The following is a 55897-nucleotide window of genomic DNA, read 5'->3' as shown; positions in this document are numbered from 1 at the left end:
CGCCACCGTGGCCAAGGAAGTGCTGGCCAAACACCGCCTGGCACTGCAGCAGAAGGGCATGGTGCTGTCCTGTTTCGACGGTCCGCTGGTCTGGCAGGCCGACCGCACCGCGACCGGACGGATCCTCGATAACCTGATCTCCAACGCCATTGCCTACGGTGAAGACGGCGGCCAACTGGAGATCCGCGCCCATGCCCGGCACGACCGACTGGTGCTCGAAGTCGCCAACAGCGGCGAGCCGATTCCCGAAGAGGATCGGCCGCGGCTGTTCGAGGCCTTCTATCAAGGACGCATCCGCCGCAAGGGAGCGCTCAAGGGCTCGGGCATCGGGCTGTCGGTGGCCGCCGATTGTGCTCGCCTGCAGCATGGCAGCCTGGCGCTGGTGGATGATGCGCGGCTGGCGGTGTGTTTTCGCCTGACCCTGCCGCGCCCGGCACCGGGCAACGAACATCAAGACACCGATTCCGCCATCGCGGAACACCACGCAAGGAACGAGTGATATGACCCCACGCCCCCTGCTCCTGTGCCTGGTTCCGGTCTGGTTGACCGGATGCCAGTGGCTGCCGGTGCAGCTGCCAGGACAAGAGCCGCGGGAACCCGTGGTTCAGGAGACCGATGTCGGGGCCTGCTTCTCTGAGATACCCGATTTCGACGAGCCCTCCTGCATGTTCGAGGACTGGGTCGCCTTCGGACTGGCCTCGCAGCGCGGTGACCGGGCATGGCGCGATGCCATGCTGCTGCGCCTGGAGGGCAAGGACACCGATCGACGCCTGGCCAGGGCCGTCGTGCTGGCCTGGGGCGACGAGCGCCAGTGGGACCAGGCCTCCGAGCTGTTCAAGGCCGACCTGAGCGCCGCCCCGGCGCGGCTGCAGCCGCTGCTGCGCTACTGGCTCAACGAGGTCGAGGGCCGGCGCGGACTGAACCAGCGATTGAGCGAGAGTCGGCAGGCCCAGGATGCGCTGGCCGAGGAGAAGGCCGCCCTGGAAGAGAAACTGGATGCCCTTACCGACATCGAACGCAACATCAACTCGCGTCAGCAGACCGAGTAATGCGGGAGACATGACATGATGCCAAGCGCAAGCCCCCAGGCCCCGAACCACGGGGCCCACATCCTGCTGGTGGACGATGATCCCAGCCTTCTCAAGCTGCTGGGCATGCGTCTCGAAAGCCGGGGTTATCGCGTGACCACCGCAGAGAGCGGGCGCGCGGCCCTCAAGCACCTGGATGCCGGCAACCCCGACCTGGTGCTCTCCGACATGCGCATGGACGAGATGGATGGCCTGGCGCTGTTCCAGGAGATCCAGCGTCGCCTGCCGGGCCTGCCGGTGATCATCCTCACCGCCCACGGCTCGATCCCCGATGCCGTGAGCGCCACCCGTCAGGGCGTGTTCGGCTTCCTGACCAAGCCGGTGGATCGCGAGGAGCTGTTCACCACCATCGACGAGGCGCTGTCCCAGACCAGTCCCGGCGGCAACGGCGACGGCGACGATCGCTGGCGCGAGGCGATCATCACGCGCAGCCCGGAGATGGAACGCATCCTCGAGCAGGCGCGGATGGTCGCCACGTCCGACGTCAGCGTGCTGGTCACCGGTCCCTCGGGGTCGGGCAAGGAGCTGATGGCCGAGGCCATCCACAAGGCCAGCCGCCGCGCCGACAAGCCGTTCGTGGCCATCAACTGCGGTGCGCTGCCCGAGCAACTGCTGGAAAGCGAGCTGTTCGGGCACGCCAAGGGCGCCTTCACCGGCGCGATCAGCGAGCATCGTGGCCTGTTCCAGGCCGCCGACGGCGGTACCCTGTTCCTCGACGAGATCGGCGACATGCCGCTGCCGCTGCAGGTCAAGCTGCTGCGCGCGCTGCAGGAGCGCCAGATCCGCCCGCTGGGCTCCACCGCCTCGATCCCGGTGGACGTGCGGCTGATCTCGGCCACCCACCGCGACCTGGGCCAGGCCATGCACGACGGTGAGTTCCGCGAGGACCTCTTCTATCGCCTCAACGTGGTCAACCTCAAGCTGCCGCCGCTCAAGGAGCGTGCCGAGGACGTGCCGCTGCTGGCCAAGTACCTGGTCGCCCAGGCCGCGGAGCGCCACAAGCCCTTCGTCAAGGGCTTCTCGCGCGAGGCCCTAAACCTGCTGGCCTCCTGCGCCTGGCCCGGCAACGTGCGTCAACTGGTCAACGTGGTGGAGCAGTGCGTGGCGCTGACCAGCGCGCCGATGATCCCCGAGGCGCTGGTCGCCCAGGCGCTGGCCGCCGAGGAGAACGCCCTGCCGACCTTCAACGACGCCCGGGCCGGCTTCGAGCGCAGCTATCTGGTCAAGGTGCTCAAGATCACCGAGGGTAATGTGACCCAGGCGGCCCGCATCGCCGGGCGCAATCGTACCGACTTCTACAAGCTGCTGGCCCGCCACGAGCTCGAGCCTTCGACCTTCAAGCCGGGGGCAACCCACAGCGAGGCCTCATAGCGGGGGCTTCGAGGCGACGCCGTCAGTCGGCGGCGTCTTCGTTCGGTAACACCTCGAGGGCCAACCGCCCCTCGCCGAGCCGCGCCGCCAGGCGCTCCCCGGGCCGGGTATCCGCTGCATGGCGGATCACTCGGCCCTCGTCGTTCTCGAGGATGGCGTAGCCGCGGCCGAGCACCGCCAACGGGCTGACCGCCTGCAGCTCGCGGCTCACCGCGGCCAGGCGCTCGCGGTGGCGGGCCAGCTCCCTCGGCATGGCCAGCCGCAGGCGCTGCCCGGCCAGCGTCAGCCGGCGTTCGGCCTGCTCGAGCTGGTGCGTTGGCGACCGCAGCGCCAGGCGCCGGCGAAGCTCGCCCTCGTGGCGACGGTCCGACTCCAGCCGGGCGCGCATGGCCCGGTGCAGCCGGCCCTCCAACTGCTCGAGCTGGCGGCGCCGGAAGGCCAGCACCTCGCCGGGATGGCGCAGCCGCGCACGCAGGTGATCGAGGCGCTGGGCCTCGGTGTCGAGCCGCGCGCGCTGGGCGCGCAGCAGTCGGCTTTCCAGGGCCTGCAGGCGCTGCAGCAGCTCGCGACGATCGGGCACCAGTTGCTCGGCCGCCGCCGAGGGCGTGGGGGCGCGGCGGTCGGCGGCGAAGTCGGACAGCGTCACATCTACCTCATGGCCCACCGCCGACATCACCGGCAGCCGGGAGTGGAAGATCGCCCGGGCCAGGTGTTCGTCGTTGAAGGCCCACAGGTCCTCCAGGCTCCCCCCGCCGCGCGTGATCAGGATGGCATCGCGCTCCGGATCCAGCGCCGCCTGGCGATTGAGCAGGCCCAGCGCCGCGATCATCGCCGGCGCCGCCTCGCGGCCCTGCACCGGCACCGGGATCAGCGTCACCTGGGCCAGCGGCCAGCGCGCCGCCAGCACCGCCAGCACGTCACGAATCGCCGCCCCGGTGGGCGAGGTCAGCACCAGCAGATGGCGGGGCGGGTAGGGCAGCGGCCGGGCGTTGGCGAACACCCCCTCGGCGTCGAGCTTGGCCTTGAGCCGCTCGAAGGCTGCCAGCAGCTCGCCTTCGCCCACCGCCTGCACCGCCTCGGCGATCAGCTGGTAGTCGCCGCGCGGCTCGAACAGCGACACCCGGCCGCGCACCTTGACGTGATCGCCGTCGCGCATCGGCGCGGCGATGAAGCGCGCGCGATTGCGGAACAGCGCGCAGCGCAGCTGGGCCCGCTCGTCCTTGAGGGTGAAGTAGACATGGCCCGACGCCGGCCGCGAGACCCCGGACAGCTCGCCCTCCACCCAGACGTCGCCGACGTCCTGCTCCAGCGCCTGGCGGGCGCGGCGGTTGAGCTCGCTGACGGAGAGGGCGATATCGTCGGCAGGGGGCATGGGCATCCTCGGCGGGGGAATGGCGGGCGCCCCGTACTGTAGCCGACCACGCGTGGCGCGACTACGCTGACCAGGTGCCGCCGTCATTCCGGGGTATCAGTCGGGCACCATACCAGCGAAGGAGAGCCGTCATGTCGGGACTGCGTGCACCTCACCTGGGACCGATCGTCGGGCATACCGCCCATGATCGCTGCCGGATCTGGATCCGCGGGCACGCCTCCCGGGACGAGGGCGTCCAGCTGGGCGCCGAGATGCGCACCCTGGGGCTGCTGGCGGTGGTCGACGAGCGCGGCCGGCCGCTGCACGACGCGGCCACCGGCCAGCCCTGGGCCTACTTCTTCCGCCTGCATCGCGAGTTCGACCGCACCGGCACCTTCGTGCTCGGCCGGCAGACCAGCCTCGGCGGCCGGGACGGCCCCGGCCCCTTCCCGCTGGAAGCGGATACCGAGTACCGGGTGCGGGTCGCGACCCTCACCGTGGACGATCCGCTGCCCGACGCCGAGTCGTTGGACGATGCCGACCTGGCCGATCGCCTGCCGCCCGTCGCCAGCATGGCGGCGCTGCTGGCCGACCTCGAGGCCCCGGCCTGCGAGGCGCGCTTCCGGACCTTCCCCGATCCCGCCGCGGGCCCGGCGGACGAGCTCCACTTCCTGATCGGCTCCTGCCGCTATCCGGGGCTGCTGTGGAAGGTCAAGGAGGCGGATCGCATCTTCGCGCCCATGGCCGGCCACTTCCGGCGGCAGGGCGCGCGCCGGCCGGCGCGCTTCACGCTGCTGATGGGCGATCAGATCTACGCCGACAAGCTCAACCGCCACCTGCCGATCGGCCGGGCCGACACCTTCGAGGAGATGCAGTCGCGCTATCACGAGTCCTTCGGCGCCCCCAACATGCGCCACCTGCTGCGCCACTCGCCGGTCTACATGATCCTCGATGACCACGAGATCGAGGACAACTGGAGCCAGGACCGGCTGCGCGACAACCACCACCTGTTCAACATCGCCATCGGCGCCTACATGAGCTACCAGTGGAGCCATGGCCCGCGCAGCTTCGGCCGCCGGCTCTACTACCGCTTCAGCTGCGCCGGCTACCCGTTCTTCGTGGTCGACACCCGCACCCAGCGCTACCGGCAGCGGGCCGGCCTCCACGACAACCACCTGCTGGGCCGGCCGACCATCGATCCGGCCCACCCTGGCCAGCTCGACCGGCTGCTCGAGTGGCTCGGCGAGCAGCAGCGCGAGCACGGCAACGTGCCCAAGTTCCTGGTCACCTCCAGCGTCTTCGCGCCGAGCCCCATCGACGAGCGCCTCGGCAACGAGTACCGCGACGAGCCCGAGCGCCTGGCGGCCAACCTCGAGCGGCGCGAGGCCAGCGACTCCTGGCCGGCCTATCCGCGCACCCGCCAGGCGATCCTCCAGCACATTCACGATCATGGCATCCAGAACGTGATTTTCCTCAGCGGCGACGTGCACTGCGCCAACGTCGCCCGGCTGACCTTCGAGAGCGAGGGGAACGATCAGGGCCTGTTCGCCTATGATGTCACCTCCTCGGCGCTCTACTGGCCCTTCCCGTTCGCCGACGGCGACCCCAACGGCTTCGTGCACGACTCCCGCGTGGATGAGCAGTACGACGGCTTCCCGCTGGAGGGCGGGGAGGGCGATCACAGCGCACCGGTGGTGCACTACCGGGCCTGGGGCTTCAGCCAGGAAGACAACTTCTGCCGCCTCGAGCTCGACAAGGGCCGCCAGCGGCTGCGCGTCCGGGTGCTCGACGCCCGGGGCGAGCCGGTGGAGGTGGCCGACGCCGACGGCCGCCCGGTGCGGGTGAACGAGCTGCCGCTGGCGCCCTGGGACTAGCAGCCTGTCGGGTTTGGCCGAAAGACCGGGATTCGCAGTAGATCAGTGTTAAGTCCGACAGGCTGCTAGGGAGGACCACATCATGAGCGCGGGCATCGCCTTCGAGGAGACCATGCGTGGCGCCTTCGCCCTGGGCGAGGCGGACCCGGAACGCGGCGCGGCGGCGGGGCGCCGGGCCGGCACCCGGCTGGCCATGCATGCCGGCGTGGTCATCGACGACCTGGCGGCCTTCCTGGCCGATGCCGGACATCCCGGCGGGCTCGGCGGCCGGGTTGACTTCTCGCCACTGGGCGTCGACCTGGGGGCGAGCGGCGGCGTCTTCCGGCTGTTCTCGTCAGCCGGGGACGACGGCATGGGGCGTCGCATGGTCTACGAGCTGGCGCTGCCGGTCGACGGCGTCGACTACTATCTGGCCGGCGAGAAGCGCGTGCGCGACGACCCCGGCCCCGACCTGTGGCGCGACACCACCACCCTCTATACCCGCCTGCACCGCGGCACGGATACCGGCGGCGAGGTGGTCGGCGCCGGCATTCTGGAGCTCGGCGTGCCCCAGCTGACGGCGCTGCTGTCGACGCTGCGCATCACCGGCGACGGCGACGCGCGCACCCTGGCCGCCTTCGGCGGCTTCTTCTTCGGCGAGCTGTGGGAGCTCTACGCGCCCCTGGCCCGGGGAGGTCGGCCATGAGCATGAGCTTCGACGCCATCGTCATCGGCTCGGGTTTCGGCGGCGCGGTCTCGGCCTGTCGGCTGGCCGAGGCCGGCCAGCGGGTGCTGGTGCTGGAGCGCGGGCGGCGCTGGGCCACCGAGGACCTGCCGCGCGGCCCCGAGGACGACTGGGTCTTCGATGCCCAGGACCCCCAGCGCCACCATGGCTGGCTGGATCTGCGGCTGTTCCCGCGGGTAGGCGTGGCCCAGGGGGCGGGCGTCGGCGGCGGCTCGCTGATCTATGCCAACGTCTTCGTCGAGGCCGAGCGCTTCGTCTTCGATCACGGCTGGCCGGAGGAGATCGACTTCGAGGCGCTGGCGCCGCACTACGCCACCGCCGGACGCATGCTCGAGGTCCAGACCCTGCCCGCTGGCCAGCGCACCGCGCGCCATCGGCTGATGCAGGAGGCCGCCCAGGCCACCGGCGCCGCCGACCGGTTCCGCGACCTGCCGCTGGCGGTGCGCTTCGACGACGCCTGGCACTACGGCCTCGCGGATCCCCACGACCCACGCCACAGTTCGGCACAGACCAACGTTGCCGGCCGCGCCCAGGGCACCTGCATGCACTGCGGCGACTGCGACCTGGGCTGCCCGGTGGGCGCCCGCAACACCCTGGACCTCAACTACCTGGCCCGCGCCGAGGACCGGGGAGCCGAGATTCGGCCGCTGTGCCTGGTGCAGGCCATCGAGCCGGACGGGCAGGGCTACCGGGTGCGCTACCGGCGCCTGGACGGCGGCGGCGAGGCCAGCGAAAGCGCCCGTCGGGTGGTGGTGGCCGCCGGCTCGCTGGGCTCCACCGAGCTGCTGCTGCGTTGCCGTGACCAGTACCGCACCCTGCCGGCGCTGTCGCCCCGGCTCGGCCACGGCTGGTGCGCCAACGGCGACTTCCTGACCCCGGCGCTGTACGCCGGGCGCGACGTCTCGCCGACCCGCGGGCCGACCATCACCTGCGCCATCGACTACCTGGACGGCAGCGACGGTGGCGCGCGCTACTTCGTCGAGGACGGCGGCTTTCCCGACGTGGTCGGCAACGCCCTGCGTGCCGCCCTGGAGCGCCACGCCGCGGGGGAGCGGCTGTTCGAGGGCTGGCGGCTACTGCTCGACGGCCTGTTGCAGGGGCACGACCCCCAGGCCCACCTGATGCCCTGGTTCGGCCAGGGCGTGGACGCCAGCGACGGCGTGATGCGCCTGGAGCGCGGCTGGTTCGACCGCGACCTGGCGCTCGAGCTCGACTACGACGTGCGCCGCTCGCGGCCGGTCGTGCAGGCGCTGGTCGAGCGCCATAAGCGGCTCTCCGCGGCCACCGGTGGGCTGGCGCTGGAACCGCCGTCCTGGTCGCTGTTCGACTACCTGCTGACCCCGCACCCGCTGGGCGGCTGCAACATGGGCACCCGCGCCGAGGTCGGCGTGGTGGACCACAAGGGCGAGGCATTCGGCTACCCGGGGCTGCACGTGCTGGACGGCTCCATCGTGCCCCGGGCCCTGGGGCTCAACCCCTCGCGGACCATCGCCGCCCTGGCCGAGCGCGCCATGGCCGAGATACTCGCCTAGGGCAAGATACGAGGGGCAAGGTACGAGGAGCGAGGCATATCGATCAAGGAGGGCAGCATGAGCCGGGAGATTCCGCTCTACACCCTGGAGGGCGTCCGGGACGCCGAGACCAGCACTCATCACTTCACCACCGAGGACGGCCTGGGGCTGTCGCTGCTGCGCTTCTGCCGGGCGCCGTGCCGCAACGTAGTGATGATCATCCACGGCCTGACCACCTCCTCGGACATGTTCATCCAGCCCGAGCACGACAACCTGGTTTCCTGCCTGCTGGATGCCGGCTTCACCGATGTCTGGACCCTGGACTTCCGCATGAGCAACCGCCATGCCTACAACCTGCAGCCCAGCGACTGGTCGATGGACGACTGCGCGCTCTATGACCACCCGGCCGCCGTGGCCAAGATCCGCGAGGTGGCCGGCGCCGACGTCAACCTCCATGTCATCTGTCACTGCCTGGGGGCCATGAGCTTCACCATGGCGCTGTTCGCCGGCACCGTCACCGGCATCGGCTCCTGCATCGCCAACAGCGTGGCGTTGACGCCCCACGTACCCACCTGGTCGCGGATCAAGGGCCACGTCTTCCCCTTCATCATCGAGCGCATCTTCCAGCAGCCCTACGTCAGCCCGCGCTGGAGCGAGGACCCGCGGCTGACCGTCGGCAAGCTGCTGTCGAAGCTGGTGTCGCTGTTCCATCGCGAGTGCGACGTGCCCGCCTGCCACATGCTGTCGCTGATGTGGGGCACCGGCTGGCCGGCACTCTACTGCCACGAGAACCTCGACGAGATCACCCACCGGCGGGGCGGCGACCTCTACGGCCCGGTGGGACTCAACTACCACAAGCACGTGTTGAAGATGCTGGGCCGCGGCCACCGCACGGTACGCATGAAGCCCGACGACCCGCGCTACGCCGACCTGCCCGACGACTACCTCGCCGGCGCCGCGGCCGTCGACACGTCCTGCCTGTTCATGACCGGCGACACCAACCGCGTCTTCACCGACAGCAACATCCACTGCCACCGGGCCCTGGAGGCGGTGGTGCCCGGCCGCCATCAGTTGGCGATCTTTCCAGGCTACGGCCATCAGGACGTGTTCATGGGCAATCGGGTCCACGAGGACATCTTCCCGCGGCTGATCGACTTTCTCGACCAGCACCGCGGCTGACGGGCGGACGGCGTCCCACCGCCGACACATCGGATGCCAACCAGCCCGCTGTCTGAGGCCCCGCGCCTTTCGTGGGAGCGCGATTCATCGCGCGAATGGCGCCGTCAGGCGCCCGGGTTGTCTAGCTCCCGGGACGCTCGAGTGTCCTCAGCAGCGTCGGCAGGATCAGCACCCGCACGCTGATCCGCGGCACCGCCGTCCGAGGCCGCCGCACCTTTCGTGGGAGCGCGATTCATCGCGCGAATGGCGCCATCAGGCGCCGGGGGCTAACTCTCGGGACGCTCGAGTGTTTTCAGCAGCCCCGGCAGGATCAGCACCAGCACGCTGATGCGCAGCAGGTGGTGGGTGGTGACGAAGGCCGGGTCGATGCCGAGCGTCAGCGCCACCAGGCTCAGCTCCGGGGCGCCGCCGGGCATGTAGGCCAGTAGCGCCGCGGCGGCCGAGTAGCCGGTCAGCAGGTGGCCGGCCCAGGCGGCGACCACGGCGAGGGCCAGCAGCACCAGCGCCTGGCCGACGGCCATCACCAGGGCGTGTCCGACCTGGGCCAGCGAGGTGCCGGCGAAGCGCACGCCCACGGAAATGCCGATCAACACCTGGGCCAGGGCCAGTAGCGTCGGCGGCACCGCGGCGTGGGTGACGCCGCTGAGGTGCAGGGCCGCCGAGACCAGCGCCGGGCCGAACAGCAGCGCGTTGGGCAGGCGCAGCCACCGCCCCAGCCACAGGCCGCCAACGCCCGCGGCGACCAGCCAGGCCGTGTCCACCGGGCCGGGCAACCACAGCCACTGGGAGAGGTCCGGCGTGGCGCTGCCCAGGTCGACGTGGCCGATCGCCTGGAGCACCGGCGGGATCGCCACCAGCAGCACCAGGATGCGCACCGCATGGGTCATGCCCACCACTCGCAGGTCGGCCCCGGAGGCCATCGCCATCACCGTGACCGTGGACACCCCGCCCGGCACGCCGGCATACAGCGCGGTCTCCCGCGAGTGGCCGGCGATGCGCTGCGAGAACCACACCGAGAAGGCCATCATCGCCGCCGTGGCCACCAGCATCACCGCCAGGCTCAGGCTCCACAGCCCCAGGTCGCCGGAGAGCTCGGGAGTGAAGGCCGAGCCCAGCATCACGCCAATCACCACCAGCACGCCCTTGCGTCCGCGTCCCGGGGAGCGCAGTCGTACGCCGGCCATGCTCACCGCGGTGGTAGCGATCATGGCGCCGAGCAGCCACGGCAGCGGCAGGTTCACGGCGAAGGCCAGCGCCCCGCCGGCGATGCCGAGGATCAGGGTGGGCAGGAAGCGCAGCAGAGGGGCAATGGGCGAGGCGGCGGGGGAAGGCAAGTCGATGAATCTCCTTTTCAAACGCCTCGGGCCCGCTTGAGCGTGCCCGAGGCGAGGATCAACTGGCGTGGCGGCGGCGACCGGCCAGCAGCTTCGGTACCAGCCAGGGCAGTACCAGCAGCGCGGCGGCGGCAATCCAAAGCCCCAGCGAGATGCCGGACTGCCACAGGATGCCCGCATCGCCGCCGCTGATCGACAGCGCCCGGCGCAGATTTTGCTCCATCAGCCCGCCCAGCACGTAGCCGAGGATCACCGGCGCCAGCGAGAAGCCGAGCTTGCGCAGCAGGTAACCGAATACGCCGATGATCAGCATCAGGTAGATGGCGGTCAGGTCGGAGTGCAGCTGGTAGACGCCGACGAAGGCCAGGATAGCGATGGCCGGCACCAGCACCCAGCGCGGAATCGTCAGCACCCGGGCGAACACGCCGGCCAGCGGCAGGTTCAAGGCCAGCAGCACGATATTACCGATATACAGCGAGGCGATCAGCCCGCCGGCCACCTCGGGGCGCTCGGTAAACATCATCGGGCCCGGGGTGATGTTGTAGAGCATCAGCGCGCCGAGCAGCACGGCGGTGGTGCCGGAGCCGGGAATGCCCAGCGTCAGCATCGGCACGAAGGAGCCCGCCGCCGAGGCGTTGTTGGCCGCCTCCGGGGCCGCCAGGCCGCGCATGTCGCCCTTGCCGAAGGTGCCTTCCTTGTCGGACAGGCGCTTCTCGGTGGTGTAGGACACCGCGCCGGCCACCGAGGCGCCGGTGCCCGGCAGCACGCCGATGATGAAGCCGAGCAGCCCCGAGCGGCCCATGGCGCCCTTGCAGTACATCACTTCCTTGAGGCTGACGAACACGCGGCCCAGGGGCGGCATCTCGTCGTCGGCGTCGCGACGGTGGGCGTGCTCGAGCATCAACAGGATCTCGCTGATCGCGAACAGGCCGATGATCATCACCACGAAGTCGACGCCGTCATAGAGCTCGGGCATGCCGAAGGTGAAGCGCATCACGCCGGTGCCGGAGTCGACGCCCACGGTGGCGATCAGCACGCCGAGCACCGCGCCGAGGGCGGTCTTGATCGGGTCCTTGCCCATCATCACCGCCATCGACGAGAAGGCGAACACCATCAGCGCGAAGAACTCGGCGGGGCCGAACATCACCGCCACCTCGGCCAGCAGCGGCGCGAACAGCGTCAGGCCGATGATGGCGATGGTGGCGCCGACGAACGAGCTCACCGCGGAGAGGCCCAGCGCCGGGCCGGCCAGGCCCTTCTTGGCCAGCGGATGACCGTCCAGAGTGGTCATCACCGCGCCGGCGTCGCCGGGCACGTTGAGCAGGATGCTCGACATCCGGCCGCCGTACTCGGCGCCGGTATAGATGCCGGCCAGCAGGATCAGCGCCGACTCGGCGGGCAGGCCCAGGGTATAGGCCAGCGGCATCAGGATGGCGATGCCGTTGATCGGGCCGATGCCCGGCAGCGCGCCGAACAGGGTGCCGAGCAGGGCGCCGAGGAAGGCCAGCCCCAGGTTCAGCGGGCTCAGCGCGACGCCGAAGCCCTCGATCAGGAAATCAAACATGGTGGCGCTCCTCTAGATGACGTCGGCCAGCCAGGTGCCGGAAGGCAGGGCGATGCCCAGCGCCTCGGTGAACAGGAAATAGCTGCCCGTGGCCATCAGCGCACCGGTGAGCAGCGCCTTGGGCCAGCTGGCATCGAACAGCCGGGCCAGGGTCGCCACCACCAGGAAGGAGGCGGGCACGAAGCCCAGGCGAGTGAAGAGCAGCGCGTAGGCCAGCAGCAGGCCGAGCACCACCAGCAGCCTCAGCGCCAGGGCGGGGTGCGGCCAGTGGCCGTCCTCGCCGGGCTTGAAGACCAGCACCAGTGCCAGGCCGGCGAGCAGGGCCGCCAGTCCCAGCGGGAAGGCTTTCGGCCCCACGGGCTCGTAGCTGAAAGGGACTTCCAGTTGAAGGGACTGGACGGCGATGAACGCCGCCAGACCGATCAGGGCAAGCCCCAGCAGTCGGTCGGCGGCGATCCTCATTTCAGACCCACTTCTTCGGCCAGTGACTTGAAGTCGGCGACCTGATCCTTCACGTAGGCGTCGAAGTCGTCACCAAAGCGTGCCATCGGGAACAGCCCGCGCTCTTCGCGCATCTCGGCGAAGCCGGGGTTGTCGGACAGCTCCTTGAAACGCTCGACCCAGGCCTGGTAGGCCTCATCGCTGACGTCCGGGCCCATGTAGTAGCCGCGCCAGATCGGCCACTGGACGTCGTAGCCCTGTTCGGCGGCGGTGGGGATCTCGGCGTAGGGGCCGCCCATGCGCTCCTCGGAGAGCGCGGCCAGCACGCGCACCTTGCCGCTCTCGAGCTGGGACTGCAGCTCGGACAGGTCGCCGGTGAACACCTGGATGTGGTCGCCGAGCAGCGCCGCCAGCGCCTCGCCGCCGCCCTCGAAGGCCACGTAGCGCAGCTCGCGCGGGTCGATGTCGCCGGCCTTGGCGGTCAGCGCGGCCTTCATCCAGTCCTGGCTGCCCACGGTGCCGCCGGCGCCGAAGGCCACCGAGCTCGGGTCCTCCTGGAGGTCGGCCATCAGTTCGTCGAGGGTCTGCCAGGGCGCATCGGCGCTGACCACGATGGCGCCGTAGTCGACGCCCAGGGCGCCCAGCCAGCGCACTTCGCTGGCGTCGTACTGGCCGAACTTGCCCAGCGCCAGGTTGACCGCCGCACCGGTGCTGGCGGCGACGATCAGGTTGTCGTCGTCGTTGCGCACGCCGTTGACGTGGTTGTAGGCCACCGCGCCGATGCCGCCGGGCATGTAGGTCACCAGCATCGGCTCGTCGATCAGCTCGGCGGCCAGCAGGCCGTTGGCCGCCAGGCGGCAGGTCAGGTCGTAGCCGCCGCCGGGCTTGGCGGGGGCGATGCATTCGGACTCGCCGGCCGCCTGGGCCTGGCCGGCGAGCAGGGCGCCGCCCAGCAGGGCGATGCCGGAGGCGTGGCGGATGGCCGTGTTGATCTTCATGGCGAACTCCTGTTCTCTTGTTGTGAAAGGCGAGCGCGAGACGCGAGGCGCTGCCTCGACCGCCATCCTGTCGATGGCCCGAGCGATGCTAGGTCCGCCACCTTTCATCAACCTGTCATCCTGCCCGATACCCTCTGAGACTTTGGTCGCATGCGCCTGCTGGTCATCGAGGACGATCCGCTGATCGCCCGCTCCCTGGAACACGCCCTGGCCCCGCTGGGCAACACCGTCGAGGCCTTCGCCACCCGCGCCGAGGCCCGGGCCGCGCTGGCCCACGACCGCTTCGACCTGATCCTGCTCGATCTCGGCCTGCCCGACGGCGACGGCCTGGAGCTGCTGGCGGAGCTGCGCGACCGCGGCGATACCACCCCGGTGCTGATCCTCACCGCCCGCGACGCCGTCGACGACCGGGTCTCCGGCCTCGACCTGGGCGCCGACGACTACCTGGCCAAGCCGTTCTCGATCGCCGAACTCGAAGCCCGGGTGCGGGCCCTGCTGCGGCGCAGCCAGCAGCGCAGCGACAACCGCCTGCGCCACGGGCCGCTGGCCTTCGATCCGGCGACCGGCAGCGCCAGCCTCGAGGAGGCGCCGCTGGAGCTGCCGCGCCGCGAGCTGCTGCTGGTCGAGGGCCTGCTGTTGCACGCCGGCAGCATCGCCCCGCGCGAGGCCCTGGAGCGCCGGCTGTTCGGCTTCGACGAGGTGGGCACCAACGCCCTGGAGGTCTACGTCAGCCGGCTGCGCAAGCGGCTCAAGGGCAGCGGACTGCGCATCCGCACCTTCCGCGGGCTCGGCTACCGGCTGGAGGACGACGCCGGGTGATCGAGGTCAGCGGCTCGCTGAAGCGCCGCCTGGCGGTGTGGCTGCTGGTCACGGTGAGCGGGCTCGGCGCGCTGCTGATGGTCGAGGCCTGGTGGAGCGCCCACCGTGCCGCCCAGCGCGCCTACGACAGCCAGCTCGAGGCCGCCGCCCTGACCATCGCCGAGGCCGTGCAGTGGCAGCAGGGCGAGCCGGTGGTGGAGATTCCCGCCGCTGCGCTGCAGATACTCGCCACCCGCCACCAGGAGCGGGTCTTCTACGCGGTGCTCGACGCCGACGGCGAGGCGGTCTCCACCAACATGCCGTTCGCGATTTCGCCGAGCTGGCGGGAACGCGCCGCCCACGCGCCCCGGGCGCTGACCACCGAGTTCGACGGCACCTCCTGGCGGCTCTACGGTCGCGAGTACGACTCGGCGGGCTGGGTCTCCCAGGAACCGGTGCAGATCTGGGTCGGCCACACCCGCGAGGGGCGGTTGGCGCTGGCCGACGAGCTGTTCGAGCGCACCGTCAGCCGCTTCGTGGCCATGGTGCTGCTGGCCGGGGTGCTGATGGCCATGGCGCTGCGCGTCGCACTCGGCCCCATGCGCCGGCTGCGCCGCCAGCTTAGGGCGCGCGAGGCCGACGACATGCGCCCGCTGGACGCCCGGGTGCCCGAGGAAATGCGCGAGCTGGCCCAGACCCTCGACCACCTGTTCGCCCGCCAGCGCCAGAGCCGCGAGGCGCTGCTGCGCTTCACCGCCGACGCCAGCCACCAGCTCAAGACGCCGCTGGCCGGGCTGCAGAGCGTCAGCGAGCTGGCGCTGAAGAGCCCCGAGCCCGCCGACTGGCACGCCGCGCTGGGCGCGGTGCACGAGGGGGCGGCGCGCACCAGCCGGCTGGCCGGCCAGCTGTTGAGCCTGGGGCGGCTGCGCCACGTGGAAGAGGCGGGGGAGGTCGCCCCGCTGGACCTGGCCGCGCTGCTGCGCGAGACGCTGCTCGACTGGGCCGGGCGCGAGGCGGCCCGCTACCACGACCTGGGGCTCGACGAGCTGCCGGCCGGCCCGAGCTACGTTCGCGCCGAGGCCTGGGCGCTGCGCGAGCTGCTCGGCAACCTGATCGACAACGCCCTGCGCTATACGCCGCCCGGCAGCACCATCACCCTGGGCCTCACGGGGGACGCCGAGACGCTGACGCTCTACGTGGAGGACGACGGCCCCGGCGTGCCGGCCGAGGCCCGCGAGCGGCTGCTGCAGCCCTTCGAGCGCGGCGGCCGCCAGGACACCGACGGCTCCGGGCTGGGGCTCGCCATCGTCGACTCCATCGCCCGGCGCTTCGATGGCCGGCTGAGCCTTGCCGAGCGCTCGCCCCACGGCCTGGCGGTGCGCCTGCATCTGCCGCGCTGCGCCGAGGAGGAGACGCCATGATCCGCCGCTGCCGTTCCCCGCTCGCTGGCCTGCTGATCGCGCTGCTGGGGCTCGCCGCGCCGGCGGGCGCCGCCACGCCGCTGGTGGTGGAGGCCGCCCTGGACCGCGAGGTGGTCACCCCGCTGCTCGACGCCTTCCGCGCCGCCCATCCCGACATCGCGCTGGAGTTTCGCGACCGCTCGACCCTGGAGGTCGACGAGCGGGTCGTCGATGACGGCCCGGCGCCGGACGTGGTGATCAGCTCGGCGATGCCGTGGCAGATGGCGCGGGTCAACGAGGGCCATGCGCGGCGCCTGGACTCCGCCGAGGCGCGCCAGTGGCCGGAATGGGCCAAGTGGCGCGACGAGGTGTTCGGCTTCACCTTCGAGCCGATCGTCATGGCCTATCGGCTCGACCTGTCGCGGCGCATGCTGCCGCCGCAGACCCACGCCGACCTGCACACCCTGCTGACCACCGAGCGCGAGGCGCTCGCCGGCAAGGTGACCACCTACTCGCCGCTGGGCAGCGGCGTGGGCTACACGCTGTTCCAGCAGGACGCTCGCTACACGCCGCGCTTCTGGGACCTGGTGGCCGGCATGGGGCGGGTCGACGCCCATCTGGAGAACAACACCCGCGCCATGCTCAAGGGGATCAGCGACGGGCGCTACTGGCTCGGCTACAACCTGCTCGGCTCCTACGCCATGGTCTGGGCCCAGGAGCACCCCGAGGTGATCGTCCAGGTGCCCCAGGACTACGCCCTGGTGCTGATGCGCATGGCCTTCGTGCACCGCGACGCCCCGCATCCCGCCGCCGCCGAGGCCTTCGTCGACTTCCTGCTCAGCCACGCCGGCCAGCGGGTGCTGGCCGGCGAGACGCCGCTGTTCAGCGTGCGCCCCGACGTGATCGGCCCCTACACGGCGGCGCGGCTGCGCGACCAGGTGGGCGAGCGGCTCTACCCGATCCCGCTCAACGCCTCGCTGCTGGCCTTCGTCGACCCCCAGCGCCGCGACGCCTTCCTGGCACGCTGGCGCCGTGAGTTCCGCCGCGACGACTAAAGGCGAATCGCTGGGATCATGGTCTTCGCTGCCGACGAGGGGCGCCGGGGACAAGCCGAAGAGGAGCTCCTGCGCCATGGATGGCGTCGGGAGCTACAAGGACGTATCTACCGCGTCTCCTCGCAGGCTTGTCGACGGGGTAGCCCCGAGTCACCGCACCTGGCGTGGAGTCATCCCCGGATTGCTGGAAAGCGGCCCGAGACGTTATAATGGTCGATTAACTTCTCCCTCCTCCAGCGCACTGGGTGTTGCCGATTATGCTACGTATGGCCCAAGAAGCTCTTACGTTCGATGACGTATTACTCGTTCCCGGCTATTCGGAGGTCCTGCCCAAGGACGTCAGCCTCCGGACACGCCTGACCCGCGACCTATACCTCAACATCCCGCTCCTCTCCGCCGCCATGGACACCGTGACCGAGGCCCGCCTGGCCATCGCGATGGCGCAGGAAGGCGGCATCGGCATCATCCACAAGAGCATGACCATCGCCCAGCAGGCTGCCGAGGTGCGCAAGGTCAAGAAGCACGAGAGCGTGATCGTGAAGGACCCGGTCACCGTCGGGGCCAAGGCCAAGCTGGCCGACCTGCTGGCCATGGCCCGCGAGCACGGCTTCTCCGGCTTCCCGGTGGTGGAGGGCGAGACCCTGGTGGGCATCGTCACCGAGCGTGACATGCGCTTCCAGCCCAACCACGGCGACAGCGTGGCCGACATCATGACCCCGCGCGAGAAGCTGGTCACCGTGGCCGAGGGCACTGCGCTCGACGTGATCAAGGGCAAGATGCAGGAGCACCGCGTCGAGAAGATGCTGGTAGTGGACGACGAGTTCCGCCTGCGCGGCCTGGTCACCTTCCAGGACATCGAGAAGGCCCGCACCTTCCCGAACGCCGCCAAGGACAGCGACGGCCGCCTGCTGGTCGGCGCCGCCGTGGGCACCGGCCCCGAGACGCCGGACCGCATCGCTGCCCTGGCCGAAGCCGGCGTCGATGCCATCATCGTCGACACCGCCCACGGCCACTCCCGCGGCGTGATCGATCGCGTGGCCTGGGTCAAGGAGCACTTCCCGCAGATCCAGGTGATCGGCGGCAACATCGCCACCGCCGAGGCCGCCAAGGCGCTGGCCGAGGCCGGCGCCGACGGCGTCAAGGTCGGCATCGGCCCCGGCTCCATCTGCACCACCCGCGTCGTCGCCGGCGTCGGCGTGCCGCAGATCACCGCCGTCTCCAACGTCGCCGCGGCGCTCAAGGCCTACGACATCCCGCTGATCGCCGACGGCGGCGTGCGCTACTCCGGCGACCTGGCCAAGGCCATCGCGGCCGGCGCCAGCGCGGTGATGGTCGGCGGCCTGCTGGCCGGCACCGAGGAAGCCCCGGGCGAGGTCGAGCTCTACCAGGGCCGCACCTACAAGGCCTACCGCGGCATGGGTTCCATGGGCGCCATGTCCCAGACCCAGGGCTCCAGCGACCGCTACTTCCAGGACAAGGAAGCCGGCGTCGAGAAGCTGGTACCGGAAGGCATCGAAGGCCGCGTGCCCTACAAGGGCCTGATGGGCGCCATCGTCCACCAGATGATGGGCGGCCTGCGCGCCTCCATGGGCTACACCGGCTGCGCCAGCATCGAGGAGATGCGCACCAAGCCGGAGTTCGTGAAGATCACCGGCGCCGGCTTCAACGAGTCCCACGTTCACGACGTGCAGATCACCAAGGAAGCCCCGAACTACCGCGCGGGTTAACCCAAGCTTGAAGCCGGAAGCTTGAAGCTGGAAGTGCGCCCTGGGCCGCTTCCAGCTTTTCGCTTCCGGCCCGCGAAATTCGCCATCCGTTTTGCCCGCCTCGCATAGGAAAGGCCAGATGACCGACATTCACGCCCACAAGATCCTGATCCTCGACTTCGGCTCCCAGTACACCCAGCTGATCGCCCGCCGGGTCCGCGAGATCGGGGTCTACTCCGAGATCCGCGCCTTCGACATCACCGAGGAAGAGATCCGCGAGTACGCTCCCAACGGCATCATCCTCGCCGGCGGCCCGGAGTCCGTCACCGAGCTGGGCTCGCCCCGCGCGCCGAAGTGCGTGTTCGAGCTGGGCCTGCCGGTGCTCGGCATCTGCTACGGCATGCAGACCATGGCCGAGCAGCTCGGCGGCGCCGTGGAAGGCTCTAACAAGCGCGAGTTCGGCTACGCCCAGGTGCGCCTCGACGTCGAGACCGCGCTGTTCAAGGACATCTCCGACCACATCGACCACGACACCGGTCGTAGCCTGCTCGACGTGTGGATGAGCCACGGCGACAAGGTCGCCCAAGTGCCGGCCGAGTTCAGCGTGACCGCCTCCACCCCGAGCTGCCCGATCGCCGCCATGGCCTGGGAAGAGAAGCGCTTCTTCGGCGTGCAGTTCCACCCCGAGGTGACCCACACCCTGCAGGGCCAGCGCATCCTCGAGCACTTCGTGCTGGATATCTGCCAGAGCGAGCGCAACTGGACCCCGGCCCAGATCATCGAGGACCAGATCGCCCGCGTGCGCGAGCAGGTCGGCGACCGCCACGTGCTGCTCGGCCTCTCCGGCGGCGTGGACTCCTCAGTGGTCGCGGCGCTGCTGCACAAGGCCATCGGCGACCAGCTGACCTGCGTGTTCGTCGACAACGGCTTGTTGCGCAAGGACGAAGGCAACCAGGTGATGGAGACCTTCTCTCAGCACATGGGCGTGCGCGTCATCCGCTCCGACGCCGAAGACCTGTTCCTCGGCAAGCTCGAGGGCGTGGCCGACCCGGAAGACAAGCGCAAGATCATCGGCAACACCTTCATCGACGTGTTCGACGAGCAGGCCGCCAAGATCGACGGCGTGGACTTCCTCGCCCAGGGCACCATCTACCCGGACGTGATCGAGTCCGCCGCCGCCAAGACCGGCAAGGCCCACGTCATCAAGTCGCACCACAACGTCGGCGGCCTGCCCGAGACCATGAAGCTCAAGCTGGTCGAGCCGCTGCGCGAGCTGTTCAAGGACGAGGTGCGCAAGCTCGGCGTCGAGCTCGGCTTGCCCTACGATATGGTCTACCGCCACCCCTTCCCGGGGCCGGGCCTGGGCGTGCGCATCCTCGGCGAGGTGAAGAAGGAATACGCCGACATCCTGCGCGAGGCCGACGCCATCTTCATCGAGGAGCTGCACAACGCCGGCTGGTACCACAAGACCAGCCAGGCCTTCGCCGTCTTCCTGCCGGTGAAGTCCGTGGGCGTGGTCGGCGACGGCCGCCGCTACGAGTGGGTCATCGCCCTGCGCGCCGTGGAGACCATCGACTTCATGACCGCCCGCTGGGCGCACCTGCCCTACGAGCTGCTGGAGAAGGTCTCCAACCGCATCATCAACGAGCTCTCCGGCGTCTCCCGCGTCACCTACGACGTGAGTAGCAAGCCGCCCGCCACCATCGAGTGGGAGTGATCGCCAGGGCAGGGCGGACGAGCGCCGCCTAGCCCCTAAGCATCACCCGCGTCATACGAAAGCCTGCCGCTATCGGCAGGCTTTTTTGTTGCCGAACGTAATCTGGCTAAGGTTAACTAGGCTTCAGCCGCGGAGGCAGTGGCCGATAGACAGGAGCACGAGAGCACAGCGCGAAGGGAGTCGCAGGGAAAGGATGTGATCCCCGGGCGGCAGCGTGTCTTTCTGCGATCACTCGAGGGATTCCGAGCCCAGAAGGGCTACCCCATGCCCTGGCGGATAGCCCTACCCGTATTAGGCTGCCGGCACGATGATTGGTGTTATGACGCCTAAGTACGATTGGTTTTCATTTAAATCAGTAGGTTAGGTCTTAGATGTCGGGTCCCGTGTGATTGACTACCCGCTTGGTAAATAACTCAGGACGCTTGGTCTGCCATTCCTTCATCACCGCAATCGGTGATTGATGGTGCAGCGCCTTCTGCGGGATGTGGTGATTGTACAGCCAGGTGTAACGTTTGAGCGTCTGCTTCAGGTCCTCGCCTGAGGTATAGCGCCGAGTCGCCAGCACGTCGCCTATACGGCCGTTGAAGCGCTCCACCATGCCGTTTGTCTGCGGCCTTCCCGGCTTGATCAGACGGTGCTCGATACCAAGGACCTGGCACTCTTGGTCGAACGGGTGGCGGCCGCTGGGCTTGCGCTCACCCGCCCGCGTGAAGCGATCGGTGAACGACTTGCCGTTGTCGGTCAGTACCGTCTGGACCTTGAAGGGAGCCTTGTCCTCCACCCGCCTCATGAACGCCCGCGCATCCTTCGCGGACTGGCTGCGTCTCACCTCCAGATGGACCCAGCGCGTGGCGCGATCGATGGCGACGTACAGGTAGCGTTTTTGCTCCTCGTCGGGCATCTGGGGCAGGTGCTTGATGTCGATGTGCACGTAGCCCGGCTCATAGTCTTTGAAGGGCTTGTGCCGGAGCTTCTCATCATCGCCCGCGTCCCGTCGAGCCAGCTCTGCCAGAGTCGGCACCTCGCGCCGCTTGAGCATGCGATGCAGACCAGAACGCGACAAGCCAGGATTGAGGAACTCACGTGCAACGACGAGCAGATCATCCAGGCCGAGGCGCAGGAATTCGCGCGCCGCGATCAGCACCTCTTCCTGTTCGGAAGTGAGCGTAGCCAGCAGGTTGTGACGCGTGTGCGGTCGGTCCTGGACATCGTCACGGTACCGCCAGCGCCGGATGGTCGCGACGGCGACGCCGTACTGGCGTGCCAGCTCGCTGTCGCTGATGCTGGAAGGCGCTGCCTGGATCTCGGCCCGGATCTTCGGTGTGGTGGTTGCCTGTTTATGTAGCTTGATGTCCATATCCTTGCTCCCGGATGAACTGCTGAAGAAGCTCCTTGGCGGCCAGCAAAGGATAACTCCTATAGCTCATCTGATCATCCGGGACCCTACACTTAGACAGAGTGCGGTATAACACGAATGAACGTGCCGGCGCGTTCAGGTGGATAAACGCGCCGGCTATCTAATACCTGTTAGAAGACAGGGGTAAGCTATGTATGAAAAAGTTAATCCGTTTGATAAAAATAACAAAGAAAGAATATATAACCTTCTTATTTTAAAAGGCGAGGCTCTCATAAAAGGGGATTCTTTAGCCTTGAAACAAGGAGCCTGTGAAGGCCAAAATTACAGTAATTTTTTCACAGCGATGTCAAACCAAATCGACTTACTTCTCGTGTACTTTATTAACGATGAGATTTCTGCATCTCTGCATGAGCGAGGCCCTCTTTCAGCACTAAGAGATGAAGTCATAGCTGATTTTTACAAAGATGAGGACTTCAAAAGGTTGGAGTTCGCAAAACAAGATTTGTTTGAACTTTTTGATGCAAGAACCGACTTCATCATTGGATCTAATTTCTTTGATTTTAAAGTTAATACCTTTTCCACGTTTGAGCATTATGTTGATGAGTTATATGAAGAGCTAACCCAAGTAGAGCCAAGAAGTAACAAAAAAGAAATTGAGCTTGTTAAGCTAATTGAGAAATACTCTTCTGAGCAGGACAAAGAAAAAAAGAAAGGCACACTTGAAAAAATAAAAAGAGTGAGCTTTTATGTTTCAAGTGCGGAAAAGATAAGCTACGTATTATCTAAGTGCAAAATGGATAAACAGGAATGTTCAGAGTTAAAAGCATTTCTGGATTACTATAGAAGTCAAAGAAATACAGTGCACAACCTAGGTATTCACAAAGGGAAATCAAAATCTATAGAGGTTGATGGTATTGAAATAAAACTTGATGAAAACAATCCTTCATACACTGAAAATCATAATTCGGCAATATTTGCTTGCCGTAAACTTATGGATATATATGAAATCATGCTCGCAACTGTTCGAGGAATAACTGTTTTCTAGCGTTTCTAACAAGCGCATCAAGAACGGACGCAAAAAGCTTGGCTTGCGCTCATTCTTCGCTAATTATAGCCAAGCCTTTTTGCGCCGCTTATGCGGGCGTTAGTCACAGTCGAGTAAATATGGGATTCATGGAAAAATTTTTGGAAGAGAGCTACAAAGAATTTGAAGCCTTGGCCGATACAGTTTGGAAGCTGAACTCTTCAATAGACGACTTATATGAGGAAGAAAAAGCCAAACTCACGACTTATTTTCCAAATGATCCGGATTTACAGGCTATGAGGTGGAGCCACGAAGGTTATATACTGGATCAAGTGATCCCCAAGGCTCTGAACTACTCGTTAATAGTTTTTCTCTACATTGAGCTTGAAACTCGACTCATGAAGTTGTGTAATTATTTATGTGATAATCGAGAACTTCCGGTTAAGCCCAATGAGTTGAAAGGTCAAGGAGTAATAAGATATCTGAAATATATCGAGTCATTTTTTAATGTTCCTATCGATGAAGTTTCGGGGATTGAGGATGTTAGATCTCTCGGACATTTAAGAAATTGTATAGTTCATACCAATGGCTTTGTTAATCACTCATCAAACAGAAAGGCAATACATCATATTGTTAATCAAGGGAGGTACCTAACTAAAGATCGTAGGGATTTACGATCTGGCGAACTTGCGCTAATCAAGTTGGAAGAAACAGAAGACGGTGCAAAGCTAAAATTTGATTTTCACTATCCATTTATGCTCTGCGGTTATCTTCAGAGGTTTATACTTTCCTTAGTAAGAACCATAATTAATGACTAACAAGTGCAGGCACGGCGACGCCCATTTCATTGTGCCTTCGGCTCCATACCATGGGCGCGCATGCTGCATGCGTTATAACTCACAGAACTAGGAAGCAACTATGCCATCTGCTGCAAGAGCCAACCTGACAAGTCGCTTAGCCGATATCAACCAACTTCTCGAAGCACATAAGGCGATTACCAAGTTCAAACGTGCCGAAGCTGCTGCTCAACAGGCCGGTGGAGCATTGGCTGATGTCAGCCGTGTCTTTGATGCGTTGGTGACCGATCCGGGGCCAGGAAAGCCAAAAGAAGTAGATGCTATAAATCGAGCTGCATTTGTCCTTCTGTGTTCACATTTACAGGGCTTTATCGATGACCTGCACCGTGAAGCAGCAAATATTGTTTTAAACGGCAAAGTTCAGGATGTCGGAAAAACGATTAAACTGATAAAGCCTCGGAATGCCAACCCCCACGTAGAGGTTATAGAAACCATGTTTTCTGGCTTGGGTATCTACGACCTAATGCAGAGCGTTCGCTGGCAAAAATGCTCCAATAGCACAGTCCGAGAAAGGCTTAGAAGGTATATTGAAGATCGCAATAAGATCGCACACGGAGCCCAGGTTGGGGTATCCAAAGATAAGGTCGAGCGGTTCAAGAAATACGTTGAGACACTAGCCGATAAGCTAGATGAATCAGTCGCTCAGAAAATTCAAGGATTGGTAGGTAACAGGCCATGGTGAGTTATAACAATAGCTTCAACCTGACCGGCTTTTCCGCTGGCGCTCCAAAGCCGGCCGGGTAAGCTGGGCATTATACGCCGATGAAACTGTTGTACACATTTGTTTTGAAAAATCGAATCGTTTTATCATTTATGATTTTTCATAAAAGAATATAAGGAGCTGAAAAGGTATGAGCGGAGGACAAACCAAAAATGCTGCGTTAACCACCGCCTTTGCCTTTCATTACCAAGTGTTGATTGGCTTAGATAAGTGCTTTTCACTCGAAGAAGCCCAATCAGTTTGGTTTGAAAAAGACGGTGATGTAAGCCTGATTGCTCCAGATGCTGTGGCTTCGACTCAAACCGAAGTCAAAGACTATGCGACTCCGCTTACTGACCACCACGAGAACCTCTGGAAAACACTCAAGAACTGGTTGGCTCCAGAATTTAACCATACCCAATATGGTGTTTTGGTGCTGCATACCACTCAGGCTTTTGGTGCAACCACCCGACTAAAGGATTGGAATGAACAATCTGTTGAGCAACGTTTGGCTGTGCTACAGGCCATTTTTGCCGAGCGTACTGATGAGCAGCTTAATACTAAAAAGCCATCTGAAATCATAAAAATACAGAAAGCAGTGATGGCTTGTGATGAGGCTTTGCTAAAAAGTGTACTTGACAAAGTTGCCTTGTTTACCGTAGCCGATAACGCTCAAGCACTAGAAAAACAGATTCTTGCTAAACCTGTTGGCATTCCGAAGAATAACTTAAGCAGTTACCTTCATGGCTTAGTTGGATTTGTATATTCTCAGGCAACGCAGCAATCATGGAGCATTAGCCAGCAGGCTTTCGCAGAGAAGTGTGAAGAGTTAACAGCACTTCTTTGTAAAAAGGAATTCACTTTTCCTGTATTTTCAGGATATGAGGCGTCGGAGCTTGAAGTTGAACTACATCAAGACCGACCTTTCGTCCAAAAAATAGCTGAAATAGATCATCACGAGATGATCCCTGATGCTGTAGGCAACTGGTTAGAACTGCAAAACTCTCTTCTAGAGCAGCTTGATGAATACCCCTTATATAAGGATAAAACGGTAACCTATCAGAACCAACTTGTAAGAAAATATAAGCTGGCATATTCGAGTGCTCAACTTGAAGCAATCGATGCCATTAAGAGCTCAAAGCTACTGTACAACAAAACCATGCAAGAACAGCCGCTAAACATGGGCAATGATATTCCGCCGATTGAGTACAAAAATGGTTTGATCCACGATGCTATGGACGATGACGAGCGAGATTTGAAATGGAGGGTTGAGCCATGAGCAGTATTGTCGACGCTCTATACGAATTAAAGTATAACCCGTTTGAGTATGGGCCATATCTTGCCTCATTTTATGCACATTTGGATGAGTCAGAAAACAATTTTTTGCTTGCTCAGCTGGCAATCCCTCTGTGCAGCCATTCCATATATAGCCATAAGCTTCTGAACTCAAATAAGCGTAGCTCAATTTGGACAGTATTCGACGATAGGACAAAACTCTACGACCTTCAGGAACGCATTGACGGGTTTCAAGCCCTAACAGAGCAGTGTATTCAATATTGTTTAATCAATGACTGGCTATCGGTTAATGAGCAATTGCTATCCCTTAGTAAAGGAGATGAGAATGACTCTGTTTTCACCCATCAAAAAAGTGCTGAAAAATTAGGGCGATTATTTAGTGGTCGCTCAGTAGTCGAGATTTATGCGTTTTTAGGAGTGAAACCGCGATGAAAACACTTATTCATGAAATTGGTGTAATTGATAAAAAAGGAGTCAAACACCCTGTTAGTTTTAAGTCTGGGCTTAATGTCGTTACTGGTAAGTCATCGACAGGTAAAAGCGCCTTAATTGAGATCTTTGATTATTGCTTTGGCAGTGGTGAAAACACCATCCCCAAAGGCGTTATTACCAACAGTGCTGCCATATACTATGTGGCGCTTTCGGTTAATGAGCAAGATATGGTGATTGCGCGTGATCCCGAAATTTCTACAAAAGCTTTTTTTCGTCGTATCGAGATATTCAACACAACAGAAATTGATCGGGAATACTTCAATGCCAGTTATTTTCGCCCACTGGACGAGTATAAAAAGCACTTAAGAGACTTTTTCTTAGATATAGATGATGTCGATGAGTCTTTGGTTGCAAAAGCCTATAGAGGGAATCGAAAAGCACCTACACCATCTGTTCGTAGCTTTTCATCGTTCTTGCTTCAACATCAAAACCTTGTTGCTAATAAACATGCATTATTTTATCGGTTCGACGAGAAGGAAAAGCGAGATCAAGCTATTGAGCATACGAAGATCTTTTTAGGGCTTGTCGATCAAAAGTTCTTTCACCTATCACAAGAAAAGGAACGGCTAAGTGCAGAGGCACGACGTTTAGATCGCCAAAAAGAAACCAACAAGCGTACGTCAGAAAGTTACAAACAAAAAGTCGGCCCAGTTCTAAGCCAACTCTACGCCTTGATGGGTTTTAAGGATGAACCGCTGTCATTAGACAAGGTGCTTCGCCATCCGCAAGATGCCAAAGACCAGCTTGACGGTATCATAATTGCTGAGAAAATTAATCATAATTCAGATGCTATAACTCAACGTTACGATCAGCTGAAACTGGCTCGCAATCAAAAAACTGCTGAACTAAGAAAGTTGCAGCGTCAAGCTTCATCAATTAATAAGCATATTCAAGAAGAAGAGCGATTTGTTGATAACGTAAACCAGTTTAGCTCTCCTAAGAATGTACATATCTCAGCTTCCGTATGCCCGTTTTGCCTTAAGGAACAGGACAGCTTGCGACAAAGTGCTGAAAAACTTCAACAAGCCATCACTAAAGTATCGGGAAACCTTGCTCAAGCTCGCCCGATGAAAGCAAAGTTTGAATCCTCTTTGGTTGAAGTGAAGCGTTCTACAGAGTCTGTAAGCAGAGCGCTGACTGAGCTCAACCAACAAATTTCTGAAATTGAGAAAGCAAATAAGCAGTTAACAGAGAAAAAGAGCCTGTATGAAAGCATTATTATGCAAAAAGCAAAGCTATTTTCGCTTCTTGACACCCTCAATATGGGCGACGATGCAGAGCTTGAAAAGGAAATCAAAGAAATAAAAAAACAACTCAATGGTATTAGTAAAGACCTTAAGAAGTACAATGTACAAAAAGGCTTGGATGACGCATCGGATAAAGTAAATGAATACATGGCTGATATCGGCAAGCATTTCGAGTTTGAAAAGAGCTACCAGCCCATTGATCTACGTTTTTCTTTTGAAACATTCGATTTATATCACTTGCAGGGCGATGAAAAAATCTATTTGCGGTCAATGGGTAGCGGTGCAAATTGGCTATACTGCCACGTCACGTTGTTCTTAGCATTGCATAAGTATTTTGCTGAGCTAGGCGATAAATGTGCCATCCCATCAATACTGTTTCTAGATCAGCCGACGCAAGTGTATTTTCCTAACTTTAACCGCGATACTTCTGAGAGCTTCGATGAGCAAAAGAGTCAGGAATCCGAGCAGCGAACAGAAAAAGAAAGACCCGTTGATGAAGATATCAAAGCCGTTGAAAACCTATTCAGCCGACTTTCGATTTACTGCAATGAACTTAAGTTGAAAAACGGCTTTAGTCCACAAATCATCGTGACAGACCATGCGGATAACTTGACGTTGTCTAATGGAGTGTTGTTCGAGTCTTTGGTTCATGGTAATAGGTGGCGCACTCGCGGCTTGATTCATCCTATTCAAGAATAATTAGAAGCTAAGGATCGTATGTGTCGGGTCCCGTGTGATTGACCACCCGCTTGGTAAATAACTCAGGACGCCTAGGTGTATGGTCCCGGGAAGTAGTGGGCAGGGTCTTCATGGAATCTCTCGGGGTCATCCTGCCAGCGGTCAAGAATGAACCCAATGGGCGTTTTTCCCTTGAGCGCCCGAAGCGGGCGAGCACTGTTATACGCCCAGAGATAGTCCTTTAGATGGGCGCTCAGCTCGCCCAAGGTGGCGTAATGAAAGCTGCGGACGGTCGCTTCCTTGATGGTGCGATTCATCCGTTCCACCTGCCCGTTGGTCCATGGATGGAACGGACGTGTCAATCGATGCTCGATGCCATGCCGATGGCAGACCACATCAAACCTATGCGGCTTGTAGGATTCCGTCCCCGGGCGCTTGGCAAACTGCGAGCCGTTATCTGTCAGCACGGTGTGAACCCGATACGGCAGCTGTTGCAGCGTGTCTTCGAGGAACTCAGCCGCCTGCTTCCGCTGTGCCTGGCGATTGAGCCGGGCATGCACAAACTTGGAGGTGCGGTCGACGGCCACGAACAGATACGCCTTGCCCTCCCCGGTGCGGATCTCGCAGATGTCCATATGCAGGTAGCCAATCGGGTAGTGTTTGAAGGACGGCTTGTCCACCATCGCCTCATCGGTCTGACGAGGTAGCTGGCTGATGCCGTGGCGCACATACAGCCGATGCAGGCTGGAGCGCGTCAGATGAGGGATAAAGCGCTGGAGCGCAAAGAGGCAGTCATCCAGGGCGAGCCAGGTGGTGCGCCGAAAGGTGATCGCTGCGGCCTCCTCAAGGTCCGATAAGGAAGTAGAGCTTGGCTGCTTGGGGCCCATGCGCTCATCTTCCACGGAACTGCGGCGCTGCCACTTGCGCACCGTTTTGGGATTGAGATTGTAACGGCGGCTCAGCTCCGCGACCGAAGCTGACGATCGCTGTATGTCTTTTCGGATGGCGTGCGTGGTCTTGGCGCGTTGATGAAGTACTTGAGCCATGGATCCTCCTCGGACAATGGTTCGTACCATGGACCATTACACTCCGGGACTAAACACCTAGCTACTGGCGAGTCGCTGGCGAAGCTTGGGAAGTCCTCGAGCTACCGGCGGCAGGCGGGTCGCCATGATCAGGGCGGATGCGGTGGCGTACAGGGTCCATTCCACAAGGTCGGCGCGCACTACCCAGAGAAAGTGCAGGAGGATCAGTCCCAGGATGGGATAGGCAAGCTTGTGCAGCGGCTTCCAGCGCTTGCCGAGCTTTCGCATCGCCCAGCGGTTCGAGGTCGCGCCTAGGGCCGCCAGCCCGGTCAGGGCGAGCATTCCGACGATGATGTAGGGGCGCTTGACCAGCTCGCTGCCGAGCATCGCCCAGTCGAGCCCGAGGATGAACAGCGCATAGCTGAGCAGGTGCAGGCTGGCGTAGGCCAGCGTCCAGAGGCCGAGCTGCCGCCGAATCAGCGCAAAGCCCTTCCAGCGGGTGAGTTTGGTCAGCGGCGTCAGGCTCAGGGTGAGCAGCAGCATCCACAGCCCGCCCAGGCCGATATTCAGCAGCAGGTAGCGCCCCGGTTCGGGGCCGGCGGCGTTGTTGGCGACCTGCCAGCCCCACAGCAGCAGGGGCGTCAGCGCCGCCAGGAACACGCCGCCGCGCCAGAGCCGCCATTTGCCCTGCGCCGTCATCAGAAGTGCTCCCGCAGATCCATGCCCGCGTATAGCGCGGCCACCTCGTCGGCGTAGCCGTTGAACATCCGCGTATCGATGGTGTTGGGGCTGAACAGGCTGTTGGGCAGGCGCCGTTCGCTGGCCTGGCTCCAGCGGGGGGGGTCGACCTGTGGATTGACGTTGGCGTAGAAGCCGTATTCCTCCGGGGCGATCCGCTGCCAGGAGTTGATCGGCTGCTCCTCCACCAGCGAGATGTGCACGATCGACTTGATGCTCTTGAAGCCGTACTTCCACGGCACTACCAGCCGCAGCGGCGCGCCGTTCTGGTTGGGCAGCTCACGGCCGTACATGCCGAGGGCCAGCAGCGTCAGCGGGTGCAGGGCCTCGTCCAGGCGCAGCCCCTCCACGTAGGGCCAGTCGATCAGCGAGAACGACGAGCGCTGCCCGGGCATCTGTTCGGGGTCGACCAGGGTCTTGAAGCGCACGTAGCGGGCCTTGCCGGTCGGCTCGGCGCGCTTGATGACCTCCGCAAGGGGAATGCCCAGCCAGGGAATCACCATCGACCACGCCTCGACGCAGCGCAGGCGATAGATGCGCTCCTCGAAGCGGGAGGGACGGGCGAGGTCCTCCAGGTCGAAGCGGCCACCGTTGTTCACCTCACCGTCGATCACCACGCTCCACGGCTGGGTCTCGAGGTCGCCAGCGAGGCGGGCCGGGTCGGACTTGCCGGTGCCGAACTCGTAGAAGTTGTTGTAGCCGCTGGCGTCATCGAACGGGGCAATCGCGTCCTTCTCGGGGTCGGCCGGCACGATGGCGCGCCGGCGGGAGGCATCGAGCTTTGCCTTGAGCCAGGCGGGGGCGTCGCCGTCGGGGACGTCCGAATAGTCGGCGTTTGCTCGGGCCCGGCCGGACAGGGCGAGCCCCGCCCCCAGGCCGGCCATGCCGCCCATGAAGCGGCGGCGCGAGAGGTAGACGGATTCCGGTGTCACATCGGATTCGCGCAGATCGCTGGGCTTGGCGATGTTGATCAGCATGTGATGCCTCCACTGGCGGTGGACGTTGACGCGGCGATGTACGGCAGCGTGACACCATGGCCTCGTCAAACCGCTGACGGCAGGATGACAGCTTTGTCATGTGGAACGAGGGGCAGGCCCTGACGATTCCTGGCCGTTGGCTGACTGTCAGACAACCATGAAAAGCATGGGCGGTGTGCCTGCTAAGCTACGCAGTTAGTGTGCTTTCGACGGCGGAGGAGACGATGGCCTTCCACAATCCAGATCCGAAGATGCGGGCGGTGGAGCAGCGCAATGCCCGATTGCGAGCCGATCTGTTTGCCAAGCTGTTCGGCGGTGCGTGGCGTGGGCTTCGCCAGGGTGCTCGGCGGCTGTCGAGGGGGCGATACCGGCGACGTCACCATCGGCCGCGGCGTTGACCAACGGCCAACCTTTGCCTCTGCGCATCGTGTGAAACGAGGGACAGACCCTGGTTATCTCCAGAACCCGCCGATCGGCGGGTTTTTTTATGCCTGCTAGTCCCTCACGTCGCGGGTAACGCCTCACGCCGAGGGTGGGGCGATTGTCCATCCCTATGGACAGACGTGGCAGGTTTCGCGTCTTCTGCCCGCGGTGGCGGTCCCCTAGCATCGGTGGCCATCAACGACGCAAGAGGCCGAACCGATGAGCAAGCCCGAGTTTTTCGTGACCCCCGGCTATGGGGAGAAGGCACTGGACCTGCTGTACTACTCGCAGGCGGTGAGGGTCGACAACCGCGTGGAGATTTCCGGGCAGGGCGGCTGGAATGACGACTTCGAGATACCGGCCTCGCTGGTGGAGGAGATCGAGCAGGCGTTCCGCAACGTCGAGCGCACCCTCGCCACCGCCTGCGCCGGCTGGGAGCACGTCATCCACGTCAACTCCTACCATGTCGGCGGCTTTCCGCCGGAGGTGAACGAGACGATGACCCGGCTCTACCGGCACTACATGCCGCACCAGGCACCGATCTGGACGCAGACCGGCGTCGAGGCGCTGGGCCTGCCGACGATGCGGGTCGAGATTCGCGTGACGGCGATCATTCCCTGAGGGCGGTGAAGCGCCGCGCGGCAGGCTCACCGGGCGGGCGGCGCCTCTCCGAAGGTCGCCAGCAGCCACTCGATGAACACCCTCAGCCGGGCGGTCTGGTGGCGGTTGGGCGGGTAGAGGAGGTGGAACGGCATGCGCGAACGCTGCCATTCCGCCAGCACCGGCACCAGCTCGCCGGCATCGAGGTGCGGCTGCACGCAGCGCCGGAAGTGCTGCCCGACGCCGAGCCCGGCGAGCAGCATCGCCATCAGGCCGTTGCCGTCGTTGGCGGCGTAGTCGCTCTCGCTCATCGTGAAGCGCTCGTCTCCCCGCGCGAACTCCAGCGGGATCGGCCTGCCCGTGGCGGCGATGAAGTAGCCGAGCCGCGTGTGGTCGGTGGCGAGCGCGCTGGGATGCGTCGGCGTTCCCCGTTGTTCGAGGTAGCCCGGCGCCGCGCAGGTCACGTACTCCAGTTCGAGGAGGTGGCGCCCGACCATCGACATCTCGTCGAGCCGGCCGGCGCGAATCACGCAGTCCACGCCTTCGCCGACGATGTTTACCGCCCGGTCGCTGATGCCCAGCGCTACGCTGATGTCGGGGTACTCGCGCTGGAAGGCGGGCAGGGCCGGTATCAGCAGGCTGGTCGCGAAGGTGGAGGGGGCATCGATGCGCAGGTGGCCGCTGGGCTTGCCCTGGCTGCCGCGCATGTCGCCGTCCAGCGCATCCAGCTCGCGGATCAACTTTGCGGCGCGCGGGTAGTAGGCCAGCCCGTCCGCCGTGGCGGCGACCGCGCGGGTGGTGCGATTGAGCAGCTTGAGGCCGAGATGGCGCTCCAGGTCGGAGACCAGCTTGCTCGCCGTCGAGCGCGGCAGCGCCAGGTGATTCGCGGCCTGGCTGAAGGAGCCCGTTTCGACGACGCGCACGAAGGCCCGCATGGCGAGGAGTTGGTTCAATGTGGCCGGTCCCTGTCGCGGTGGGTACGGCAATGATGGCAGATCGGAAAGCCTGGCGTCGCGACGAGGCCGAGCGACGGCGGGTTCTTTTGCCTCGCGCCTGATCGTCCGGCTACTCTGCTCAATTCGATTCTGCTGATCTTGCTCAGGAGCCCCACCATGCCGACCCTCTCACGCCGCCAGGTCCTCGGGACCATGACCGCCGCCGGTGCCATGCTCGCCGCGGGCCAGCCGGCGTTCGCCTCCACGTCCACCTCGACCACTTCCGCCGCCACTACCGACCTCGACCAGCAACTGGCGGAGCTGGAGCGCGCGGAAGACGACCGCGTGGGCGTGGCGCTGATGAACGTCGCCACCGGCGCGGTGGCGAGCCATCGCGGCCATGAACGGTTCCTGTTCAACAGCACCGGCAAGTTCTTCATCGCCGCGGCGGTGCTGGCCCGGGTGGACGAAGGCAGCGAGACGCTGGATCGCCGGATCGTGGTCGAGGAGGGCGACCTCGTTGGTTGGACGCCGATCACCGAGACGCGCCTGGGCGAGCCCGGCCTGACCGTCGCCGAGCTGTGCCAGGCGGCGGTGGCCTGGAGCGACAACACGGCGGCGAATGCGCTGATCGAGAGCGTTGGCGGGCCCGAGGCGGTCACCGCCTATCTGCGTTCCATCGGCGACGAGACCACCCGGCTGGACCGCATTGAGCCCGGCCTGAACACCCACGATCACGAGGGCGACGAGCGCGATACCACCACCCCGCTGGCGATGATGGCGACCCTGCGCACCCTGCTGCTGGGCGATGCCCTGTCGGCGAAGTCGCGGCACCAGCTCGCGTCCTGGATGATCGAAGGCAAGGTTGGCGACGCCCGGCTGCGCGCCGGCATGCCGTCGTCGTGGCTGGTCGGCGAGAAGACCGGCACCAACGGCGTGGGCAACGCCAGCGATATCGGAATCGGCTGGCCGGGCGATCGTGGCGCGGTCATCGCCGTCGCCTATACCTACATGCCCAGCGCCACCAAGACGCAGCGCGACGAGACCATCGCCGCCGTCGGAAGGCTGGCCGCCCACGTATAATGTCGCTCCATAGCGCGCCATCGGGCATGGCTCGATGGCGCGACCGTGAACACAGCAGCGGCATGAGAGCGTCATGAATCGCGGAACGAATGCAGGAACGGAAGGGGATGGCCGCCCAATGAGCACTACATCATTCGAGGCGCTGGCCTGCCCGCTCGACGGCGACCCGCTTCAGCGTCGCGACGGCGCCTGGCGCTGTGCGGCCGGCCACAGCTTCGATATCGCCCGCCAGGGCTACGTACACCTGCTGCCGGTGCAGAACAAGCGCTCCCGCGATCCCGGCGACAGCAAGGCGATGGTGGCGGCGCGGCGGCGCTTTCTCGAGGCCGGCCACTATCGTCCCATCGCCGAGGCGGTGAGCCGCGCCGTGCTGGAAGGGGCTTCCGCCGTCGGCACGCTTAGCTGCCTGGATGCCGGCTGCGGCGAGGGCTTCTATCTACGAGAGCTCGCCGAGTTGGCGGAATCGCAGGACGAGGCGCCTACGCTTTCCCTGCTGGGCGTGGATATCTCCAAGTGGGCGGTGCTGGCCGCCGCCAAGCGCGAGAAGGCCGCCACCTGGGTGGTGGGCACCAACGCCCACCTGCCGGTGCAGTCGGAAAGCCTGGACCGCGTGCTTTGCCTGTTCGGTTTCCCCGTCTACCCGGAGTTCGCCCGCGTGCTGAAGCCGGGCGGCGAGCTGCTGATGGTCGAGGCCGGGCCGGATCACCTGCGCGAGCTTCGCGAGATCATCTATCCGAGCGTGAAGCCGCCCCGCGAAGACGACGAGGCCGCGCCGGAAGGCTTCACACGGCACTCTGGCGAGACGCTGCGCTATGCCATCGCGCTCGAGGGCGCCGAGCCCATCGCCGACCTGCTGGCGATGACGCCGCACCTGCACCGCGCCAGCGCCGAAGGGCGCGAGAGGGCCGCGGCGCTGACCTCGCTTGCCCTCACCGTGGACGTACGGCTGACACGGCTGGTGCGCAAATGAGGGTGTTGTCCTTGATCTTCGTGGGAGTTCTTCTGCGCGATTCAGTGGCCGGGCCCCAGGCGCCGGACGAAGGGCGCTCCCGCCAAGTCTCGGGGCTTCTAGCTGGTCTTCGTGGGAGCCCAAGTCATTGGGCGAAAGGCGCCGCTAGGCGCCCGGGGGTGAGTCGAAGGGTCGCAGTTGATAGGGCGCTAATGGATTTTCATGCTAGCGTATGCGGCACCCACTCATCTCCGGCCCTCGTCGTGTCTCCCCTGGCGGGGCCGCCAAGCGGACATCGAAGATGCGCCAACCCGCAACGAACAAGCCCCTGCGTCGTCCCCGCCGGCTGCGCCAGTCGCCGGCCATTCGTGACCTGGTCCGGGAGCACGATGTTTCCCTGAACGACCTGATCCACCCGATCTTCATCGAGGAAGGCATCGATGAGCCCAAGGAGGTGTCCGCCATGCCGGGCATCGTTCGCTACCCGGAGGCCATGGTCGAGCAGGAGATCCGCGAGCTCGCCGAGCTGGGCGTGCGCTACGTGATGCCGTTCGGCATCTCGCGCCACAAGGACGCGCTGGGCAGCGACACCTGGAACGGCGAGGGCCTGCTGGTGCGGATGATCCGCGCCATCAAGCGGGCCTGCCCGGAAATGGTCGTCATCCCGGATATCTGCTTCTGCGAATACACCAGCCACGGCCACTGCGGCGTGGTCGAGGACGGCCACGTCTGCAACGACGCCACGGTGGAGAACCTGGTGAAGCAGTGCATCACCGCGGCCGAGGCCGGCGCCGATATGCTCGCGCCCTCGGCGATGATGGACGGCCAGGTGCGCGCCATCCGCGAGGGCCTGGACGCCGCCGGCTACGAGCAGGTGGGCATCCTTGCTCACTCGGCGAAGTTTTCCTCGTCGTTCTACGGCCCCTTCCGCACCGCGGTGGACAGCGAGCTCGAGGGCGACCGCAAGGGCTACCAGATGGACATCGCCAACGGCCGCCAGGCGCTGGTCGAATGCCTGCTGGACGAGGAAGAGGGCGCCGACATCCTGATGGTCAAGCCGGGCACGCCCTACCTCGACGTGCTGGCCAACCTGCGCCGGCGCAGCGACCTGCCGCTGGCCTCCTATCAGGTCGGCGGCGAATACGCGGGCATCAAGTACGCCGCCATGGCCGGCGCGCTGGACGAGCGCGAGGTGGTCTTCGAGACCCTGGTGGGCTTCAAGCGCGCCGGCGCCGACCTGATCGTCAGCTACTACACCAGGCAGGTCGCGGAGTGGCTGGCGGGGAAATAACGCCACAACGCCCTGTCGTAGCGGCATGCCCGACCTCGTGGGCCACCACGTTCCCGATCGTGTATAACAGGACCGAGTGATCCTTGATGCAGGAGGCGGGCATGCCTGACGGAACGAGTCTGATCGGTTTTTCCCTCGTGGCGCTGGGAATGGTGCTGACGCCCGGCCCCAACATGATCTATCTGATTTCACGCTCGATCTGTCAGGGCCGGATGGCGGGGTTGATCTCGCTTTGCGGCGTGGCAATGGGCTTCGTCTTCTACATGCTCTGCGCCGCTTTCGGCATCACGGCGATCGTGCTGGCGGTTCCCTATGCCTACGATGCCCTGCGGATCGGGGGCGCCCTGTATCTGCTGTGGCTGGCATGGCAGGCGGTCAGGCCGGGGGGAGCGTCGCCCTTCCAGGTCAGGGAATTGCCGAAAGATGGCCGTTCCAGGCTGTTCCTCATGGGCCTTGTCACCAACCTGCTGAATCCCAAGATCGCCGTCATGTATCTCTCCCTGCTGCCGCAGTTCATCGAGCCGCAGCACGGTAGCGTACTGGCGCAGTCATTGGCGCTCGGGAGCCTTCAGATCATCGTCAGCCTCGGCGTGAATGCCCTGATCGTGGTCATGGCCGGTGCCATCGCCGGTTTTCTCGCCGGGCGCCCGGTGTGGTTAGCGATCCAGCGCTGGCTGATGGCGGGCGTGCTGGGTGGCCTGGCATACCGCATGGCGACGGAGGCGCGACGCTGACAGGTGAAATAGCGAGAGTGTTCTGCCATCCATGGCAAGGGTGAGCGAACGCCTTGAACGCATGAGGACAAAGGGAGTTGCCCGTGAAAAAGCTGGGAATCCTGGGCGGCGTCGGCTGGCCGTCCACCATCGAATATTATCGCTTGGTCTGCGAGGCGAGCCTGGCGTATCACCGCGGCCGCGAGTTCTCCGGCCCGACGCCGATGCCGGAAATCGTCATCGAATCCCTCGACATGAACTTCACCATCAACAACCGGGGAACGTCGGAGCCTGGCTCGTGGGATGTCTGGGATGCCTATTTTCATCGTGCGCTGCGGCGCCTGGAGGCGAGCGGCGCGGAGCTGATCGTTATCGCGAGCGTGACGCCCCATGCACGGCTGAAGGAAATATCCCACGGCATCGGGGTGCCGGTGCTCAGCGTCTATGAGGCCATCGGCAGGCAGTGCGCCGCGCAGGGCATCGAGAAGCTGCTGGTGCTCGGCACCCTGCCGACGATGACCTCTCCCGCCTTTCGCGCGGGGATGGCGCCGTTCGGGGTCGATGCCGTAGCTCCCTCGCGCCAGGCGCTCAAGGATGACGTCGCCGGCATCATCGGCAAGCTGTATCGCAACGAAGTCGAGGGTGCCGCCGAGGCCATCGAGCGGGTCGTCAGGGCCGCCGTCCCCGAACAGGAGCTCGCTGGCCTGGCCGTGTGCCTCGGATGCACCGAGCTACCCCTGGCGTTTCCCGAACACAACGGCGAACCGGACTTCCTCGCCAACGGCATTCGATACCTGAATTCGTCCGTCATGCATGCGACTGCCGCCTTTCAGGCCTGCGTCGACACGCCCTGATTCCTCAGGACCGAGGGCGGCCGGTCCGTGCCTCACACCGAGCAACAGGGGGCAGGTTCCAGGGACGGTGGCTATCTTCAGCGCTAGACGTCGATGAGGCGAAGCGGAGACCAGCGCGATGAAGATATTGATCAATATCGACGTGCCCGAACTGGCACCGGCCATTGCCTTTTACTGCACTGCCTTCGGCTTGGTGCTCGGTCGCGAGCTCGATGACGATGTCGCCGAGCTGACGGGGGCAGAGGCGAGGATCTACCTGCTCAGGCACGATAGCGGTTCACCCTGCGCGAAGGGCAGCGGGCAGCACCGGGATTACGCGAGGCACTGGACGCCCGTGCACTTCGATGTCGTGGTGGACGATATCGACCAGGCCACCGCGCGGGTGCTTGGCTGTGGCGCGGTCCAGGAGAGCGAGTGCGTCCACTGGCAAGGCTCGACGTGCGTCACGTTCTCCGATCCATTCGGCCACGGATTCTGCCTGATCGAATTCAGCGGAGAGGGCTATCGCGACGACCGCTCCTCATCTTGTTGACGTGGCAGATCGTTATTCGTGCCGGCGTGAATGCTCGGTTCAAGGTTCTGGCGGGTATCCCACATGGTGGGCGTTATCCTGACGTTCGCCGCACAGGCAAGGAGGCCACATGCCGACACAGGAAACGATCCCTACACTCAGGGCCGAGACGGCGCGGCTGCGCTTGCGGCCATTGTCACTGGATGATCTCGATGCGCTGGCCGAGATCCTCGGCGATCCGGCAGTGATGCAGCACTCCATTCGGGGTGTGCTCGACCGCGAGGCAGTGAGGGCGTTCATCGAGACCTGCCAGGCGTGTTACCGCCGCCATGGCACCGCACCGCTGGCGGTGGTCGACAAGGCCTCCGAGGAACTGGCGGGATTCTGTGGGGTGGGCATGGACCGCGTCGATGGCGACACCGAGGCCACCCTGGGCTATCGGCTGGCCAGGCGCTTCTGGCATCGCGGGCTGGCAGTGGAGGCCGCTCGGGCCGTGCTGGATGACGTCTTGCTCGCAGGACACTTCGCCTCGGTGGTGGCGCTTATCGAACCCGACCATCAGGCATCCATTCGCGTCGCAGAAAAGGTCGGCTTCGGCGATTTCCGCCTGCAGGAATACCATAATCGTCCGGTGCGCCTGTATCGCATGAACGCGGAGGAATGGTGCCGGCGACGGAGAGGCGCATCAATTCGTACTTCTGGTGTGACTGCCGGATATGAGGAGCCGTCCGCGAATGGGTAGCGAAACGCGTTTTTCATGCATGCGAGCGCCGCCTTTCAGGTCGTGTGTCGCGCCAAAGCCCACGTTTCCTCTCGATTCACTGTGCCTGGGCCGTCGCGAAAACCTGCTCGCGAAACCATCGATGAGCAGGGTCATCCTTCATGCGTGGATGCCACATGGCTTGTAGCTGGAAGCGTCCCACATCGAGAGGAGGAGGGAACAGGTCCAGCATGGCATCAAAGCGCTGCAGAAAACGGCTGGGCAAGGTACAGAGGTTGTCACTGCTCGCGAGAATGGTGGGTGCTAGCGCATAGCTCTGTATCGAGACGTTGACCCGACGCTTGTGGCCGAGTTCGTCGAGGACGCGGTCCACTTGGCCGGTGAATTCGCCGCCTTCGGCAGAGATCAAGAGATGATCGGCGGCGCAGAACTCTTCCATCGTGATCGCTTGGGATCCTCGTGGGTGTCCGCGTCGTTGAGCCGTAAGGAAGCTGTCAGAGAGAAGCATGCGGCCGATGAGTCCCTCATCTTCCGTTCTGGGTACGCCCACGAACATATCGATGTCGCCATGCTCGAGTGATTGCGCCAAGCTATCGGCATCGGGCAGCACGAATGCGACTCGAATATTCGGCGCCACTTTTTGCAAGGCAGGCACGAGGTCGGGGCCCAGAATGGCGGCGGGGTTGTCATGGGCGGCCACGACGAAGACGCGGTCGCTTTCGATGGGGTCGAAAGAGGGCGGCGGTCCCACGAAATCACGCAGATGGTCGAGCAGGCTGGGTAGCATAGCGCCCAGCTCTTCGGCACGCGGAGTCGGCGTCATGCCTCGTCCGGCAACGGGGACGAAGAGCTGGTCGCCGAACAATGCCCGCAGCCGCGTAAGGCGACTCGAGAGGGCCGGCTGCGTGATGCCCAGCCGTTCGGCAGCACGACTTACGTTGCGCGCCAGTATCAGGGCTTCAAAGGCCGTGAGCAGGCCGATGTCAATGTCGTTCAGGCGATCGGGCATGGTGGGTTCCGGGTCCTGGGACGTCAATGTGGAGGCTATCAATGGCAGTGATGAAAGTTATAACTCGCGTTGCTTTCTAAACAGGCGCTCCCGTCAATATATTGAGCGCGACATTCGGAAGAACACGAGAGGAATATTCATGTCTGCACGCTCTATCGCCATTTCCGCCGTCATGCTGGGAACGCTCAGCGTAAGTTCCGCGCTTGTCGCGTCGCCATCAATGGCGTTCGAACCTCCCGGTATCGTCCAGCAGGGAGCGGATGTCTATGCCTTGAAAGTGGGAGACGTGAGGGTCATGTCTCTCACGGATGGTACCGTGCCCCAGGACCTGCATGAGCTCTTGCGTGGAACGACGAACGAAAAGACCGATGCCCTGATCGCGCAAGCCTATCGTACCAATCCGGTCGAGGCATCGATCAATGCTTTCCTGTTTGAGTTGGCGGACCGGCTCGTTCTTGTCGACACGGGAGCCGGCGACCTGTTCGGGCCTGGCTATGGAGGAAAGTTGCTCGACAGCCTTCGTGCGGCAGGTTTCCAACCCGAGCAGATAACCGATATCTTGATCACTCATGTTCACTCTGATCATTCCGGTGGACTCACCAGGGATGGCCAAATCGTCTTTCCTAACGCCACCGTTCATGTCGGGGAGCCGGACGTCGACTTTTTCCTGGATCGCGAGAATGCGGCGCGTTCAGGCTATGATATCAAGTACTTCGATGAGGCCATCAAGACGCTGAAGCCTTATGTCGACGCCGGAAGGGTCGATACCTTCGGGCAGGAGACCGAGGTGATGCCTGGGCTGACGGCAAGTCTTCACCCGGGCCACACGCCGGGGAGCGCCTTCTATACGTTGGAGAGCCGGGGGCAAACGCTGACGTTCATCGGCGATATTGTCCACGTTGCGCCGGTCCAGTTCCCGGACCCATCGATCACGATCGTCTATGACGTCGATCCCGAGATGGCGGCCGAGGCTCGCTCGACGCAATTTTCGATCTTGGCACAACAGCATGACCTGGTCGCTGCGCCGCACCTCCCTTTCCCTGGCGTCGGCCATATTCAAGCCTTGGAGCAAGGCTATCGCTGGGTTCCCGTAGGCTATAACAACCGCGACACGACACAGGCGCCCTGAACAGGGTAGATGTCGGCCCGGCAGGGGGCATGTCGGGCCAAACCTCACGCTTTCGCCTAGGATGGGCGAACGTTCGAAACGATGTCGGGACATGGACCGCCGATGACCGCTCCCCAACGACTCACGCTGACACCTGCCGACGCTCGCCGGCTGCTGGTGCACTATCACTTCCGCCCGGCGCCGCTGGCGAGCGTCATTCGCCGCCTGGGCACCATCCAGTTCGATCCCCTGGCGCCGGTTGGCACCAACCCCGATCTGGTGCTTCAGGCCCGGGTGCCCGGCTATCGCCAGGGCGACTGGCAGCAGGCGGCCTACGGGCAGCGGTGGCTGGTCGACGGCTGGGACAAGCAGGCGAGCCTGATCCAGCCCGCGGAGTGGTGGGCCCAGGCGCCGTTCCATCGCTGGTTCGCCTGCCGCTGGCAGCACCGCGGCGTGGACGTCGAGGCCCCGGAGGCCCGTGCCCTGGTCGAGCAGGTCGAGCGCCATGGCCCCTCGACCAGCCTCGAGCTCGGCGACCAGCGGGCCGATCCCGCCCTGCGCGGCAGCTGGTACGGCCCCAAGCGCTCGCGGCACCTGCTCAAGGCGCTGTGGGACTCGGGCCATCTGATGACCCACCATCGCGTCGGCGGCCGCCATGCCTACGACCTGCCCGAGCGGGTGCTGCCCCAGGGGACGAGCGTAGCGGAGGCCAGCGACGACGAGGCCCTGCAGCGGCTGGTGGCGCGGCGCGTGCAGGCCGCCGGGCTGCTGCGCCCCGCGGCCGACGGTGCCGTCTGGTCGCTGCCGTGCCCGCGCGCGGAGCGCGATCGCATCGCCGCCCGGGCCATCGCCCGGGGTGAACTGCTCGAGCTCGACGTCGACGGCACCGCCTACTGGACGACGCCCGAGGCCTTAGCGACGCTGGAGGACGCCGCCGAGCCGCTGGCGTCCCCGTCGCGGGAGGTGCGCTTTCTCGCCCCGCTGGACCCGCTGATGTGGGACCGCGGCGGCGTCGCCCGGCTGTTCGCCTTCGACTACGTCTGGGAGGTCTACAAGCCCGAAACCCAGCGCCGCTGGGGCTACTACGTGGTGCCGGTGCTGTGGGGCGAGCGCTTCGTGGCCCGCTTCGATGCCAGGTGCCAGCAGGGCATCCTGACGATCCTCGCCTGGCACTGGGAGTCCGACATCACGCCGGCCCGGCTGCCCGAGGGCCTGGACGAGGCGCTGGAGCCTGCCGCCCGGGCATTTCTCGACTACCTCGGTGCCACGCGACTCGTGCTGCCCCGGGGCCTCGGCCGCGAGGCGCGCCACGCCTGGCAGCGGGCGGCCCGCTGACGCGGCGAGGCCGGGTGCCGTCGACGAGCGATTCAGTGGCTGACGCGTTCGGCCACCGTCTCGGGCAGCAGGGCCTCGAGATGGCGAAGCTTGTCGGGGTTGCGCACGATGTAGATCGCCCGGATGCGCCCCCCTTGCGGTTCGATGGCGGTGGTCTGCAGTGTGCCGTCGTGCTCGACCGAGAGGATGCCGGGCAGGCCGTCGATCCGCATCCGGCGCGACCAGATCGGCCTGGCCGTGAAGCCCTTGCGCGCCATGCCGGCGAAGAAGCGGCCGATCCTGTCGGCGCCTTCGATGGCGCGGCGTGCCGCACGCCGGCGACCGCCGCCGTCGGCATGCAGTTGGGCGCCAGTCGTCAGCAGGGCCTGCAGGCGGGTCGCATTGCCGCTTCGGCTGGCCTCGAAGAAGGCCTCGGCCAGGCGGGCGCCCTCGTCCTGGGCGAGCTGGAAGCGCGGCCGGGCGCTGACGACGTTGCTGCGCGCGCGGCTGGCGAGCTGCCGGCAGGCGGTCTCGCTGCGCTCGAGCGTGGCGGCGATGTCGTCGTAGTCCATGTCGAAGATGTCGTGGAGGATGAAGGCCACCCGCTCCAGCGGCGACAGGCGTTCCAGTGCCATCATCAGCGCGGTGGAGACCTCCTGCTCGATGAGCGGAGCCGCGTCAGTCGACCATTCCTCCACCAGGGGCTCCGGCAGCCAGGGGCCGACATAGACCTCGCGCCGCGCGCGGGCCTGGCGCAGCCGGTCGAGGCACAGGCGCGTCACGGTGCGCGAGAGGTAGGCGCGCGGGTCGTCCACGTGCTCCCGCGAGCGGTCATGCCAGCGCAGGTAGCCGTCCTGTACCGCATCCTCGGCTTCGGCGACCGAGCCGAGCATGCGGTAGGCCAGGCGCAGCAGGTGCGCCCGGTGGGTCTCCACATCACGAGAAGGCTCGGGCTCTCGGGCCGCTCGGTCGTCGCTCATGGCATGGCCTCTTGCCGTGACGCGCCCTCGATGGGGTGAAGGGTGCGAAACCCGACGTTGATCCGGTTCCAGATATTGATGGCGCCGATCAACAGGGTGAGCTTGACCAGCTCTTCCTCGTCGAAGTGGCGGCGAGCCTGGTCATACATCTCGTCCGTGACCTCGCTGTCGGCCAGCCGCGTCAGCGCCTCGGTCCAGGCCAGGGCGGCGCGCTCCCGCTCGCTGTAGAGCGGAGATTCCCGCCAGGCGGAGAGCAGGTAGAGGCGTTGCTCGCTCTCACCGTCGGCGCGGGCGTCGCGCGTGTGCATGTGCAGGCAGAAGGCGCAGCCGTTGATCTGCGAGGCGCGTGTCTTGACCAGCTCCATCAGGCTCGGCTCCAGGCCCGAGCCGCTGACGCGCTGCTCCAGGTCCAGCATGGCCTGCATGGTGTCCGGTGCGGCAGTAAACGCATTCATTCGTGGGGTCATCGCTGGGTCTCCATGGGTGAGTGTACGCAATGAAGACGACGCAGCACCGGCCGTTGTGACATGGATCGCTGTGACAGGTCCGCTGCGGCATGACGCGGACGACGTTTCGCTTCCGCCGCATCGCGCCCTCGCTGGCGAGGCAATAGGACCTGGCTATCGCATCGATGGCTGCCCGTTCCCTCGCAGCGGGGGGCTCGATCGGCTAAGGTCTGTTGCAGGTTGATAGCCCGCTAACGTGCCCCCACATGACCGTGTGAGCAACGCCCATCGCCATCGAGGAGATCGCATGAGCCAAGGCAACGACTACACCCCACCGAAGGTCTGGAGCTGGGAGAAGGCCAGCGGCGGCACCTTCGCCAGCGTCAATCGCCCCATTGCCGGGCCGACCCATGACAAGGCACTGCCGGTCGGCAAGCACCCGTTCCAGCTCTACTCGCTGGCCACGCCCAACGGCGTGAAGGTCACGGTGATGCTCGAGGAACTGCTGGAACTGGGCTACCAGGACGCCGAGTACGATGCCTGGCTGATCCGCATCGGCGACGGCGACCAGTTCGGCAGCGGCTTCGTGGAGGCCAACCCCAACTCCAAGATTCCGGCGCTGGTCGACCATGGCCCCGACGAGCCGATCCGGGTCTTCGAATCCGGCTCGATCCTGCTCTACCTGGCCGAGCGCTTCGGCGAGTTCCTGCCGGGCACCCTCACCGGGCGCACCGAGACCATGAACTGGCTGTTCTGGCAGATGGGCAGCGCGCCCTTCGTCGGCGGCGGCTTCGGCCACTTCTACGCCTACGCGCCGGAGAAGCTGGAGTACCCGATCGACCGCTACGCCATGGAAACCAAGCGCCAGTTGGACGTGCTGAACCGCCGCCTGGCCGAGACGCGTTACCTGGCCGGCGACGACTACACCATCGCCGACATGGCCGCTTGGCCCTGGTACGGCCAGCTGGTGCTGGGCCGGCTCTATGACGCCGCCGAGTTCCTGAGCGTGCACGAGTACGAGCACGTGCTGCGCTGGGCCAAGGAGATCGACGCCCGCCCGGCGGTGCAGCGTGGCCGCATGGTCAACCGCACCTTCGGCGAGCCGCAAATGCAGCTGCACGAGCGCCACGACGCCAGCGACTTCAAGGAAAAGACTCAAGACGTTATAAGCACTTAACCATCCGGTCTTTGCACATCAAGCGCCGCGGGCCTAGGGTCCGCGGCGCTTATCGTTTTCAAGAGGTCATCATGTCCACTCCCCTGACATCCCTGTGGCGCGGCTATCGCGATGCCTCGCTGATCCTGCGGGTCACCGTTGCCCTGGTGCTGGGCGCCGCGGTCGGCCTGGTCGGCGGCCCGGCCGTCGGCGAGGCGCTGGCGCCGCTGGGCGAGCTGCTGATGCGGCTGTTGAAGTTCATCATCCTGCCCATCGTGCTGTTCACGCTGATGGCCGGCATCAACCAGGGCCGGGCCGGCAGCCTGGGGCGCATCGGCCGCAAGGTGTTCCTCTACTACCTGGCGACCTCGGCGCTGGCGATCGTCGTCGGCCTGGCAGTGGCGAGCCTGCTGTCGCCGGGGGAGGGCATGACGCTCGAGGGCGCCGGCTCGGTGTCGGTGCCCGAGAACCCCGGCATCCTCTCGGTGGTGCTCGGCATCGTGCCGACCAACATCGTCGAGGCCTTCGCCGGCCAGGACCTGCTCGGTATCATCTTCACCGCCCTGGTGTTCGGCCTCGCCGTGGCCCAGCTGCGCCGCTCCGAGACCCACGGTGAACTGGGCGAGCGCCTGGCCGGGCTGATCGAGGCGCTCAACGCCGTGACCCTCAAGGTGATGGGCGGCATCCTGCACGTGGTGCCGGTGGGCGTGTTCGCCATCGTCGCCGGCACCGTGGCCGAGCAGGGCGTGGGCACGCTGCTGTCGCTCGGCGACATGGTGGTGGTGCTCTACGTGGCACTGGGCGTGCAGCTGCTGGTCTATCTGGGCCTGCTCAAGGGCTTCGGCGTGCCGGCGCGGGCTTTCTTCCGCGAGGCGCGCACGCCCATGGCTACGGCCTTTGCCACCCAGAGCAGCTCCGGGACCCTGCCGCTGACCCTGGACGCCGCCCGCGGCCTGGGCCTGCCCCGCGGCCTCTACGGCTTCAGCCTGCCGCTGGGCGCGACCCTGAACATGGACGGCGCGGCGATCCGCATCGCCATCTCGGCGGTGTTCGCCGCCAACGTGGCGGGCGCCCCGCTGGACCTGGCCAGCATGGCGCAGATCGTGGTGGTCGGCACGCTGATCTCGGTGGGCACCGCCGGGGTGCCCGGCGCCGGCATCGTGATGATCGCCACGGTATTCGCCCAGGTCGGCCTGCCGATCGAGGCGGTGGCGCTGCTCACCGCCATCGACGCCCTGGTCGGCATGGGCTGCACGGCGCTCAACGTCACCGGCGACCTGGTCGGCAGCGCCGTGATCGGCCGCAGCGAGGGCGAGCGCATCGCCGAGGTGGGCGGCGAGGACGCTTCTACCGAGGGATCCCGCGCCTGAGTGGGCCGGCGGCCGTCCAGCGAGTCGTCATACCTGGGCGGGCCATTTCCCGAGCGCTAGCCGCCCCCGGCTTGTGGCGGCGCTTCGGAGCCCCGGAGTAGTGCCCGCAGGGGCGCGCGAACACAAGCAGGAGACACAACGAATCAGGGCCCGCAAAGCGGGCCCTGATCAGCGAACCGGGGAGGTTCGCAAGTTCTCGTGATCGATCAGATCAGTCGAGAGACTTGATGTTGGAGGCCTGGAGGCCCTTCTTGCCCTGGGTCACGTCGAAGGAGACGTTTTGACCATCCTGCAGGGACTTGAAGCCTTCAGCCTGAATTTCGGAGAAGTGGGCGAACAGATCATCGCCGCCATCGGCAGGAGAAATGAAGCCGAAACCCTTGGAATCGTTGAACCACTTGACGGTACCAGTAGCCATGTGAAAATCCTTTGCGCTTAGCGCCTTGCAAAAATTTCTGGTGTCACCCAGACGAGTAGCGGGTACAACAAGAAATACAATTACAGGCGATCGAAAAGATTCGAATGCTGCTGGAACCATGCTGCTTGCTAACCAACCGACGCCACGGTGACACGCCAGGCCGCGGGGGTCAAAGACTTTCGTTTTATTTCGCGATCATCGCACCCTGCGGGCAGTCTCCTGCTCCATGCTCATGAGAGGCAGACGCCAAGGATCGCTCAGCGGTGCCGTTGCGCGTTCAGGGGACGTCGTGGGCGTCGATGACTTGGGCCGCACGCGGCTCACCATGACGCGATACGGCTTCATGCCGATCCGTGTGCCCCTCTTGGCGCGTTCCCGTACCGTCGGTCGGCGTCGGCGGCGAGCCCTGATAGGCTGAACGGCGGCTCTTCCCGTTCGGCAAGGATGCCCCATGCTGCCCTTCGCGATCCTCTACTCCCTCGGCCTGATCCTGTGCGGCCTGAGCGCCGACCCGCGGCTGCGCTACGGCGGTGCGGTGGCGTGGCTGCTGGCCGCCGGGGCGATGGGCCATGCCAGTGCAGGGTTCGTGGCGGCGGCGCTCGGCTATGTGGCGCTGAGCGCCTGGATGCGCAAGCGGCGCCTGTCGCCCTGGTGGGCACGGGCGCGCATCGCGGCCTGGCTGGCGGCGAGTGCCGTGCTGGTCGTCCACGCCTGGCCCGGCGACCTGGGATTGGTGCTGGTCGAGGAATCGGCGCTCAAGCCGGGCAGCGTGCCCTTCGACCTGGTGCTGCATCCCGACAAGGTGCTGGTGGCCTGGTCGCTGCTCGGCTGGCTACCGCTGTTCGGCAAGAGTGCGCTGCCGGCGGGGGCGCCGCGGCCATGGTGGACGATGCCGCTGCTGGCGATCGCCGGGGTGCTGGCGCTGATGGGGCTGGCCGTGGCGCTCGAGCTGGTGGCCTGGCAGCCGGGGCTCGTGCCCTGGTTCGCGGCCTTTGCGGTGGCCAACCTGCTCAATACCTGCGTGGCCGAGGAGCTGCTGTTTCGCGGCGTGCTGCAGCGCTGGCTGGCCGCGCGCCTCGGTGGGGCGCTCGGCCTGACGGCCGCTGCCGCGCTGTTCGGCCTGGCCCACTTTCCCGGCGGGGCCGGTTTCGTGGCGGTCGCCGCCGGCGCCGGGCTGCTCTACGGCCTGGTGTATCGCTGGACCGGCCGGCTGGCCTGGGCGGTGCTGGTTCACTGGGGGCTGAACCTCGTCCATTTCACCCTGTTCACCTACCCGCTGGCGGCCCGCTGAGGGATCTCTGGTTGTCGGTGCCTCGACCGTCGGCGGCCCGGGCGCGCTCGGCGAAGCTCGAGGGCGATTCGCCCAGGGTTCTGCGGAACATGGTGGCGAAGGCGCTGGGGCTGGCGTAACCCAGCGCCAGGGCGACGCGGGTCACCGGCACCCCGGCCGAGAGCTGCGGCAGGGCGGCCAGCAGGCAGGCCTGCTGGCGCCAGGCGCTGAACGACAGGCCGGTCTGGTGCTTGAAGAAGCGGGTGAAGGTGCGATGGCTGCGATTCAAGCGCCCGGCCCACTGCGCCGGTGAGCTGCGCAGGTCCGGGCATTGCAGGAAGGTGGTGCACAGCCGCGCCAGCGCTGGGTCGCGGGGCAGCGGGGCGTAGAGCGGCAGTGGCGCGCACTGGCGCAGCTCGTGCAGCGCCAGCCGCAGCAGGGTGCCGTCGCGGCCCGCCTCGTCGTAGCGAGCGGGAATCTCGGCCGAGGCGAGCAATAGCTGGTGCAGCAGCGGAGTGACGAGCAGCACCTCGCACAGCGCGCCGGGCCGCGGCGCGGCCGCCGGTTCGATGTACAGGCTGCGCGTGCTGACCCCGAGCATCTTCACCCGGTGCGGCTTGCCGGCGGGAATCCAGACCCCGGCATAGGGCGGCACCACCCAGGCGCCATCCTCGGTGCCCACTTCCATCAGCCCCGTCATGCCGTAGAGGAACTGGGCGCGCCGATGGCGGTGGGTGTCGAGCAGGGTGCCGGGCGGGTAGTCGGTGCCGATCGCCAGCACCTCCCGGGCGATGTCGTCCACGTCCGCCAGGGAAACGTTGCGCATGCGGGGTCTCGATTGGCCTATACGCGAGCATTATTGACCAGTAGTCGAATGTCGGCCACTCCTCGGCGGCGTACGCTGCGCGCTCACCCTCTCGATGGAGCGCTGTCATGTATCTCCTGCTGCTGGCGTGTGGCGGCCTGGCGGGCATCACCACGGTGCTGTTCGGCTTCGGCGGCGGCTTCTTCATGGTGCCGCTGCTGTACGCGGTGCTGCTGGCCACCCACGGGGCGGACAGCCTCGTCGGCCAGGCCGCCATGCATATCGCCGTGGCCACCTCGACCGGCGTGATGATCGTCGGTGCGGGGCTGGCCACGCGGCGTCATCATCGGGCCGGCACGCTGGACTGGCAATGGATCCGCCCGCTGGCGGGATACATCGCCCTGGGGGCGGTCGCCGGGGCCGCAGCCGCGATGGCGATGCGCGGCGACTGGGTGCGCTGGGCCTTCGTCGCCTATCTGGCCGTCACCATCGTCGACGCGCTGCTGCGCCCGGGATTCCTGGCGCGAACGGCGGCAACGCCGCGGGCGCCGTCGGCCGGCGCGAGTGCCGTGCTCGGCCTCGGCATCGGCATGGTCGCGGCCCTGCTCGGAGTCGGCGGCAGCGTGATGACGGTGCCGCTGATGCGTCGTCGCGGCCTGCCGATGACCCGCGCCACCGCGATGGCGACCCCCTTGTCGCTGCCGATGGCGCTCGCCGGTACCGCCGCCTATGTGCTGCTGGCCCGGGACCAGGCCGCGCTGCTGGGACCCTGGCAGGCGGGCTACGTGGACCTTCGCGCCTTTGCGGCGCTGGCGGTCGGCTCCTGGATCGGCATTCGCCTGGCGTCGCCCTGGATCGGACGGCTCCCCGACGGGGTCCACGCCAAGGCCTATCTCGCCCTGCTGGCCGGCGTGCTGGCGGCGATGGTAGCGCTCTGAGGGACCGGCCCCCGGGCGGCGGCGGACCTATACTGAAAGACCACGTCATCAACCGGGAGGTGCGTCATGGGCGCTCGCCTGGTGAGGGGCATGCTGGCTGGCTTCGTAGCCACCTTCGTCATATCGATGATCCTGGTGCTGCGCCTGGCGGCGGGCATCATGCCCTGGTACGACCCCATCGAGATCATGAACCTGGCCGCCCACGACCTGCTTGGCACGCCGGACAGCCGATGGGTGGCCTGGGTCATTCATTTCGTGGTGGGCACGCTGATCTGGGGCCTGCTGTTCGGGCTGCTGGCGCCCTACCTGCCGGGACGCACCGACATGCGGCGCGGGCTGGAATTCGGCCTGCTTGCGTGGCTGGTGGTGATGGTCACGGTCTTTCCGCTGGCGGGTTCCGGGGTGTTCGGCCTGGGCTTCGGGCTGATCGCGCCGCTGTCGATGCTGCTGGCCCATGTGGTGTTCGGGCTGTCGCTCGGCATCGCCTACGGCTGGGCGGGCGGTGTGCTGGGCCATGCCTGACCCGCTGGCGCTCGCCGGGGCCGGGCATGGCGGCGGCGGGACGCGATCAGGGCGACGCTGCGTCGGCAGCCGCATCGGCGTTGTCGTCCTGCGAGGCATGGGCGGGGCGGCGCAGGACGCGTAGCGTGCCGCCGTTGCCGCCGCCGCAGAACAGGCGCCCGGCGCCGTCGGATTCGAGCCCCGAGACCCCCGTGCCCGCGGGCATGTCGATCCGCTCAAGCACCTCGCCGGTGAGCGGGTCGAGTCGCCTCACGTCGCTCTCGTCGTCCTGCCAGGTGCCGTGCCATAGTTCGCCGTCGACCCAACTGACCCCGGTGACGAAGCGGTCGGTGGCGATGCTGCGCAGCAGTTCGCCGGTGTCGGGGTCGACCTGCTGGATCCGCCGATCGCGATACTGGCCGACCCACAGCGAGCCCTCCGCCCAGGCGAGGCCCGAGTTGCAGTCCCCCGGCGGCGCGGGGATGGTGGCCAGTACCCGGCCGCTCTCAGGGTCGATACGCTGGATACGGTCGCCGGCCATCTGGAACAGGTGGCGGCCGTCGAAGGCCGTGCCGGCGTCGGCGGCGACCTCCAGCGTGCGCTGAATCTCGCCGCTGTCCGGGTCCAGGGCGGTGAGCCGCCCGTCGCTGGCGAACCATACCCGCTGGCCGTCGTAGGTGACCCCGTGGATGCCGGCAATGTCGGGGAAGGGGCCGTATTCGGCGATGAACTCGGCGGTGGAACCTTTCATGGTGAACTCCCGTGTGGTGGCTGGGGGGGGGGATGTACCCAGCCTAGGTGCTTGGCAGCGCAGCGGGGAGTAACAAGGTTGTCGGGAATCCCGGCACGGGCGGGGCGAGCCAGCGGCGCGACCGGCCGCGTCCCATGGCTTCTACCTTGCCGTCCGTCGAGAGGGCGTCCAGCGCCCGCTGCACCGAGCGCTGGCTGGTGCCGAGGGCCAGGGCGAGCGCCGAGCTCGACCAGGCCTCGCCGTCGGCGAGCAGGGCCAGCAGCCTGGCGTGTCGGCCTTCAATGGGTGGGGCCAGCACCGCGACGGGCTGGCCCTCCGGCAGGGACAGCCGGTAGCCGCCCGGCGTTGCGACCACGCCGGCCAGCGAGCCGAGGGCCCGGCGCAGCCGGCCGATCTCGACGCGCAGCCGCGCCCGATGCGAGGCATCGCAGTGGCGTAGCCGGAAGGCCTGGGCGATGAGCGTCTGCCGCGGTACGCCGGCCGGCCAGGCCTCGCCCAGCAGACGGGTGAGGGTAAACAGCACCGGACGACGACTCAGGGAAATGGCCGTGTGGCTATCGCGCACGACGTGCCGGCAGGCGTCCACCACCAGTGTCGGCGTGGCCAGCAGTGCCTCGACCTCCTCGAGGCGCAGCGGGCGAGTCTCGCCGGCGGCGATCAGCGTCGCGGCGGGGCGAATCAGCGCCTGAGAGGCCTGCTCGATCTCGGCCATCAGCGCCGGGACTCCGGCCATCCGTGCTGCCTGGGCCGCACGGCGGAAGGCGGCGCGGGCCTCCGACGTCTGCAGCCGGCGCAGGGCAATGCCGGCCTTCACCAGCTCGCAGGAGGCGCGGGAAGCGGGCGACAGGGCGTGCGCTGGCATGTCGGTGAGCCGTGCCTCGGCCTCGTCCAGGCGGCCGATCAGCAGCAGGCGCCGGGCCTCGAGGTAGCGCGCGTGGGCGGCGTTCACCCGGTCGCCCTGTGCCTCGAGGGTGGTGCGTGCCGTGGCCAGTGCCTTGCCCGGCCAGCCGAGCTCGCGGGCGACCAGCGCGATCTCGGCCTCGGCCAGAACGCAGCGGGCGCGGGCGACGGGCTGCCGGGGGCCGAAGGCACGTGCGGCGCGCTGCAGCAGCGTCCTGGCGCGTTCGAACTCGCCCAGCTGGGCCATGGCGATGCCGCGCAGTGCCAGCGCCGGAGCGTCGTCGCACAGGGCCACTCGGTTGAGCGCGCCAAGCGGGTCGCCCTGTGCGAGGGCCTGTGCGGCGGTCGTGATCAGGCTGTGCATGCGAGTGTTGCCACGCTTGTCGCTCCCGGGGCGCGGGTCCGCTACCCAGTCTATGCCATCGACGCGGTGCCGTTAGCACCGCGTCGATGCGGTCCACGCAGCGAGAGTCTGGTGGCGTGGCCCGCTATCCGGATATCGCCAGGCGCCCGTCGGCGATGCGTCCGGCGGCGCCGTAGCGCCAGGGGCGGTTGTGCAGGCCGTGGCCGATCGGCAGGCCGCAGAACAATGGCAGCCCGAGCGGTGCCAGTGTCTCGGCGACGATCGCCTCCAGCGGCGTCTCGCCGTAAGGTGTGCAGCCCTCGAAGGTGCCCAGGCATACCGCGGCGGCACGCTCCAGGGCGCCGCCGTGAACCAGCTGCCACAGGGCGCGTTCCAGGCGGTAGTAGGGTTCGCCGACGTCCTCGAGGATCACCAGCGCGCCGGGCGGGGCGCGGAAACCCGCCGGGGTACCCACCAGGCTGGCGAGGGTGGCCAGGTTGCCGCCCACTACCGGGCCCTCGAGCGCCGCCGGGGCCGGACCGTGCGCCGTCAACGGGTAGTCGAGCGGCGTTGGCCTGGCGATCAGCGCCAGGGTCTCCTCGAACTGGCCGCGGACGATCTCTCGCGATTCTGCGTCGCCGTCGTGCAGACCGCCGGCGGCCTTGGCCACCGGGCCGTGGATGGCCGGCAGACCGTGGCGGTGGCAGTGGTCGAGCAGCACCGTAACGTCGGAATAGCCGATCAGTGGCTTGGGCCGGCGGGCCAGGCGCGCCCAGTCGATGCCGTCGACCAGTTGGGCGGCCCCGTAACCGCCGCGCACCGCCCACACCGCGTCGGTGTCGGGATCCTCGAAGGCGGCATGCAGCTGGGCCAGGCGGTGCGCGCGGCTACCGGCCAGGTAGCGTTCCGGGGCCTGCAGCGTCGCGTCGCAGCGTGCCTCGACGCCCAGCGCCTCCAGCCCGCGGATGCCGGCGGCCACGGCCTCGGGGGCGGTGAAGGAGGAGGGGGCGATGAGGCTGACGGCAAGCGACATGGTGGCGGATCCTCGATGAGCGAAGGGGGCAGGTGGGCATTGTCGACGGGATGCGAGCGGCTGTCACGGTCGGCGCCCTGGCATCGCCATGCGGATCGATACCCGGGCACCGGGCGGTCTTGCGAAGGGCGATCCAGGAGGAGAGGCTAGGGCGTGATGTTTCTCACGCCGGGACACCGCCATGAACGAGAAGGACAAGATGCTCGCCGGATTGCCCTACGTGGCCTCCGACGCTGCCCTGCAAGCCGAGTCGCGCCACGCCAAGGCGGTCTGCCACCGCTTCAACCTGATGGATCCCGGAGATCCCGCGGCGCGCATGGCGGTGCTCGCCGAGCTGCTCGACCTCGAGGGCGAGGCGCATATCGAGCCGAGCTTCTACTGCGACTACGGCTACAACATCCGCCTGGGCGACGGTTTCTACGCCAATCATCACCTCACCATCCTCGACCCCTGCGCGGTGATCATCGGCCGGCGAGTGATGTTCGGTCCCCATGTGCTGCTTTCCACGGCGACCCATCCCCTGGAGGCCAAGGCGCGTCGCGAGACCGAGCATGCCGCGCCGATCACTATCGGCGACGATGTCTGGCTGGGCGGCAACGTGTCGGTGATGCCGGGGGTGACCATCGGCGAGCGGGCGGTGATCGGTGCCGGTAGCGTGGTCACGCGCGATGTCCCCGCCGACGTCGTCGCCGTGGGCAATCCCTGTCGTGTCGTCCGCGCGCTTGAGCCTTCCGCATGAGCGGCCTGGGTGGAAGGGCTGGGATCCTCGATCATGCCTCAGCCGACTTGGGATCAGGTGGAGCCTTGGGCCCTGTTCGTCTTGACTGAGAAGGCAGTGAGGCATGCTGCAGGCAAAGGTCGAGAGGGCTCGGGCCGGTGGCAGGGAGGCATGCACGACGAGGGAATATCGCAGCCGGCCCAGTGAATGGGAGGAGCGAGCGATGAATACCCGTATATCCCGCCATGCCTGGATGGGGCTGGCCATTGGAGGCCTGACGCTGGGGCTGGCGGGCGTGGCGGTCGCCCAGGAGGAGGCTCCAGCGGACAAGTTGCAGGATGCGCTGAGTGCCACCTGGCCGGGCATGGCCGAGGGGGCCGCCGTCGTCGATTGGCAGGGCAAGGGGCTGCAGGAGGGTGGCAACGGTTACACCTGCCTGCCGTCGCCCCCGGACATGGCCGGCAATGCCCCCATGTGCCTGGATGAAGCCTGGATGGCCTGGGCCAAGGCCTGGCAGAACAAGGAGCCTTTCACGGCGGATCGCCTGGGCATCGCCTACATGCTGCAGGGCGATGCGGGGGCCAGTAACCTCGACCCCTTCGCCATGGAAGCCACCGATGACAATCAGTGGGTGGTCGAGGGACCGCACCTGATGATCATCGCCCCGCCGGCGCTGCTGGAAGCCTTCCCCACCGACCCGGACAACGGTGGACCCTATGTGATGTGGAAGGGCACCGACTATCAACACTTGATGGTGCCGGTGGCGGCGCGGCCGATGGAACAGGACATGGAATAGGGACCCGCACAGGCATGCCGGGCGTCACGGACGATGCCCGCTACGAGCGACGGACGGGCGGGGGACGCGCTGCCCTGTCACCCCGGGGGGCCGTGCCGCGGATCCACTGCGGCGCGGATCTCGCCGGCCAGCTCCTCCAGGGCGAGATGCAGCCAGTCGCGGAAGGCACGCACCCGCGGCGCTTCGGCGGTGCCGGGCAGGGTGACCAGGTAGTGGCTGAACTCGGTGCGCCGCCAGGAACGCCGCGTCACCACCTCGCCGCGTCGCAGTGCTTCCCGGGCCACCGAGAGGCGAGCCAGGCACAGGCCCAGCCCCTGGCGGCAGGCATCGAGCGCCAGGCCGCTGTCGGAGACGGTGAAGCGGCGCAGCATGCCGGGCTCGTGCAGGCCGGCCTCTCGCCACCAGGGCGCCCACCCGCTCCAGGGTTCGACATCCGTGGCGCTGCTGTCCTCGATGAAGCAGGCGCGTCGCCAGTCGTCGTTCGTCGTCTCCCCTGCGGGGGCCAACACGGTGATGGCATCTTCCATCAGCGGTTCGGCGCTCAGTCCGGGATAGCGGCCGGTGCCGAAGCGCAGGGCGATATCGGCCTCGCCGGTGTGGAGATTGGCGAGCCGGTTGTCGCCCACCAGGTCCAGGGCCAGCCCGGGGTGGCGCCGCGCCAGGTCATCCAGTCGCGGCAGCAGGGTGTGGCGCAGGAAGGCATGGGGGGCCGATACGCGCAGGGGGCCGTCGATGCCCGGCTCGCCGAGCTCGCGGGTCGCCGCCTCGATCAGCCCGAAGGCCTCGGCGATCCTCGCCCGATAGCGGTCGCCGGCCTCGGTGAGGATCACGCCTCGGGCCTTGCGCTCGAACAGCGCCACGCCGGTCTCCTCCTCGAGCGCCTTGATGCGATGGCTGACGGCGGCGGGGGTCACGTGCAGCTCCATGGCCGCGGCGCTGAAGCTTCCCAGGCGCGCCGCCGCTTCGAAGGCGCGCAGGGTGGCGAGGGGGAGTCGAGATGAGGCGATCAAAGGCATACTCCAGCTAAGCCTATGGAGGAAAAATGCTCGCTTGTTATTACTCCAGCTGGGCGCAAAATGCGAGGACGGTTCTCACAGGAGATGACGTCCCATGACCGGCACCCTCTATCGCCTTTCCGCCTTCACGACCGATCCACACGGCGGCAATCCCGCCGGTGTCTGGTTCGGCGAGGCGCTGCCCGACGCCGCCACCATGCAGCGTATTGCCGCCGAAGTCGGCTACTCCGAAACGGCCTTCGTCGCGCCGCTGACCGGAGCGCGTCGCACCGTGCGCTACTACAGCCCGCAGGTCGAGATCGACTTCTGCGGCCACGCCACCATCGCCGCCGGCGTCATGCTGGGGCGCCTGGGCGGTGCGGGCACTTACACGCTGGAGACGATGATCGGCGAGGTGCCGGTCACGGTGTCGCAGCAAGACGGCGAGTGGCACGCCGCCCTGG

55 protein-coding genes (2 of these 55 running past the window's edge) are annotated in these 55897 nt (G+C 65.5%); 36 read left to right on the top strand and 19 right to left on the bottom strand.

From position 1 onward, the window contains the following. The 3 genes in view from FHR96_RS09880 to glrR are tightly spaced (at most 15 nt apart) and all read left to right on the top strand, a layout consistent with a single transcriptional unit that may run on beyond the window. A protein-coding gene (locus FHR96_RS09880) for a HAMP domain-containing sensor histidine kinase (RefSeq protein WP_183387505.1) crosses the window boundary here: on the top strand, positions 1-499 show its 3' end. The gene continues 989 nt to the left of window position 1, outside the view; only the last 499 of its 1488 coding nucleotides appear in the window; its start codon lies beyond the left edge, outside the window; the stop codon is at positions 497-499. Between the two features lies 1 nt (position 500). Beyond that, positions 501-1049 (top strand): hypothetical protein, encoded by a 549-nt coding sequence (locus tag FHR96_RS09875; protein WP_183387504.1) that lies wholly within the window; start codon positions 501-503, stop codon positions 1047-1049. Between the two features lie 15 nt (positions 1050-1064). Continuing rightward, positions 1065-2459, top strand: coding sequence for a two-component system response regulator GlrR (gene glrR, locus FHR96_RS09870; protein ID WP_281378389.1), 1395 nt, complete (start codon positions 1065-1067; stop codon positions 2457-2459). 22 nt (positions 2460-2481) lie between these two features. Here the strand turns inward: glrR and xseA are convergent, their stop codons facing one another. Continuing rightward, positions 2482-3831 (bottom strand): exodeoxyribonuclease VII large subunit, encoded by a 1350-nt coding sequence (xseA, locus tag FHR96_RS09865; RefSeq protein WP_183387503.1) that lies wholly within the window; start codon positions 3829-3831, stop codon positions 2482-2484. Between the two features lie 131 nt (positions 3832-3962). Between xseA and FHR96_RS09860 the strand changes: the two genes are divergently transcribed. The 4 genes from FHR96_RS09860 (at position 3963) to FHR96_RS09845 (ending at position 9098) form a co-directional block, all read left to right on the top strand. Beyond that, positions 3963-5684, top strand: coding sequence for an alkaline phosphatase D family protein (locus FHR96_RS09860; RefSeq protein ID WP_183387502.1), 1722 nt, complete (start codon positions 3963-3965; stop codon positions 5682-5684). An 82-nt stretch (positions 5685-5766) separates the two neighbouring features. Continuing rightward, a complete protein-coding gene (locus FHR96_RS09855; protein ID WP_183387501.1) occupies positions 5767-6369 on the top strand; it encodes a hypothetical protein in 603 nt (200 codons plus the stop codon). Further along, a complete protein-coding gene (locus FHR96_RS09850; RefSeq protein WP_183387500.1) occupies positions 6366-7940 on the top strand; it encodes a GMC oxidoreductase in 1575 nt (524 codons plus the stop codon). The genes FHR96_RS09855 and FHR96_RS09850 overlap by 4 nt, the downstream gene beginning before the upstream one ends. A gap of 57 nt (positions 7941-7997) precedes the next feature. Next, positions 7998-9098, top strand: coding sequence for an alpha/beta fold hydrolase (locus FHR96_RS09845; RefSeq protein WP_183387499.1), 1101 nt, complete (start codon positions 7998-8000; stop codon positions 9096-9098). Between the two features lie 266 nt (positions 9099-9364). On the opposite strand, the gene FHR96_RS09840 is transcribed toward FHR96_RS09845, so the two are convergent. Genes FHR96_RS09840 through FHR96_RS09825 form a run of 4 tightly spaced genes read right to left on the bottom strand, consistent with a single transcriptional unit; the run spans position 9365 to position 13435 of the window. After that, complete coding sequence (locus FHR96_RS09840) at positions 9365-10432, bottom strand: AbrB family transcriptional regulator (protein WP_183387498.1); 1068 nt, start codon at positions 10430-10432, stop codon at positions 9365-9367. A 58-nt stretch (positions 10433-10490) separates the two neighbouring features. Beyond that, positions 10491-11996 carry a tripartite tricarboxylate transporter permease gene (locus tag FHR96_RS09835; protein ID WP_183387497.1) on the bottom strand — a complete coding sequence of 502 codons (1506 nt, stop codon included), beginning with the start codon at positions 11994-11996 and terminating at the stop codon, positions 10491-10493. A gap of 12 nt (positions 11997-12008) precedes the next feature. Continuing rightward, on the bottom strand, positions 12009-12458 hold the full coding sequence (locus FHR96_RS09830; RefSeq protein WP_183387496.1) for a tripartite tricarboxylate transporter TctB family protein: 450 nt from the start codon (positions 12456-12458) through the stop codon (positions 12009-12011). Next, complete coding sequence (locus tag FHR96_RS09825) at positions 12455-13435, bottom strand: Bug family tripartite tricarboxylate transporter substrate binding protein (protein ID WP_183387495.1); 981 nt, start codon at positions 13433-13435, stop codon at positions 12455-12457. Before FHR96_RS09825 ends, FHR96_RS09830 begins: the two co-directional genes overlap by 4 nt. A gap of 150 nt (positions 13436-13585) precedes the next feature. Between FHR96_RS09825 and FHR96_RS09820 the strand changes: the two genes are divergently transcribed. The 5 genes from FHR96_RS09820 to guaA all read left to right on the top strand — a co-directional run bounded on the left by FHR96_RS09820 (position 13586) and on the right by guaA (position 20111). Continuing rightward, the gene (locus FHR96_RS09820) at positions 13586-14254 is read left to right on the top strand and encodes a response regulator (protein WP_183387494.1); all 669 of its coding nucleotides are present in this window, start codon (positions 13586-13588) and stop codon (positions 14252-14254) included. Further along, positions 14251-15654 carry a sensor histidine kinase N-terminal domain-containing protein gene (locus tag FHR96_RS09815; RefSeq protein ID WP_183387493.1) on the top strand — a complete coding sequence of 468 codons (1404 nt, stop codon included), beginning with the start codon at positions 14251-14253 and terminating at the stop codon, positions 15652-15654. The genes FHR96_RS09820 and FHR96_RS09815 overlap by 4 nt, the downstream gene beginning before the upstream one ends. Then, a complete protein-coding gene (locus FHR96_RS09810) occupies positions 15651-16688 on the top strand; it encodes an ABC transporter substrate-binding protein (protein ID WP_183387492.1) in 1038 nt (345 codons plus the stop codon). The genes FHR96_RS09815 and FHR96_RS09810 overlap by 4 nt, the downstream gene beginning before the upstream one ends. Positions 16689-16945: 257 nt before the next feature. Continuing rightward, entirely contained in the window at positions 16946-18415 is a 1470-nt protein-coding gene (guaB, locus tag FHR96_RS09805) for an IMP dehydrogenase (protein WP_183387491.1), read from the top strand. A 118-nt stretch (positions 18416-18533) separates the two neighbouring features. Then, positions 18534-20111: a glutamine-hydrolyzing GMP synthase gene (gene guaA / locus FHR96_RS09800; RefSeq protein ID WP_183387490.1), complete on the top strand. Its 1578-nt coding sequence runs from the start codon at positions 18534-18536 to the stop codon at positions 20109-20111. A 367-nt stretch (positions 20112-20478) separates the two neighbouring features. Here guaA and FHR96_RS09795 read toward each other — a convergent pair whose 3' ends face one another. Then, complete coding sequence (locus FHR96_RS09795; protein WP_183387489.1) at positions 20479-21468, bottom strand: IS481 family transposase; 990 nt, start codon at positions 21466-21468, stop codon at positions 20479-20481. Positions 21469-21658: 190 nt separating this feature from the next. Here FHR96_RS09795 and FHR96_RS09790 point away from each other — a divergent pair, with 190 nt between their 5' ends. From FHR96_RS09790 to FHR96_RS09765, 6 genes are all read left to right on the top strand, one after another. Continuing rightward, positions 21659-22513, top strand: a complete 855-nt coding sequence (locus tag FHR96_RS09790) for a hypothetical protein (RefSeq protein WP_183387488.1) — start codon at positions 21659-21661, stop codon at positions 22511-22513. A 119-nt stretch (positions 22514-22632) separates the two neighbouring features. After that, positions 22633-23310 carry a hypothetical protein gene (locus tag FHR96_RS09785; protein ID WP_183387487.1) on the top strand — a complete coding sequence of 226 codons (678 nt, stop codon included), beginning with the start codon at positions 22633-22635 and terminating at the stop codon, positions 23308-23310. A 100-nt stretch (positions 23311-23410) separates the two neighbouring features. Continuing rightward, the gene (locus tag FHR96_RS09780) at positions 23411-24031 is read left to right on the top strand and encodes a HEPN domain-containing protein (protein ID WP_183387486.1); all 621 of its coding nucleotides are present in this window, start codon (positions 23411-23413) and stop codon (positions 24029-24031) included. Between the two features lie 169 nt (positions 24032-24200). After that, a complete protein-coding gene (locus FHR96_RS09775) occupies positions 24201-25328 on the top strand; it encodes a hypothetical protein (protein ID WP_183387485.1) in 1128 nt (375 codons plus the stop codon). Continuing rightward, positions 25325-25777 (top strand): three component ABC system middle component, encoded by a 453-nt coding sequence (locus FHR96_RS09770; RefSeq protein WP_183387484.1) that lies wholly within the window; start codon positions 25325-25327, stop codon positions 25775-25777. Before FHR96_RS09775 ends, FHR96_RS09770 begins: the two co-directional genes overlap by 4 nt. Continuing rightward, positions 25774-27783 carry a DUF3732 domain-containing protein gene (locus FHR96_RS09765; RefSeq protein WP_183387483.1) on the top strand — a complete coding sequence of 670 codons (2010 nt, stop codon included), beginning with the start codon at positions 25774-25776 and terminating at the stop codon, positions 27781-27783. The genes FHR96_RS09770 and FHR96_RS09765 overlap by 4 nt, the downstream gene beginning before the upstream one ends. Positions 27784-27854: 71 nt before the next feature. Here FHR96_RS09765 and FHR96_RS09760 read toward each other — a convergent pair whose 3' ends face one another. Genes FHR96_RS09760 through msrP form a run of 3 tightly spaced genes read right to left on the bottom strand, consistent with a single transcriptional unit; the run spans position 27855 to position 30502 of the window. Then, on the bottom strand, positions 27855-28808 hold the full coding sequence (locus FHR96_RS09760) for an IS481 family transposase (protein ID WP_183387482.1): 954 nt from the start codon (positions 28806-28808) through the stop codon (positions 27855-27857). 57 nt (positions 28809-28865) lie between these two features. Further along, positions 28866-29486 (bottom strand): protein-methionine-sulfoxide reductase heme-binding subunit MsrQ, encoded by a 621-nt coding sequence (gene msrQ / locus FHR96_RS09755; protein WP_183387481.1) that lies wholly within the window; start codon positions 29484-29486, stop codon positions 28866-28868. Next, complete coding sequence (msrP, locus tag FHR96_RS09750) at positions 29486-30502, bottom strand: protein-methionine-sulfoxide reductase catalytic subunit MsrP (protein WP_183387480.1); 1017 nt, start codon at positions 30500-30502, stop codon at positions 29486-29488. The genes msrQ and msrP overlap by 1 nt, the downstream gene beginning before the upstream one ends. Before the next feature lie 642 nt (positions 30503-31144). Here msrP and FHR96_RS09745 point away from each other — a divergent pair. Then, the gene (locus FHR96_RS09745; RefSeq protein ID WP_183387479.1) at positions 31145-31546 is read left to right on the top strand and encodes a RidA family protein; all 402 of its coding nucleotides are present in this window, start codon (positions 31145-31147) and stop codon (positions 31544-31546) included. A gap of 26 nt (positions 31547-31572) precedes the next feature. Here FHR96_RS09745 and FHR96_RS09740 read toward each other — a convergent pair whose 3' ends face one another. Continuing rightward, the gene (locus FHR96_RS09740; protein WP_221195765.1) at positions 31573-32478 is read right to left on the bottom strand and encodes a LysR family transcriptional regulator; all 906 of its coding nucleotides are present in this window, start codon (positions 32476-32478) and stop codon (positions 31573-31575) included. Positions 32479-32637: 159 nt separating this feature from the next. On the opposite strand from FHR96_RS09740, the gene bla reads away from it, so the two are divergent. The 7 genes from bla to FHR96_RS09705 all read left to right on the top strand — a co-directional run bounded on the left by bla (position 32638) and on the right by FHR96_RS09705 (position 38603). Next, positions 32638-33543 carry a class A beta-lactamase gene (bla, locus tag FHR96_RS09735; RefSeq protein WP_183387478.1) on the top strand — a complete coding sequence of 302 codons (906 nt, stop codon included), beginning with the start codon at positions 32638-32640 and terminating at the stop codon, positions 33541-33543. Positions 33544-33661: 118 nt separating this feature from the next. After that, the gene (locus tag FHR96_RS09730) at positions 33662-34513 is read left to right on the top strand and encodes a putative RNA methyltransferase (protein ID WP_183387477.1); all 852 of its coding nucleotides are present in this window, start codon (positions 33662-33664) and stop codon (positions 34511-34513) included. A gap of 280 nt (positions 34514-34793) precedes the next feature. Then, positions 34794-35783 (top strand): porphobilinogen synthase, encoded by a 990-nt coding sequence (gene hemB / locus FHR96_RS09725; protein ID WP_183387476.1) that lies wholly within the window; start codon positions 34794-34796, stop codon positions 35781-35783. An 86-nt stretch (positions 35784-35869) separates the two neighbouring features. Further along, positions 35870-36517, top strand: coding sequence for a LysE family translocator (locus FHR96_RS09720; RefSeq protein WP_246392884.1), 648 nt, complete (start codon positions 35870-35872; stop codon positions 36515-36517). A gap of 83 nt (positions 36518-36600) precedes the next feature. Continuing rightward, positions 36601-37350 carry an aspartate/glutamate racemase family protein gene (locus FHR96_RS09715; protein WP_183387475.1) on the top strand — a complete coding sequence of 250 codons (750 nt, stop codon included), beginning with the start codon at positions 36601-36603 and terminating at the stop codon, positions 37348-37350. Between the two features lie 118 nt (positions 37351-37468). Further along, positions 37469-37882, top strand: coding sequence for a VOC family protein (locus FHR96_RS09710; RefSeq protein WP_183387474.1), 414 nt, complete (start codon positions 37469-37471; stop codon positions 37880-37882). A 109-nt stretch (positions 37883-37991) separates the two neighbouring features. After that, positions 37992-38603, top strand: coding sequence for a GNAT family N-acetyltransferase (locus FHR96_RS09705; RefSeq protein ID WP_183387473.1), 612 nt, complete (start codon positions 37992-37994; stop codon positions 38601-38603). Between the two features lie 76 nt (positions 38604-38679). On the opposite strand, the gene FHR96_RS09700 is transcribed toward FHR96_RS09705, so the two are convergent. After that, the gene (locus tag FHR96_RS09700) at positions 38680-39591 is read right to left on the bottom strand and encodes a LysR family transcriptional regulator (protein ID WP_183387472.1); all 912 of its coding nucleotides are present in this window, start codon (positions 39589-39591) and stop codon (positions 38680-38682) included. A gap of 139 nt (positions 39592-39730) precedes the next feature. On the opposite strand from FHR96_RS09700, the gene FHR96_RS09695 reads away from it, so the two are divergent. Continuing rightward, entirely contained in the window at positions 39731-40720 is a 990-nt protein-coding gene (locus FHR96_RS09695; RefSeq protein ID WP_183387471.1) for an MBL fold metallo-hydrolase, read from the top strand. Positions 40721-40822: 102 nt separating this feature from the next. Continuing rightward, on the top strand, positions 40823-42034 hold the full coding sequence (locus tag FHR96_RS09690) for a DNA glycosylase AlkZ-like family protein (RefSeq protein WP_183387470.1): 1212 nt from the start codon (positions 40823-40825) through the stop codon (positions 42032-42034). A 32-nt stretch (positions 42035-42066) separates the two neighbouring features. On the opposite strand, the gene FHR96_RS09685 is transcribed toward FHR96_RS09690, so the two are convergent. Together FHR96_RS09685 and FHR96_RS09680 are read right to left on the bottom strand one after the other, a co-directional pair. Continuing rightward, positions 42067-42993 (bottom strand): sigma-70 family RNA polymerase sigma factor, encoded by a 927-nt coding sequence (locus FHR96_RS09685; RefSeq protein WP_183387469.1) that lies wholly within the window; start codon positions 42991-42993, stop codon positions 42067-42069. Beyond that, a complete protein-coding gene (locus tag FHR96_RS09680; RefSeq protein WP_183387468.1) occupies positions 42990-43460 on the bottom strand; it encodes a carboxymuconolactone decarboxylase family protein in 471 nt (156 codons plus the stop codon). The genes FHR96_RS09685 and FHR96_RS09680 overlap by 4 nt, the downstream gene beginning before the upstream one ends. 286 nt (positions 43461-43746) lie before the next feature. Between FHR96_RS09680 and yghU the strand changes: the two genes are divergently transcribed. Both yghU and FHR96_RS09670 read left to right on the top strand, forming a co-directional pair. Next, positions 43747-44616, top strand: coding sequence for a glutathione-dependent disulfide-bond oxidoreductase (yghU, locus tag FHR96_RS09675; RefSeq protein ID WP_183387467.1), 870 nt, complete (start codon positions 43747-43749; stop codon positions 44614-44616). Positions 44617-44687: 71 nt separating this feature from the next. Continuing rightward, positions 44688-45965: a dicarboxylate/amino acid:cation symporter gene (locus tag FHR96_RS09670; protein WP_183387466.1), complete on the top strand. Its 1278-nt coding sequence runs from the start codon at positions 44688-44690 to the stop codon at positions 45963-45965. A gap of 211 nt (positions 45966-46176) precedes the next feature. Here the strand turns inward: FHR96_RS09670 and FHR96_RS09665 are convergent, their stop codons facing one another. Next, positions 46177-46383 carry a cold-shock protein gene (locus FHR96_RS09665; RefSeq protein WP_183387465.1) on the bottom strand — a complete coding sequence of 69 codons (207 nt, stop codon included), beginning with the start codon at positions 46381-46383 and terminating at the stop codon, positions 46177-46179. 451 nt (positions 46384-46834) lie between these two features. Between FHR96_RS09665 and FHR96_RS09660 the strand changes: the two genes are divergently transcribed. Beyond that, positions 46835-47674 (top strand): CPBP family intramembrane glutamic endopeptidase, encoded by an 840-nt coding sequence (locus FHR96_RS09660; RefSeq protein WP_183387464.1) that lies wholly within the window; start codon positions 46835-46837, stop codon positions 47672-47674. On the opposite strand, the gene FHR96_RS09655 is transcribed toward FHR96_RS09660, so the two are convergent. Next, positions 47649-48479, bottom strand: coding sequence for an AraC family transcriptional regulator (locus FHR96_RS09655; RefSeq protein WP_183387463.1), 831 nt, complete (start codon positions 48477-48479; stop codon positions 47649-47651). The two genes, FHR96_RS09660 and FHR96_RS09655, sit on opposite strands and share 26 nt — an antisense overlap. A gap of 107 nt (positions 48480-48586) precedes the next feature. On the opposite strand from FHR96_RS09655, the gene FHR96_RS09650 reads away from it, so the two are divergent. Both FHR96_RS09650 and FHR96_RS09645 read left to right on the top strand, forming a co-directional pair. Further along, positions 48587-49396 (top strand): sulfite exporter TauE/SafE family protein, encoded by an 810-nt coding sequence (locus FHR96_RS09650; RefSeq protein WP_183387462.1) that lies wholly within the window; start codon positions 48587-48589, stop codon positions 49394-49396. A 66-nt stretch (positions 49397-49462) separates the two neighbouring features. Next, on the top strand, positions 49463-49918 hold the full coding sequence (locus FHR96_RS09645) for a DUF6789 family protein (protein ID WP_183387461.1): 456 nt from the start codon (positions 49463-49465) through the stop codon (positions 49916-49918). Positions 49919-49964: 46 nt separating this feature from the next. Here FHR96_RS09645 and FHR96_RS09640 read toward each other — a convergent pair whose 3' ends face one another. From FHR96_RS09640 to FHR96_RS09630, 3 genes are all read right to left on the bottom strand, one after another. Next, positions 49965-50648: a Vgb family protein gene (locus FHR96_RS09640; RefSeq protein ID WP_183387460.1), complete on the bottom strand. Its 684-nt coding sequence runs from the start codon at positions 50646-50648 to the stop codon at positions 49965-49967. Between the two features lie 43 nt (positions 50649-50691). Continuing rightward, on the bottom strand, positions 50692-51912 hold the full coding sequence (locus FHR96_RS09635; RefSeq protein ID WP_183387459.1) for a helix-turn-helix domain-containing protein: 1221 nt from the start codon (positions 51910-51912) through the stop codon (positions 50692-50694). Between the two features lie 124 nt (positions 51913-52036). Further along, positions 52037-52924 carry a S66 peptidase family protein gene (locus FHR96_RS09630; RefSeq protein ID WP_183387458.1) on the bottom strand — a complete coding sequence of 296 codons (888 nt, stop codon included), beginning with the start codon at positions 52922-52924 and terminating at the stop codon, positions 52037-52039. Between the two features lie 181 nt (positions 52925-53105). On the opposite strand from FHR96_RS09630, the gene FHR96_RS09625 reads away from it, so the two are divergent. Then, positions 53106-53663 (top strand): sugar O-acetyltransferase, encoded by a 558-nt coding sequence (locus tag FHR96_RS09625; protein WP_183387457.1) that lies wholly within the window; start codon positions 53106-53108, stop codon positions 53661-53663. 202 nt (positions 53664-53865) lie between these two features. After that, positions 53866-54438 carry a hypothetical protein gene (locus FHR96_RS09620; protein ID WP_221195764.1) on the top strand — a complete coding sequence of 191 codons (573 nt, stop codon included), beginning with the start codon at positions 53866-53868 and terminating at the stop codon, positions 54436-54438. Between the two features lie 77 nt (positions 54439-54515). Here FHR96_RS09620 and FHR96_RS09615 read toward each other — a convergent pair whose 3' ends face one another. Beyond that, a complete protein-coding gene (locus FHR96_RS09615; RefSeq protein ID WP_183387456.1) occupies positions 54516-55448 on the bottom strand; it encodes a LysR substrate-binding domain-containing protein in 933 nt (310 codons plus the stop codon). A 100-nt stretch (positions 55449-55548) separates the two neighbouring features. Between FHR96_RS09615 and FHR96_RS09610 the strand changes: the two genes are divergently transcribed. Beyond that, positions 55549-55897: the 5' end (the start) of a PhzF family phenazine biosynthesis protein gene (locus FHR96_RS09610; protein ID WP_183387455.1), read on the top strand. It continues 506 nt past the right edge of the window; 349 of the gene's 855 nt are visible here — the first part of the coding sequence; its start codon is at positions 55549-55551; the stop codon falls past the right edge of the window.

The sequence above is a fragment of the Halomonas organivorans genome, from assembly GCF_014192055.1.
Classification (GTDB): Bacteria; Pseudomonadota; Gammaproteobacteria; order Pseudomonadales; family Halomonadaceae; genus Halomonas; species Halomonas organivorans.
Note: the sequence above shows the minus strand (reverse complement) of the source record. Positions and strands in the feature narration are given on the sequence as shown.

Coding starts and splice junctions, on each gene's coding strand:
- guaA (WP_183387490.1), top strand. CDS start 18,534: ATGACCGACATTCACGCCCACAAGATCCTGATCCTCGACTTCGGCTCC.
- FHR96_RS09830 (WP_183387496.1), bottom strand. CDS start 12,458: ATGAGGATCGCCGCCGACCGACTGCTGGGGCTTGCCCTGATCGGTCTG.
- FHR96_RS09785 (WP_183387487.1), top strand. CDS start 22,633: ATGGGATTCATGGAAAAATTTTTGGAAGAGAGCTACAAAGAATTTGAA.
- msrP (WP_183387480.1), bottom strand. CDS start 30,502: ATGCTGATCAACATCGCCAAGCCCAGCGATCTGCGCGAATCCGATGTG.
- FHR96_RS09775 (WP_183387485.1), top strand. CDS start 24,201: ATGAGCGGAGGACAAACCAAAAATGCTGCGTTAACCACCGCCTTTGCC.
- FHR96_RS09780 (WP_183387486.1), top strand. CDS start 23,411: ATGCCATCTGCTGCAAGAGCCAACCTGACAAGTCGCTTAGCCGATATC.
- msrQ (WP_183387481.1), bottom strand. CDS start 29,486: ATGACGGCGCAGGGCAAATGGCGGCTCTGGCGCGGCGGCGTGTTCCTG.
- FHR96_RS09680 (WP_183387468.1), bottom strand. CDS start 43,460: ATGACCCCACGAATGAATGCGTTTACTGCCGCACCGGACACCATGCAG.
- glrR (WP_281378389.1), top strand. CDS start 1,065: ATGATGCCAAGCGCAAGCCCCCAGGCCCCGAACCACGGGGCCCACATC.
- FHR96_RS09665 (WP_183387465.1), bottom strand. CDS start 46,383: ATGGCTACTGGTACCGTCAAGTGGTTCAACGATTCCAAGGGTTTCGGC.
- FHR96_RS09635 (WP_183387459.1), bottom strand. CDS start 51,912: ATGCACAGCCTGATCACGACCGCCGCACAGGCCCTCGCACAGGGCGAC.
- FHR96_RS09860 (WP_183387502.1), top strand. CDS start 3,963: ATGTCGGGACTGCGTGCACCTCACCTGGGACCGATCGTCGGGCATACC.
- FHR96_RS09625 (WP_183387457.1), top strand. CDS start 53,106: ATGAACGAGAAGGACAAGATGCTCGCCGGATTGCCCTACGTGGCCTCC.
- xseA (WP_183387503.1), bottom strand. CDS start 3,831: ATGCCCCCTGCCGACGATATCGCCCTCTCCGTCAGCGAGCTCAACCGC.
- FHR96_RS09820 (WP_183387494.1), top strand. CDS start 13,586: ATGCGCCTGCTGGTCATCGAGGACGATCCGCTGATCGCCCGCTCCCTG.
- FHR96_RS09650 (WP_183387462.1), top strand. CDS start 48,587: ATGTATCTCCTGCTGCTGGCGTGTGGCGGCCTGGCGGGCATCACCACG.
- bla (WP_183387478.1), top strand. CDS start 32,638: ATGCCGACCCTCTCACGCCGCCAGGTCCTCGGGACCATGACCGCCGCC.
- FHR96_RS09695 (WP_183387471.1), top strand. CDS start 39,731: ATGTCTGCACGCTCTATCGCCATTTCCGCCGTCATGCTGGGAACGCTC.
- hemB (WP_183387476.1), top strand. CDS start 34,794: ATGCGCCAACCCGCAACGAACAAGCCCCTGCGTCGTCCCCGCCGGCTG.
- FHR96_RS09700 (WP_183387472.1), bottom strand. CDS start 39,591: ATGCCCGATCGCCTGAACGACATTGACATCGGCCTGCTCACGGCCTTT.
- FHR96_RS09710 (WP_183387474.1), top strand. CDS start 37,469: ATGAAGATATTGATCAATATCGACGTGCCCGAACTGGCACCGGCCATT.
- FHR96_RS09810 (WP_183387492.1), top strand. CDS start 15,651: ATGATCCGCCGCTGCCGTTCCCCGCTCGCTGGCCTGCTGATCGCGCTG.
- yghU (WP_183387467.1), top strand. CDS start 43,747: ATGAGCCAAGGCAACGACTACACCCCACCGAAGGTCTGGAGCTGGGAG.
- guaB (WP_183387491.1), top strand. CDS start 16,946: ATGCTACGTATGGCCCAAGAAGCTCTTACGTTCGATGACGTATTACTC.
- FHR96_RS09770 (WP_183387484.1), top strand. CDS start 25,325: ATGAGCAGTATTGTCGACGCTCTATACGAATTAAAGTATAACCCGTTT.
- FHR96_RS09630 (WP_183387458.1), bottom strand. CDS start 52,924: ATGTCGCTTGCCGTCAGCCTCATCGCCCCCTCCTCCTTCACCGCCCCC.
- FHR96_RS09620 (WP_221195764.1), top strand. CDS start 53,866: ATGAATACCCGTATATCCCGCCATGCCTGGATGGGGCTGGCCATTGGA.
- FHR96_RS09720 (WP_246392884.1), top strand. CDS start 35,870: ATGCAGGAGGCGGGCATGCCTGACGGAACGAGTCTGATCGGTTTTTCC.
- FHR96_RS09640 (WP_183387460.1), bottom strand. CDS start 50,648: ATGAAAGGTTCCACCGCCGAGTTCATCGCCGAATACGGCCCCTTCCCC.
- FHR96_RS09655 (WP_183387463.1), bottom strand. CDS start 48,479: ATGCGCAACGTTTCCCTGGCGGACGTGGACGACATCGCCCGGGAGGTG.
- FHR96_RS09690 (WP_183387470.1), top strand. CDS start 40,823: ATGACCGCTCCCCAACGACTCACGCTGACACCTGCCGACGCTCGCCGG.
- FHR96_RS09670 (WP_183387466.1), top strand. CDS start 44,688: ATGTCCACTCCCCTGACATCCCTGTGGCGCGGCTATCGCGATGCCTCG.
- FHR96_RS09845 (WP_183387499.1), top strand. CDS start 7,998: ATGAGCCGGGAGATTCCGCTCTACACCCTGGAGGGCGTCCGGGACGCC.
- FHR96_RS09825 (WP_183387495.1), bottom strand. CDS start 13,435: ATGAAGATCAACACGGCCATCCGCCACGCCTCCGGCATCGCCCTGCTG.
- FHR96_RS09875 (WP_183387504.1), top strand. CDS start 501: ATGACCCCACGCCCCCTGCTCCTGTGCCTGGTTCCGGTCTGGTTGACC.
- FHR96_RS09850 (WP_183387500.1), top strand. CDS start 6,366: ATGAGCATGAGCTTCGACGCCATCGTCATCGGCTCGGGTTTCGGCGGC.
- FHR96_RS09660 (WP_183387464.1), top strand. CDS start 46,835: ATGCTGCCCTTCGCGATCCTCTACTCCCTCGGCCTGATCCTGTGCGGC.
- FHR96_RS09730 (WP_183387477.1), top strand. CDS start 33,662: ATGAGCACTACATCATTCGAGGCGCTGGCCTGCCCGCTCGACGGCGAC.
- FHR96_RS09705 (WP_183387473.1), top strand. CDS start 37,992: ATGCCGACACAGGAAACGATCCCTACACTCAGGGCCGAGACGGCGCGG.
- FHR96_RS09790 (WP_183387488.1), top strand. CDS start 21,659: ATGTATGAAAAAGTTAATCCGTTTGATAAAAATAACAAAGAAAGAATA.
- FHR96_RS09855 (WP_183387501.1), top strand. CDS start 5,767: ATGAGCGCGGGCATCGCCTTCGAGGAGACCATGCGTGGCGCCTTCGCC.
- FHR96_RS09835 (WP_183387497.1), bottom strand. CDS start 11,996: ATGTTTGATTTCCTGATCGAGGGCTTCGGCGTCGCGCTGAGCCCGCTG.
- FHR96_RS09795 (WP_183387489.1), bottom strand. CDS start 21,468: ATGGACATCAAGCTACATAAACAGGCAACCACCACACCGAAGATCCGG.
- FHR96_RS09685 (WP_183387469.1), bottom strand. CDS start 42,993: ATGAGCGACGACCGAGCGGCCCGAGAGCCCGAGCCTTCTCGTGATGTG.
- FHR96_RS09765 (WP_183387483.1), top strand. CDS start 25,774: ATGAAAACACTTATTCATGAAATTGGTGTAATTGATAAAAAAGGAGTC.
- FHR96_RS09745 (WP_183387479.1), top strand. CDS start 31,145: ATGAGCAAGCCCGAGTTTTTCGTGACCCCCGGCTATGGGGAGAAGGCA.
- FHR96_RS09760 (WP_183387482.1), bottom strand. CDS start 28,808: ATGGCTCAAGTACTTCATCAACGCGCCAAGACCACGCACGCCATCCGA.
- FHR96_RS09645 (WP_183387461.1), top strand. CDS start 49,463: ATGGGCGCTCGCCTGGTGAGGGGCATGCTGGCTGGCTTCGTAGCCACC.